This window comes from Streptomyces sp. NPDC052701, assembly GCF_040678355.1.
In the GTDB taxonomy this organism is placed as follows: Bacteria; Actinomycetota; Actinomycetes; order Streptomycetales; family Streptomycetaceae; genus Streptomyces.
The window spans coordinates 34,097-89,621 of record NZ_JBFATO010000011.1 but is presented as its reverse complement, the minus strand read 5'-3'; the positions used below and the strand labels follow the sequence as shown (position 1 = coordinate 89,621).

The following is a 55,525-nucleotide window of genomic DNA, read 5'->3' as shown; positions in this document are numbered from 1 at the left end:
GCGCCCTTGGTGGCGTACTTGGCGATGTAGGCGGCCACGGCGCGGCTGGACAGTTCCGAGGTGCCCGCGAAGTCGGCCGAGCGGATGGGGCGGATGTCGAGCTGTTCGCCGAAGCGGAAGGCGTACGCACGACCGTCGAGGACCGGGCCGGGTGCCTCGACGAGCCGGGCCGCGGAGCGGATCGCGTCGGTGAGCAGTTCCGTGGTGGCCCAGGCCGGCGGAGCGTCCTCGGCACCCTCCGGGCCGTCGAGACGGATCACGGCGTGGAAGTGGACGGCGCCGCGCCGCTGGTACTCGGCGACCTTGGCGTAGGAGACCTTGAGGCAGTGGCGCAGTGCCGAGCGGCTGATGCCCGCGCGGGAGGCGAGGTGCTGGCGCAGGTAGGTGGTGAAGCGGCCCCACAGCGCCCCGGCGTGTGCGTTCCACAGGACGGCCGCGCGGTAGTCGTAGCGGTCCGGGTCCAGGGGCGTGCCGAGGGCGGGATCGTCGTCCGGGTGGAGGCATCCGCAGCAGCACCGGCCGCCGCCGGGGCGGTTGTGGACGGGGCCGAAGGAGGGGGCGGTGAAGGTGGCGAAGACGCGCGGGTGTTCGGCGACCGCCGGGCCGATGCCCTTGCCGCCGCTCAGGCCGGCCGTGACGAGGTGGAACGTGTCCTTGCGGTACACCTCGGCGCAGGCGGCGCACCGGGTGGCCCGGCGGTTGTTGCAGCGGATGAGCAGCTGTCCGGCGGGAAGGTCGCGGTCGGCGATCTCCCGGACGATCTCACCGGTTGCGGCGTGGACGTCGAGCCGGTGGCCCTCCATCCGTACGGGCCGCTCGCAGCCGCCGAGACGCTGGATCTGCCGTGCGTAGGAGCTGAGGTCGCCGTGCCGGGCAAGGGCCGCCAGCTGGCGGATGGCTCCGGACGGAGCCGCAGGGCGCATGTGCGGGTTCCTCCTTGTGTGGGTGGAAGTCCGGGCACCCCACCCGACTTGTCAAGGGGACTAGACAGCGCGAGCAAGTCGGGTGGGGAGAAGCCGGTGAAGTCAGCGGCTGTTGAGAACGGAGCGGACGACGACGGCGCAGACGGCGACGGAGGCAGCGGTGACGGCGACGGCGAAGAGCATGGAGACCAGGACGGCGCCGACGACCAGGGCCGCGGCGGTGCCGCCGCCGACGAGGGCGAGCGCGGTGCCAGAAGTGAGTCGGATGGCCGGACGAGCCGGCGCCGGGACGGCGGGGGCCGGGTGCGGAGTCTGAGAGGCCGGGACGGTGGCGGTCGGTTCGGTGGCGGTGAGCGGGGAAACCAGGCCGGTGGGCTGCGGCATGGTCGGGATCTTCGGCCGGAACATGAGCGTTCTCCCTTCGCGGATCACTTGACGACGGTGGCGATGACGGGGGCCAGCAGGCTGTCGGCGAGGAGGTAGCCGCCGAGGAGCAGCACGGCGATGAGCCACCAGGGCGGGCGGATGAGCTTGACGCCCAGGACCCCGACGACGAGCAGGGCGAGCCAGAGGGGGACGTCCATGGCGGTGTTCTCCTGTCAGGCGGAGCAGCGGTGGGTACGGGCGGCGAGTTCGGCGGCGGCGCGGTTGTCGTACTCGGCGGAGAAGTCGCAGCGGGGCGCGGTGCAGGCGGCCAGGTGCCGGTTGCGGCCGCGGTCGACGTACGAGGCGACGTTGACGGGGCCGATGCGGCGGACATTGCGAAAGCGCCGGTGCATGGTGGGGCTCCTCTCAGAGGTGTGCGGCGACGGACGCGGTCATGGACGGGGGCAGGCCGAGCCGGGTACGTACGGCGTCGGGGTCGGCGGGGCGGCCGGTGGTCGATCGGTGTTCCTCGGCCAGAGCCCGGACACGGTCGACGAGAGCGGGCGGAAGGGCGACGGCGGGAGCGGGCGTCGCGGCGGGAGCGGTGACCGGTTCGGGGGCGGCGGGTTCGGGGGCGGCGGGTTCGGGGGCGGGTACCGGTTCGGCGGACGGAGCCGGGAGGACGTGACGGTCGGCCTTGTCGACGGCGACCGGAGCAGCGTGCGGTTCCGCGTCCGTGTCCGTGTCGGTCATCGGTGCGGACGGCGCTTGGGGGCCGTGCGGTGCGTGGGCCAGCAGGGTTCCGCCGAAGAAGGCGACGGCGGGCCAGCCGGCCACCACGACGCGGAGCCAGGCGGGTACGTGGTCCAGGTCGAGGAGCCCGGCGGTGGCGACGTTGGCGCCGAGGGAGGCAGCCAGAGCTACCAGGAACCACAGCCGTGGTCCCCCGGCCGGGTGTCCGGTGCGTTGCCGGTCGCGCATCCGGCGCCAGGCGGCGACCAGCAGCAGGTCGACGCTGACCGGGTAGGCCCATGCCTTCCAGCCGCCCTGTCCGGCCGCTTGGGCGAGGTCGTGCAGGTGGGAGAAGGACAGGGCCCCGGCGATGACCGCCTGTACGAGCACGGCGTCTACGCGGGCCAGGTGGGCGCGCATCGGCTCTGGTTCCTTCCGGTTTCAGGCATGCGGGAGGTAGGGACGTGGCGTGAGGCGGTCACGCCGGCCATGGGAGGAGCGGGGACGAGGCGGCTACTCGGTCACCGGGCGAGCGGTGGGCGCGGCAGCGGCGGGAGGGACCGACCCGGCGGCCTCCACGGCGACGGCCGGCCGGAAGGGGTCGAGCCGGGGCAGTTCCGGCACCAGGGCGGAGGTGTCGCGGCAGACGGCCGCCGCGTCGTCGAGGGTGAGGTGCGGCGAGCGGACGCGGGTCCAGCCGCCGGAGGAGTCGCCGACGACGGCGACGCCGGGCCGTTCGGCCGGGATGGAGGTGGCGGCCAGGGCCGCCTCGGGGGCGATGTCGGCCAGCGCCATGTTCGCCGACGACTCGTCGTTGACGCGGTGGCAGACCCGGCCGGTCAGCTGAGCACGCAACATGGTCGCGCCCTTGCCGAGTTCGGAGCCGAAGCGCTGCCCGCACACCTCCAGGTAGATGCCGGCCGCGCGGCCGAGCTGGGCAAGGCGGATGAGCTTGGTGACCATGGCGTCCCGCCGCTTCTCGTCGTCCTTGCTCGCGGCGAGGAAGAGTTCGGCCACCTCGTCCACGACGACCACGACCGGCACCGGCCGCACGTCGTCCGGCAGACCCCACACGTCCGAGGTCAGCGCGGTGTCCGTACCGGCCCCACCGCCGAGGCCGATGAGGCGGAACCGCGCCTCCATCTCGGCCAGCAAGGCGTCGAGGAGGTCGTTCGCCCGGTCCGGGGTGTCGGCGAGCGCCGACAACCGGGGCGCGAACGGGGCCAGTTCGACGCCCCACTTGCAGTCGATGCCGACGAGTACGACCGGTTGGCGGGCCAGGCCGCACAGCAGGTTGCGCAGGTACACGGACTTGCCGGACTGCGTGGCGCCGAGGATCAGTTCGTGCGGCACGGTGCGGAAGTCCCGTACGTGCCATCGTCCGTCCTCCCGTAGTGCCAGTGGCAGGGAGAGGGGGCCGGTTCCCAGCGCGCGCCTGGCGGGCCGCACCTCGGCGAGCACGTCCCAGCCGATCAGGCGCAGTTCGAGCCGTCCCGGCTTGGTCGGACGGACGTGCACTGCGTGGACGCCCCAGGCGTGCCGCAGCCGGTCGGCCGAGGCGGTGAAGTCCTCGGGCGCCTGGCCGGCCGCCATGCGCAGCCGTATCACGAGCCCGGACCCGGTCGGCAGCGGCAGCGAACGGCGGGGCGGTACGGGTGCCGCCTGCCGTCCCATCATCCGGGCCGTGGCCCGGCGCACGGCCGAGGCGGGGACCGTCAGGCCGCAGGCGTCCATGGTCGCCCGGTACGAGACGAGCACCCGCAGCGCGACGACCGGGTATCCGGCCAGCCACCAGAACAGGACCGGCAGCCGACGGCGCAGTACCAGCAGCGCGGCCGCCGTCAGCAGGACCGGTAAGAACGTCCGGACGACATCGGCCATGGTGATCAGACCTCCGCCGGGGCCGGGGCGCTGACCATGACGGCGTCGGCCCGGTAGGCGATGCCGTGGCGGGTGCGCCCGCCGAACTCGCTCTCCCAGGGCCGGGCGACGAGGCCGGACAGGATGACCGGGGCGCCCATCACCAGTCCCTCGCCGATGCCCTTCTCGGGAACGGTGACCTTGATCATGTCGGAGCCGCCGGCCGCGATGAACACCAGCTCCAGCACCATGAGCCGCTGGTTGGTCGCCGGGTCCACGGCGACCTCTCCGGTCTGCCGGTCCCTCACCTTGACCTCGGGCAGCTTGGTGACGAGGAGCGTCGCGGCCGAGGTGTCCACGGGGATGACACGCATTCTCTGAACCTCACAAGGTCGGCAACGTCTGTTGATCGACGCCGCTTCAGGTTGGATACCCCCCTAGACAGCACAAAGGAGGGGCGCCCCCATCTGTCTAGGGGGGTTGACGGAAACCGTAACCCGACACCCCGTCAACTGTCTAGGGGGGTATACGGGTATGTCCCAGGAGCCGTGAGAGGCGCTACGGGAGGACCCAGTGAAGGGCGGTCGCGTCGTCGTGCGCCTTGCCACGGGGCCAGCGCCGACCGTCGAGGTCGCCGGCCTCCGCCTCCCGTACACGCCGGATCAGCTCATCCGGCCCGGAGGTGTCGAGGATGGTCAAGGCCTCGCGCCAGTCGGCGAGTTCGAAGCGGTCGACGAGCCGCGTCGCGCCGTCGCTCAGCAACGTGACGGACGCCAGGGCATCCAGCGGGACCTTCCCCGTCAGGGCGTGCTCGGCCGCCCGCGGATCGGGACCGGCGATCCAGAAGCCACCCGGCCGGTTGCGGAGTCCGGCCAGCGCATCCCGGTACTCGGCCAGCGCGGCGGAGTGTTCGGGTGAGCCTGTGGGCAGTGCGTCGACCGGCCCGCGCAGCCGCCTGCCGACCTCGTCCAGGCGCCGGTCGGTGACGACGTCCGTCGTCCCGTCCTTGCCGGCGAGGAGGAGGGAGGAGTCACCGAGCACGAGGTACTCCAGGACTCCCCCGCCTACCCGGGCGGCGACGACCGTACTGGTCGGGCCGGCCCGGTAAGCAAGGTCGCAACCGTCCTCGTGCAGGGACCGGACGACGCCGATCGAGTCGGCCAGGCAGTCGGCGAGCGGCCGGGCGGGTTGCGCCGCGATGCTGCGCAGCAGCAGGCCGCCCAGCGTTCCGGAGAACCAGGCGACGCCGTGGCTGCATCCGGTCTCGGCCCCGCTCACGCCGGCGCCGTCGAGCAGGACGGCCGCCCCCGGACCGGCGGCGGCGAAGTCCTCGTTCTCCCGCTCAGGCTTGGCGGGCCGGGAGGCAAGGGTGATCCTCACGCCGTCGTTTCCTCGTCGTGCCGGTAGAGGGGGCAGAGCAGTTCGACGGACTGCGGTTCGCTGGTCTCGGGGTCGTACTCGACTCCCACCAGCGTGGAGAACCGGTGCTCCCCCACCTGCCCCCACAGCGTGTTGAGGTCGGAGGAGAGCAACTGGACGACGCCGAGGGAGCCTTGCGTGTGGATGCCGGCGATGGCGAGCAGCGAGCCCCTGCCGTCCGGGCGGGACAGCCTGCCGAGGTATCCGACGTCGTACGGACGGGCCGGATCACTGTCCTGTCCGGACCGGTGCACCACCCCGGTACGCCGGTCCACCACCGTCCAGGGCCCGTCCTCCGCACGCTCCCAGTGCAGCACGGGATCCTGCGCGTACGTCTCCCACATCTCCTGGGACATGCGTGGCCCGCAGACCACGACCAGGCCGTCCCGGTTGAGGTCGATCTCACCGCTCACCGGCACGTGCTCCGAGATGACGTCGAGCCCGTACGACCGCGCCAGGTCCTCCAGGCGCTTGCCGGAGCTGACGTCGTCCACGGCGACGACCGTCCGCCCGCGCTCGTCGTCGCGCCGCAGCGGAGTGGCGACGGTGACGGCGCCCCTGCCGAGGAAGGCGCCCTCCGGGGCGGGACCGGTGTGCCGGATCTGATGGATCCGCCCGCGGCTCAGGCCGGCCTTCGCCGCGATCTGCGCGTACGACAGCCCCTGCGCGTGGAGGTCCTGCACCACGCGCCGGCGGAGGCGAGCCAGTTCGGTCACCTCCTGCTGCGCGTCGGCCAACCTGTTGGTGACCTCGCGCAGGAGCAGGTACGGATCGTCGATCGCCATGATGCGCTGCAGCTCGTCCGACATGACCTCACCTCCTAGCAGTACCCAGGAGTCTAGGGCCCTAGACGGTAGAGGCGGCAGGCGCCGTCCCGAGCGGACGCCGATCACGTAGAACCTGGCCCGCCGCCGGGGCACGCCCCGAGGGCTCACTCCTCACCGCCCACGAGGCCGCCGCGGGCCGCCGTCGAGCGCGGCGGGGTCACATGCCCTCCCGCGCCAGGTCGGCCCACACGCTGCGCCCGTCGGGCCAGTTCTTCACGCCCCAGTCCTTGGCGCAGGCGGCGATCAACAGCAGCCCGCGGCCGCCTTCTTCCTGACCGGTCACGTCGCACAGGTGCGGTACGCGGTCGCCACCCTGGTCGACCACCTCGATCCGTACAAGGTCGTCACCGAAGCCGACGACCACCAGGAACCATCCACCGGCCGAGCCGCTCAGTGTGTGCCGTACCGCGTTGGTCGCCAGTTCACTGACGATCAGGACTGCATCGTCGACCGGGCCCTGCTCGGCGAGCAGGGCGGCGACGAAGTGACGGGCCTGGGGCACCTGCTCGGCCAGGCCGGGGAAGGCACGGCACCATTTGGCGCGCATCCGCATGGAAGACTCCTCATCTTTGTCTAGGGGGCTAGACAACACAGCGGCAGAGTATTCCTGCGATCGGCGAGGAAGCTAGGCATCTTGAGGAATTATTCCTCTAGAGGGTGACAGTGCCTCCCAAGTCGCGGAACTCCCTCATCACCCGCAACAGCAGCTCCCGCACCTCGTCACCGAAGACCGCGGCCCGCTCGAAGCGAGCGAACATCTCCTCGTACGCAGCCAGCTCGGCGGGGTCCACCGACACCCGCTCACTGCCGAACGTCTCGATCACGACGGCTCGTCTGTCGCACAAGGTGAACCCGTGCCGAGGCAGGAGCGGCACCGGCCGACGCCACGGGATGACCCCGAGCCGTACGGTGCTCAGGCTCTCGACGGCCAGCAGCCGGTCGAACTGGGCGAGCATCAGCGCGGGACTGCCCGGCCAGGTCCGCAACACGGCCTCCGTCAGCACAAAGACCGACTCCCGCCCCGGCTCGTAGAGCACGCTCTGCCGCTCCACACGGGCAGCGACAGCCCGGCCGACCGCCTCGGGAGTCGTCTTCGGCTTACTCTCGAAGACGTGCCGGGCGTACTCCGCACTCTGGAGCATGGCCGGCAGGACAACGCACTGGAACGAACGCACGAGCCGAGCCGACCTGACGGCCTCGTCCAGGACCGACCCATCAGAAGTGTCGTCGGCGGATGCCTGAACGGAGCCCGCGGCAGCTTCCACGGCGGCCAGCAGATCACGCACCTCGCGAGCGGTCGAGTCGTCGAGGCCGAGGGCACCTGAGAGCCGGTCGAGCACGTCGAGGCTCGGAACCATGCGCCCGTTCTCGACCTTGGAAACGGTCGGCTGCCCCACACCGGCCCGCTGCGCCAACACGGCACCCGTCAGGCCGGCTTCCCTACGCAGCTCCCGAAGACGCGCCCCCAGCGCCTTCATCCGCTCCTGCCGCTCGCTCCCCATACCCAGGGTTCTACACCACAGAGCAGCAGCGATCAGGTGCACGATGCTCGACAAGCACCGGCAGCCCGAGCGTGATTCAAACTTTCTCTACTGGTTCAAGTGCCCGCGCACGGCGCGGGCGCGCGCCGCCTCTGCGGCGCGGCCTGCCTCCTGTCTGCGCCCCGGCTGGCCGCGCCCGGCGGCGCGCTGGCGAGCTGCGGGCATGGTGGTGGAAGACACCCTCTGTGGCTGGGGCGGTCGGCTCCACGGCTTTAGGCAGCCACTTTGGGGCGAGCCTCTAAGATCATGGCCCCAACGTCGTGCTTTAACGGGCAGGTCCACAGACTGCCCGACTCGCCGGAAGCTTACGGGGCCATGATCACTCGCCCCAAAGCAGCTCCAGCCCAAAGCCGTTCCTCCGACCTAAGTTGATCGCCTCGATCTACCGTGGGCAAGCCTCGATGAGGCATCCTTCTCCAGCAAGGCCGTCCGTGACGGTCACGGCCTCAGCAGTCACCAACGACAAGACTGGAATGCGCGTGAGCGAGCTCCTTTACCCAGAATACCGAAACTACGTCGACACACGGGTAGTCGTGAACAACGCAATGACGGCACTTCTTGCGGGTTCACGGCTAGGGGCCCACACTCTGCAGCTAACGTCAGGGTCACAAAGAACATTGAGCGAGTTGTTTCCGGCTGTAGAACACATCAATCGCTTCAATTTGCGCAGTGACGTTGCCCGTTCACTTCTCAATAATGCCGACCATCATCTAGCCTCCGTAGCTCTCCCTTACGCTCTGGCTACTCACGAAGACTTCGTGATGGCAAGCATCAACCTACTGCGCAATGAGGGGATACCCATCCAAGCAGGTGGAAAGCCCATCAAAGCATGGAACATGCACACGGCGCTCTTCGACTCAGCGCAGCATCCCCGCCCGACCGACTGGCTTGAGAGCTTTGATCTTCTGCGCGAGATCAGGAATTGCCTGGCCCATGCAGGAGGAAAGGCGCAGACTCGTCTCACCGACCACATCGCGGCGATGGGAAATACTTCCATCACAGGTTGGCAGCGACTTAACCGCCAGCACCCAAACGACGTAATCCAGGCTGGCGCAGTAAAGCTGATTGCGGAACACATCTTCACCGCATTCGCCGTCACCAAGCATCTCGGCCGCGAGATTAACGCAGCATTGACAGCAGCGCTTCCTGGGGCGTCGTGGGCCCGCATTGCCGTCGAAGACTTTCACAGCACGACATCGAAATTGAGGAATTCGTCAGCATGGCGTCGCGGTTTGGTCGGATACGCTCGCGTCAACTACGGAAAAGCGAAGCTAACAGAAAATGAACTCGAACAAGCAGCGCGATCTCTCAACTACTGGACCTTGACCAGATGGGAATAGTGACTGTGGTCCAGAGGAGGAAAATAGGGGGCTCTTCCTATTGAGCTACATCCGACTAGGTCGGAGCCGGGACTCGAACCCGGGTCTCCCGTCTTTCTGTGGAAGTCCTGGTCATGAACCATCGGAAGCCGAAACTTCAGATTTCCTGGCGTCAGGGTAGCACACTCGCCGCGCCTCGCGGTCGACGAACTGACGTGCAGAGCCTCGGACTCAGAGCGGCCGGGCGAGCGACCCCAGTCGCCAGGCAACCCAAGCTGTTCAGCTCACCCAGCATGCGGGCACGCACGAGCGCCCTCCCGGGCCGTCCTGGGGCCGTGGAAGGACGCTCGTTGGTAACCAACGCTGACAACTGCCGACAGCTGCGCCGCAGTTCAGAGCGGTGATCGAGTAAACGGCCGCAGGTCACGGCCGCCCGTGATCAGTTGTGGCTGCGCAGCAGCGCAGCGCGTCATCATGAAACATGGGGATTGATCTGGAGCTGCACTCGTCACGGCCGGCACGCAACAGCTGACGCAAGTCCCGCGCAACGCTCCTGCGGAGCTCCTACGGGCACGGCGACGCACTCGCCGATGCACTCGGATCGCTCCAACTCCTCCGAGTACCCGGAAGGCTCACCGCCGTCGATCCGTACGGGGACACGTTAATGAACGAGCAGGAGGCCACGGCCGCCCTCCAGGAGATCCACGGCTTGAGGCCTAGTTGCGCTGATGAGCGTCAGCTCGCTGCTGCGTGACAACGCCGACGGACAGCGGCGGGCAACCGCGCACACCCGCGGACCGTCGCAGCAGGTGAGAGTGGCACAGCCCCGAGGTCGAGGGCGCACCCAAGTTGCTTCAGGAAGAAGAGGTCGCCCCGTCGAGGTGCACCGCATGACCAACAAGGTCTCACCCACATCGACTGGCACTGGCCCGTAGCCCGGAACGACCGAGCAGAGACGGGTCAACTCATGCCGGCCTCGCCAGCACAACACTTGTCTGGCCGGCTGAGGACGAGTCGACATTGCGGAGCAGCCAGCGGCCGGGGTGTCGGTAGCCCGGTGCCCCAGCAGTCCCACCCAGTGGAGTTGACCAACTCCTCGTGCTGACAATGCCTCAGAGACTACGCTGATCTTGTCCGAGGCATGGCGCCCACGACGTAGCACATAGAAGGTGATTCGCCGACATGACAGATGATGCCCGCGAGGAAGAGCCGCTGCCTGACTACGACCTGGAGGATGAAGAGTCCGACGAAGAAGAGGACTCCGAGGAGAAGATCTTTCGCGACATCACCACTTACACAGTTGACTGGACGTCGACAACTGTCATGGAGCGAATGCTTAAGGGAGCCATCGACGTCTCACCGCCTTATCAGCGTCATCCCGTATGGAACCAGCAGAAGATCTGGAGATTCCTGGAGTCCTTGATGCTGGGGATTCCCGTGCCGCAACTTGTCCTAGCCACCAAACGAGGAGCCAAGGGCAAGTTCGTTGTCCTCGATGGGAAGCAGCGTCTACTCGCTATTAAGTTTGCGGCAGACCTTAACAGCGCTCCGACTTCACGCAAATTCCCTAAGCTCGAAATCCTTAGCGACTTTCAAGGGAAGAACCTGGAGCAAGTTCTCGCCGACGATAATCTAGCCGAATATTGGGAGAACTTGCTTGTTCAGCCCATCAGGACTGTCGTGGTCCAAGGGTACTCGGATGATCGCGCATTGCATTCAATCTTCCATCGTCTCAACCAAAATAGCGTCAGCCTTTCCTCCCACGAACTCAGGCGGGCGCTCAACTTTAGCCCATTCATGGATTGGCTCGACCATTTTTCGGCCGACTCAATTCAGGTACGTCGAGCTCGACGCATCCCCCATGCCGATTTCCGTATGCGAGACGCGGAGATGGTACTGCGGCACTTTGCCTTCGCCCGTCGCTTCGGTTCTTATCGGGGAAATCTGCGAGCCTTTCTAGACGAGGAAGCAAAATCGGGTGGAAAGCATTGGTCATCACTAGAGTCGAACTATGCAGCGATGGGCAACGAATTGAACGCCGCTATTGATGCCTCGTTCGATATCTTTGGAGCCCATTCCTTTTTTAGGTTTACACCCAACGGCTACATCAAGCGCTTCAACGCACCGTTGTTCGACGTAATGACGGCAAGCCTACGCGTTCCAGAGATCAGGCGCGCATGTTACGCGTCTGATCATCTGCAGCTCAAGCGCTCAATGGAAGAACTTTGCGTTCTTTCCCCCTTCGCGCAATACGTCACCTCCACGACCAAGTCGACAGAGGCAGTCAGAGGACGCTTTCAACTGTGGTCCAAGATGATTGGAGCCACAACGAGCTTGGATGAGGGATATGTCCTCGACGCAATGACCGGTGGACAATGGCAAGCGTAACAAGACGCCTCAAGAGGCTTATTGCTCGCGAGTCAACTCTCCGAGACCACCTTCTTGGCCCCTCGATGACATGGAACTCTAGCCAAGGCCTCCCACCTAGTGCTGTAGAAGAGGATAGAGCACTCGCGTACCGAGTGCTCATGCACGCAGAGTTAGAACGGTACTTCGAAGACTCTCTCCTCTGCTCGGTTCGCAGCAGTCTCCATATTTTCAATAACTGCAACGGGGCAATCACCGTGCCTGCGGCCGCTGCTGTGATTCATCACCAGTCGAAACTTTTTTTCGACGGCAAGAACGGCGCAACCTCTTTCTACCTAAGCAAGAGTCGCATTATGCAAGACATGCCCGTGCGTCTCGAAGCAGCGATTGCAGCCATCGAGTCTGGAGTCGTTGGAGGGAATAACGGAATCAAGAAGCACGACATCCGGAAGCTTGTCGGTTGGATCGGAATCGACATATCGGAAATTGATCCAACGTTGGTAGCGGCCTTGGAAATCTTCGGATCAGAACGAGGGGATGCCGCCCATCTAAGCCGACGAGAGATTTGGCGTCGATACCACCGGGGCACATCGGGAGGAAACCAACCTCGCGTCCGTCGCCTACCCGCACCTTCTGACGAGGTGACGGCAGTTAACGCGGTTCTAAAACTGCTCTCGGGCTTCGATCAGTTGATTCAACATCGCATGAGGCAGCTCATCTAAGAAGGAGGCGTTGTGCTGCAGCAAGATGGCGTGGAGGAACTCTGTGCTGCGGTAGAGGCATTGCGGGTGGATCATTCCACGGGGCTGCCGGCGCGACATCAGCCGATCACGCTGCTGTGGGGGCTCGGCCGTGCCGCCGCCGGGCACCCGAGGTTGGTGCCATGGGCCGATGCGCGCAAGGAGTTGCGCCGCCTACTGAGCAAGTACGGTCGCCCGGGTTCGGATCCCTCACCGGAGTATCCGTTCGTAGCCCTCAGCCGATCCCCGCTGTGGGAGCTTGATGGTGTGATCGGCGAGGTGCCGCAGGCGCGTGGTTCGAAGCTTCGGCAATGGCTCACCGCTCAGAACCCACGCGGTGGCTTGCGTGACAAGGTCTACAGCACAATGGCTGCGAACCCGGCGGCGCGCCACAGAGTGGTCGACGCGCTTCTACTCCGCTTCTTCGACGGCGAAGATCCCTCGCTGCTATTGCAGGACTGCCGACTGACCGACCCAGTTTTCGATGGGTTCGGAGCCGTGCCTGGCGTAGACGTGGGCCAGCCCTTTACAGACCGGCGAGCACTGGCAGCCGCGCGTGTCCATCGACCTAACCAGTCCGGCATCTGCGGCACTGCGGAACAGGGTGCGGAATCCATCGTAGTCTCGGGCGGCTACGAGGATGACGAGGACTACGGAGATGTGATCGTCTACACCGGCCAAGGTGGACGTGACCCCGACACCGGCCGACAAATCCGTGACCAGGAGCTCACCCGAGGCAACGCTGCCTTGGTCACCAGTCTGACAACCGGTACACCGGTGCGCGTAGTCCGTGGCGCCGGCGGTGAGCCGAAGTACTCGCCAACGACTGGATTGCGCTACGACGGACTTTTCCGAGTCGAGGACTATTGGGCCGAGCACGGACGCTCCGGCTATCTGGTGTGGCGCTACCGGCTCACCCAGCTTCCCCAGACAGCAGCGGCGTCGCAGCCGACCATGCCAGCTCCCCGTGAGCCGGAGGGCCGGCAAGCCCCTACACGTGCAACAGTTACCACCCAGCGCATCGTACGCAGCACCGCGGTAGCGGACTTCGTCAAACGTACCCATGACTACACCTGCCAGGTCTGCGATATTCGATTGGCTACCCCCACAGGGGCCTACGCGGAGGCCGCCCACATCCAGCCTCTCGGTCGCCCCCACGCCGGCCCCGATATCGCGGCCAACGTTTTGTGCCTATGTCCCAATCACCACGTGCTCTTCGACCTCGGCATGCTGACCATTGGCGACGACTTGACCATCACCAGCCGCGCCGGCGGTTCCCACCGAGAACGACTCCGCGAGGTCGCCACCCATCAAGTCGACCGCGAGTACCTCGCTTACCACCGCACCCGCCACGCCCAACTCCCCGGCGCCAGGGGCCGCAAGGTGTGACTTCGCGCACATCGCCTGGACTGGAATGTGCATTTTGTTGACTTTTGCACCCACCTCACCGGGGACCGAAAACCAGTCTCCGGTCTATGCACCCTTTTGTCCCATGCGGCATGCACATACGGGCAGCTCAGAGCCATCCGGTGGAAATCGCTTCACCGAAGAGCATTCCGTTTTATCCGGTATGCACGTAACGCTCTGGCCGCTAGCCATGGCTCCAGAGCGAAGCCATGATTGCGGCATCTAATCCCCCGCATTCGCCACGTCACCGAGTCGGCAAGCCGCACGTGACGCGGACGAACACAAGACGCCGCGGAGGCATCGACATGAGCGTGACGCAGGTTCATCCCAGTACCCCCACTCCGGCCGTACCTTTCTGGGTAATCACAGTGATCGTCATAGTGATCTTGGTATGGCCGGCTTTCGGTGAGACGACCGGTGCGCTCGCTAACACGCTGTCACTCGTAACGGCTCTAACCACGAGCGGTTACCTTCACAAGAAATCTGACCGCAGAGGCGTCCGAGACGTCCTCGGAAACGAATGACCCGCGCCCCAGCGAAAGCATTGGCCGTCACCGAGCACCGACACAGAAACAGAGTCGCATCCGCGGCCCTTGTTCAACATCGCAAACTGAACGCGAGAACACGCCGCTGCCCTGGAGGAAGAAGCTGATGCATCCGGCAGACCCTGTTCTACTCTTCGATGAGGACGGACGCATGTTCGTCCTCCATGAGCCAGCCCTCGCTAACGATCTGATCGATTCTAAGAACGAGTTCCACGAGGGCTACGACGGCCAGGGGCGTCCAGTTACAGCATGCGGAGAGCCCGGAGAGGTCTACCTGACCCTGGTCACCACAGAACCTCAGGAGGACGAACTTCGCGGGCTCGTGAACCGCTATTACGCCGTCTTCGCATCACGACATCCAACACGCATCCCACCCCAAGAAGACGACCTAGCAACCTTCATCCGAGCTGTATCGGAGGACTGGATCGAGGAGTAGGAGTACGGACTATGCGTGGACGGGAGACACGTTCTCGCCCTTAGTTAGCCCTCTGAACAGCAGAGAAGCCGATGCCGCAAGCGGCCTCCGGAGCCGGTGCAGTACAACTGTCTGACGATCAACACGGGCGCGGCCATTTGTCGCACCGTCCTGAGGGCTCTCGCGCGGCTGTGGGACTAACCGCACGAGTCACAAACGCCCGTCGAGGGCAGTTGGACAAAACAGCGCTTACAGACCTGTGGGGGCTTCTCGACGCGCTGGCGACGACGCTCGACGGTGGCTTGCAGCCTGGGGGCGAGTGCCGGCGCGCCGCCGCCGGGGGGCAGGCTGCGGCAGAAGCGACGGTAGCAAGCAAGGCGTGCCTCGGCAGCGTGGTGCTCGCGTTCCATTTCGCCCTCCACCGGTGGCTTCCCAGCAACCGTCAGAACTTCCTCGTAGCCCGTGCCGACTTTGCCGTCACCGGTGTGGACTACCAGCGCTGTCAGGGGCGGGTCTCCGCGACGGTATGCCTCACGGACTACCCGGCCCAAGACTGGAGTGATCCAGTTCTGCAGGAGAGCCTTGGTCCGGATGCCCGTCCTGCTCTGGATCTGCTCGCCCAACTCCTTGTAAGTGATCACCGCGTGGTACGTCTGCGCCACGCCTATCAGAATCGAGTACGCCTCCGCAGCCCAAGCTTCGCGCGCCTCCCGAGCGGTCGGCTTGGCGGCATCAGCCACACTCTCAGGCTCCCCCTGCGTCATCCCCCACCCCGCATGCTCTTCTTCATCGGTACTGTCACGCATCCTGCCCCATGGCCGGCGTGGGGCACCATGGCTCGGCTCGCGGTTACCGTCCTATGCCGACAGCAGCACACAACGGCGACGGGTCCGTGCACATGGCACAACTTCGAAAGCCGGGCCGTCTCACAGCCATGCCGCAGTGGATGGGCCGCCCGGCCCTCGAAGCCTTCGTCAGGGTTAGGACATCTGGCACGTCGTCCACAACCACCATGTCAAGGTCGAGCTCGACCAGTAGCGGGCAGTCGACGCATGATCGTCTCTGGGCCGTCCGAGGCCGCTCAAAGGCGACCGGTGACGACTATTAACGACAGTCGTAGAGAGCGGCAGCCGCAGGTCACTCATGTGGATCTGTGACACTGGTAGCACTATGCCCAGGCCTGGAGAACCCAACTCCTCATCTATGGGATCAGGCACCAGCATCACGCGCCGGCCATCGTGGCGTGCTCTGGTCGACGGACCCTGGCAGCGTGGGAAGGCCGGTGGGGGCGCAGCGAGGCATACGCGCGCCTGGTCGGTCGGCGCGCCCACCGTCGTGGCTGACTGTCCTCGGCTGAGGTTCGTGCCACAACCGTGCCAGATGCAGGGGTCAGCCACGGTCAACACCGGTGCTCTATGGCCGAGTACCCACCCACTTCCTCGTCTGGTGAAGCCGCAGCTCAGGCGCGAGACGCCCCAGCCTCTCTCCTAAAGCGGTGCTTCTGCACCTCCTTCATGGCGGGCGGAAGTTGGCGGACTGGTCCCTTGTCCACGCGGCGGCAGAACGAGGTGTACAAGTAGGGCAGAGGGACGGTATGAAGTGCTTCTTGATCCACATGTCCTAGAGGGGGGACGCGCATGCTCGGCAGCGGAAGGACCCTGAGCAGCTTCAAGGTCGGAGACAAGGTCACGGTCAAAGCGCCAAGCGACAGGCCCCTGTACCACCATGGGTCACACGGAACCGTCGTCACCATCGGCACCAAACGGGTCCATGTGAGGATGGACAAGGCCGCCTTTGAGAGCCACGACGGAGAGGTCGCGAACTTCCTCCCCGGTGACTTGGAACCTGGGCACGTTGGAACACCCAGAAACTCCGACCGCATGAACGATGCCTTCACCGCCCTCAAGCTCGCGGCAGGCACCGATCTCGTGGCCGTGGCGATGGAAGCTGGCATCATCACTGCCCAGCAGGGCGAGCAGATCAAGGCTGCATGGGCCAGCCACTTGCAGAGCTAACAAGTGCAGCAATGCCGCAGCCCAAGTCGCCAGGGTGAGTGTCTAACTGCGTGACAACGCCGACGAACAGCGGCGGACGAACGCGGACGTCTGCAGATCGCCAGAGCAGGTCAGGGGCATGACCGCCCAAGGTAGAAGCCCCGCCCAAGTTGCTTCGGGACGAAGAGGTCGTGGGTTCAAATCCCGCCACCCCGACGCCGTAGTACCAGGTCAGGGGCCTGATCCGCTTAGCGGGTCGGGCCCCTGAGTGGTTCCTGGGCCAATCTTGGGAGCTGTTTGGGAGCCGAGTACGCGAGACGACTCCCAGGAAGCACAGCGAGTCGGGCGGTCGGCATAGCAACCAGATCCCCTTGCAAGGCTGCCGCCCACAACAGAACCCGCGTGATCAAGCGGCCAGTCCTTGTCCAGAGATGATCTTCTACTTCGGGTTGAGGTGTCTGAAGGCGCATGCCCCCAGACCACTCCAAACGGTGGACCGTCAAGCGCCGGGTGCGCGGGCCCAGGGCCGCACGCCAGCCGACCTCCATATGCCTATCAGGCAAAGGTTCTCGCCCTGGTTCCCAACATTCGACTCAGCCCAACCAGCTCCCTCCGTAAAATGTCGTGGGTACAGAGCACGAGCTGCGGGGTGGGACTATGCACAAGACCGTACGGCTGGACCTTCTAGGGCTTGGCGACACAGACGGTGACGAGCTGCTGCGTCTCGGAGGCCAGTTGCGCCGCGCTTTCGAGGAGCTGGACGTGGTGGACGTACGGTCGGGGCGCTCCACAGGCGATATCACGAAGGGGGCCAAGAGCGGCGAGCTGATCGCCGCCGGGTCGGTTGTTATCACGGCCGCGACTTTCGTCCTGCGTCAAGCTCTTCTGCTCGCCGATACCTGGCTGAAGAACCGGCCTCTGCGTGGGATCAAGGTGGAACTGGAAGGCCGTGTGATCGAGTTGGGTGATGCCTCGGCTGCTGAGCGGGCGCGTTTGATCGACGAGTTCCTCGCTCACGGCGAGCCTTCAGCCGAGAGCCAGTCCAGAGAGTGCTCCGCCGAGCAGCCCTGACAACATGACCGCCCAGCCGCTCAGCAAGGGAAACCGTGGTGCCCTGCTCATCGGGACAGGTACATACGACCATCCGGGATTGTCTTCGCTCCGTTCACCCGAGGTGGACTGCACTCGCCTGGATGCTCTCCTACGTGACCCTGAGATCGGCGCCTTCGAGGTGCAGACCCTCATCGACTCCGACCGCTCAACACTGGAGCGGGCGATTGGCGAGTTCTTCCTCACCGCTTGGGGCGACGACGTGCGTCTCCTGTACCTCTCCTGTCACGGGATCGTGAGCCGTAGCGACAAGCTTCACTTCGCCATCCGTCAGACGGATCCTGAGCGGCCCGCCTACACGGCAATCTCTGCGGCATTCATCCACGACGTCATGGATGAATGCCGTGCTCGGAGCATCGTCGTGATTCTCGACTGTTGCTACAGCGGGCTCTTCCTCTCCGGAGCAAAGAGCGACGAATCGGCGAGATTCGAGGAGGCGCTGGCTGGCCACGGCCGCGTCGTAATCACCGCTGGCACTAGGTCACAGAGAGCCTGGGAAGGCCATCACCTCGACGCTGAGACCCCCGCGCCATCCCTCTTCACCGGAATGCTCATCGAAGGCATGTCCAGCGGTGCCGCCGATCTCAATGGCGATGGTGTCGTCACCCTCCAAGAGCTCTACCGTTATGCCTGCGAACGTCTCCACGAGGAGGGGGCCACGCAGACCCCTCGTATGGGTGGCGAAATGCAGTATGACATCGCGCTGGTCAAGGTGAGGAAGAAGCGAAGGCAGCGGTCCTCGCGAACAAACGGCACGGGCGGCCCGAGTCGTAGGACCACGGGGATCCGAGCACAGCGCAAGCCCGAGCCCTGGCAGACCCATGCAGCCTTCGGTCCTGCTCGGCAGCCCCTCCTGTCCGACGGCGTGCTGGTAGTGCATGAGGCATACAGGCTGCATGTGATCGACCCCGAGTCTCGGCGGCGGCTGCCTATGATCAAGATGTGGTATCCCGGCAGCCCCGCCCTTTATGGGGACACTGCCTACTTCCCCGGCAAGGGCGGTCATCTGCAGGCGGTCGACCTGCGGACGGGGAAGCGCCGTGCGTCACATCCGGTACCCGTCCGTGACGGATTGTTGGGCGCTTCGAAGGATGTATTGTACGCACCCACTCAAGACGGTCGCCTGCACGCCTTCGACCGGTCAACACTCAGGCTCCTCTGGTCGCTTCCCCCGAACGGACTCACAGTCGCCTCCGCACCGCGGACGGCCGCCGGATACGTGTTGTTCATGGCCAGTGAATCCAGGAACCCAGGCGGCACAGGCTGCGACGCAGATCGCATAGTGGCCGTCTCCGGAGGGCGTGAGGTTTGGTCTTACAAGGCCGAGGCGCCTCTTTCCGCGGACTGGGCGGTAACGAACCAGGGAATATACGTGGTCCTGCAGTCGAAGGAGTCTTCCAATTATCAGCAAATTGTGGCGTTGAACCCCGAGAACGGGCAACAAATTTGGTCTTTCAATACAAAATCCCGCCTCACCTCAGCTCCGGTCGTGGCGGACGGGCTACTGCTCTTTGGTGACACGGACAACCGGCTCGTGGCCCTCGATACAAAGACAGGGGCCCACCGATGGGATAAGGAGAAGAAGACCGACGGCCGTCTTCTCATCAGGCCATTCGTTGCGGGCGACACTCTCTTTACGGCCGACCGTGCCGCGAAGGTGACCAGATGGAAGCTCCCGGCAGGCCGAAGGATCCGATCGCATGACCTCCTTGTGAGTCCGGACCGCAAAGGCTCGCCAGCGCTCGGCGATGGCGTCGTGTACGTCACAGACTCCCGAGGTGACGTACACGCGCTGCCCATTTGAGTTCGCCAAACCGCTTCCACACAGGTGCGATGCGGGGTCACGGTCTCTCCCAGCCACGCCCCACACCAAGCGTTGCAAAGAAATCTCCTCGGCCTACCGCACTCCCAGTTCTTCGGCCTCGCGCGGTGCACCCAGCGCTCAGCAATCTCCATGTGCCTATTGAGCCAGGTCTGCCGACGCCCTCCCTGGCATTTGGCAGAACCACCAAGAGAGCGCCCAAGGCTCGTCACCGTGTCCCTTCGTTCGGTGCCAGCATCATCACGCGCCCGTCTGTCCCAGCCGGGCCGTTTCCCTACGGACGCGCAGAATGCCGTCGAGCACGCGAACCGGCGAGGTGGGAGACATGGCCAAACGGGCGTCGAGCGCGGCCTCCCAGCGATCTGTCAGACCAGCCATAAGGCGCTGGCGCATACCCGGTGTGACGTGGGCGTACCGCGCCGAGACCGAGCCGTCGATGTGCCCCATCCGTTCGTCCATGAGCACCTTCTCGGTGCCGAGGTCCTCCATAATCGTCCGGTGGGTGTGGCGAAGGCCGTGGGGCGTGAGTCCCTTGGCTATCGGGAGCCAGCAGGCGTCGGCCCGGTCGCTGGCACCCCGGCCCCGTGCCGGGACACCGGGCCACGGCTCGCCGAGTAGGGGCACCGGCCGTGGCTCCTGTGGTGCCTTCTTCGGGTACCAGCCGGAGACCGCAGGCGTGAACAACCAGGTCGCGAAACCGTTCCTGCGCCAGTGGGCGGCATGCTCCGGCACAACACCGCCTCGCACGAACCCGAGGTCCGCGATGGCCTGCTCGACCTTCGCGCGCGTGGCTTCGGCGACGCGTTCGGGGTGGTTGAGGACGTTGGACACCGTGCCCGTCGAGACGCCGGCACGACGGGCGACGTCGACGAGCTTCGCGCCCTGGTGGCCCCCAGTACGGGCTGCACCCTGCTCTCGGAAGACATAGGTCTTGCCGTGGCAGGGGCACGGCTTGGGCTTCGTGCGGGCGACGTGGTTGGCGACCAACGCGGACAGCCAGTCCATCGAGTCGATGGTGCGGTAGCTGTCGTCCTTCGGCGGGCAGCGCACCAGCTCCCCCGTGTCGAGCTCGTACAGCTGCCACTCGACCCGGACGGCTCCAGGGCGGACGAACGCGGTCTCCAGGCCGACGATCTCGCCCCAGCGCATCCCGGTGTACGCCTTGAGGACCACCGCGACGAACTCGTCGTCGCGGCCGGAGAGCAGGGCGGCGCGCTCGGCGGTCAGCAGGATGCCGAGCGCGTCGGTGACCACCTTCTCCGGACCACGGTCTCGGGAGCGACCGGCGCGCTTACCCCGTCCGCGCCTGCGAGCGGCCGGGTTGGACGTGATGAGGCCCTCGTCGATCGCGTCCTCGAAGATCAGGTGGAGCGTTGAGCGCCAGGTCTTGACGCTAGAGGCGGCGTAGAGGGCCTTCTCCTTCTTCTCCCACAGGTCGACGTCCGTGCGCAGGATGCCGGCGAGCGCCTTGTCCTCGAAGTCGGGGAGCAGGTGCTCCTCAATGTGGCGCTTGTAGTTCTGCATGGTCGAAGCCGCCAGGTCTTGGGCCTCGTACCAGCGGTTCGCGTACTCCCCGAAGGTCTCCTGGCCGAGTGCCGGGTCGCGCCAGTCGCCGCGGCGGTACCTGTTCTCGGCCTCGGCCGCTGCCCGTTGGGCCTCGCCCTTGGTGGCGAACCTGATCGCCTTGCCGTTCTCGTCGACGACCGTGTTGTGCTTGCCGGGCGCGACCTTGTACCGGCCGCGCCAGTAGCTTCCGCGCTTCTCCGCGAAACCCAAGTCCTGCTGTCCCCTGTTCCTCGTCCTCGGCTACGGCAGATGCGATCGAGTCAAGCAACAGCGCTGTACTGCTGCTGTCGACGCGGCGGGCGGGCCCGCAGGCGAGTCGCCGGTGCCACGGCAGGGCGGCGACGTCGCGGGGAGCCGGTCTGCGTACCGGGCTCGGAGAGCGGATCGGTCGCCCGCAAGGCTGTCTGCGCAGGCTGTGCCGGCCGCTCCTCGTGGAGGCGGATCATCTCGGCAAGGTGCTCGGCGGTGAAGCGGTAGGCGCGGCCGACCCGGGTGTGCGGGATCAAACGCCGTCGCGCTCGGTCCTTGACCCACCAGGCCGAGCAGCCGAGGGTGTCGGCGATCTCCTCGGGGCGGTAGAGGCGGGGTGCGGGGGTGTCGGACGGCCTGTGGGGGGCGGACGCGGGCGTGGGTCGGTGCAAGGGGCAACTCCTGGTCGCGAGGGCGGGAGGGATGCGTGGGCGGCTCAGGTGGCGCGCGGGCCCTGAAGGAGGGCAAGGGGTGATACCTGCAGGGCTTCGGCGAGGGCGACGCGGCCGTCGACATTCATCGCCGCTTGGCGGATTCGATGCGGGACAGCATCGTGCTGGACAGAGGCCGGCTCAAAGCGGTACATCACGCGGCGAGTGGGCATGGCTCAAGGCCGCGCTCCGTGCGAATGATTTCGGTGGTGTGAGCCGTCAGCATTCCTGCGGGCCTCACTTCCAGAGATCGTGTTGTCATGGCTCCACTTGTAGCGCGCATTCGCCGGTTTGGTTAACCGGCGATCGTCGGCTATGTTGCCCCGCGCTCAATCGGTGAGCGAGGCGGTCGGGGTGCTACGTAAGGCAGGATCCCCGAATGAGCCCCCACAGTAGAGACCCTCCCTGACGTGGGGTGTTGTGTTGTAGCTTCGCCGCTCGCAAGACGTCAACGGCTTGCCGATGTGATGCTTCTGGCTCGGGATGCAGGGCAACTATTTGGTCGACCGGCGATCGTGCCCTACCGTTTTCGCACCGCCCTCTCCGTCTCGATTTCCGGCGGAGTTTCTGCCGTGAGAGATTGCGCCGGTAAGGGCTGGACTTGCGCGCCGCGGGTGTGGCTATGTTGACGACGCCCGGAAAGCGCAAGCGGCCATCAACGCCCCGCGCCAACGGCCGGACATCCCCACCCTTCACACCCGTCCCCGCCCCCGACCGACGGTGAACCGTGGGCATCCAGCCCACCGGCCACCGAGTGAGGACCGCCCCTCTTGGCACGAATCCGCACCATCAAGCCGGAAGCCTTCGTCTCCGAGTCCCTGGCCTCTGTCTCCCTGACGGCCGAGCGGACCTTCTTCGGACTGCTCACCCAGGCCGATGACCAAGGGCGCCACCGCGACCACGCCGCGATCATCGCCGGGCAACTGTGGGTCCTGCGCCCGGAACACACGCCCGCCGCTGTCGAGAAGGACCTCGCCCAGCTCGCCGACGCCGGGCTGATATGCCGCTACAAGGGTCCGGACGACAAGCGCTACCTGCACATCGTCACCTGGCGACAGCATCAGAAGATCAACCGCCCCAGCGCGAGCCGTCTTCCTGATTGTCCGCATCACGACACGCAGGCTCGCACCGTGCCCCGCGTCGAGCCGCCTGTTGGAGTGGGCGTCACGGAGCCCGCACCAGGGCGTCACGGAGCCCTCCGTGACACCCCCAGGCGAAAACGCGAGACTGCGATGAACTCGGTCGCCGATGACGAAATAGCAGGTCAGAGCCATTTCAGTGAGCCCTCCGTGAGGCAGCGGGGAGGGTTCGGCGAGGGAGCGGTGACACCTCACGTTCCGGATCTAGGACCTAGGATCATGGATCTAGGAGATACCCCTTCGGGGGGCGCAAGCGCCCGCACCCCCCGCCCTGTCTCAGCCAACGAGCTCATCGCCGAGTACGCCGCCGCTTGCACACACCGTCCACCCAAGGATGTCCTGGGCCATCTCGGACGGGAGGCACGCAAGTTGCTCGAGGAAGGCATCGCGCCTGGTCACGTCCGGGCCGGACTCCACCTGCACCGCGCCAAGGGCCTACACCCCAGCACTCTGCCGAGCCTCGTGCACGAAGCCATGAACGGCTCCCCCACGGCACCGGTTGCCCACAGGGCGTGGACGAATCCTGCCGATGCCGAAGCCGCCTATGGAGGTGACCTCTGACCGCCACTCTCAACCGCGAGCCCCGCTGCGTCGGCCCGCTCGCCGACCGGCTCAACGGCATCCTTGCCGGCCGCGGCATCGACCCCACCACCGCAACCGCGGATGAACCGCCGGCCGAGCGGGTCACCGCCCTGGAACTGGCCGACGCTCGCATCCCCGCCCGCTACCGCCGTGCCCTGGCCGACCGCCCCGAGACGACCGCTTGGGCCGAGCAGATCGCCCGCTCCGGACGCCCTGGCCCCGGCGGGCCGGGCATCGCCGAAGGCCCGTCGCTGCTGATCGCCGGCCCCACGGGCACCGGCAAGACCCACCTTGCGTACGGCGCCATCCGCACCCTCCTCGCCCGTGGCGTCCGCCTGCGCTGGGAAGCCACCACCACCGCCGACCTCTACGCCCGCCTGCGCCCCCGGGCCGGCCACGACACCGAACGCGACCTGCGGACCCTGGCCCGGAGCCCGCTCCTGTTCCTGGACGACCTCGGCGCGGCCAAGACCAGCGAATGGACCGAGGAGCTGACCTACCGGCTCATCAACCACCGGTACGAGCACATGCTCCCCACCCTCATCACCACCAACCTTCCCACCGCCGAACTCCGCACCACCCTTGGTGACCGCGTCGCCTCTCGCCTCGCCGAAATGACCGACCGCGTCATCCTCACCGGCCCTGATCGACGCCGCCACCACCCCGCCTGACCTACATGAGGTCAGTCCTCGCACTCCCAAATCCGGAGGGCGCAGCCTTCCGGAAATGGGGACCGGCCTCGTCACCATCGGGGACCGAACCAGGGGACCGGGGCCCGGGGACCGGGGGGACCGAGGCCGGGGGACCGGGGGGACCGAGGCCGGGGGACCGGGGGGACCGAGGCCGGGGGACCGGGGGGACCGAGGCCGGGGGACCGGGGACCGGTCCCCAACGGCATGGGGACTAACCGGGACCGACGCAGCAACGCCGCGGGGACCGGGCGCCCAGTCTGGGGACCGATGCCACCGGAAACCGGGGACCAGTCCCCATCCCGAGAGTGACCAGTCCCGTTCGATTCCGGGACCGGTCCCCAACGGACTTATCGGATACGGGGACCGGGACCAGGTGTCCCCTCGATTTTCCGGTCGAGCGAACCGCGATCGACAGCACGCGGTCCCCGAACATGATGAGCCACGGGAGCCGGGGACCGGTCCTCGCCCTGGGACCGGCCCGAGGCACAGGACTACCCCGACCGTCCCGCACCCAGCCCTTCCATCCGTGTCAGCCCCGTCAACCGCAGCGCGAGGCACGGACCAAACCACCCGACCAGAGAGAATCCATGGACCAGGCACAGCACGAAACCGCCGACGACACCTGCTCGAAGACCACCTCCCTGGGGCCCCCGGCGGAGCAAGGTATGGCGTTGGACCGTCCAAAGGCCGGTCCAACGCGGAAGCCTCCGCCACCCCCGGGGCGGAGGCAGGGCCCCGGCGCGAGGGCGCACCGGGGACAGGGGTCGTGCGTGCCGCTGACGAGGCCGCGCTGCACCGTGTCGCCCGCCGCCGCGCTCACCAGGACGTGCAGCGCAAGGAGCGTGTCGACGTCCGCTACAGCCTCGACGAAAAAGCCGGGATCCTCGCCGAGGCCCGACGGCTCGGCCTGGCCGGTGCACACCTCGTCGGCGCCGTCGTCATGGCCCACCTCAGTGGCGACCTCATCTTGCCCGACCGACGCACAGCGACCGACGACCTGATCGACGAACTGGCCGCCCTCCGCACGCAGGTCTCCAAGATCGGCACGAACGTGAACCAGATCGCCCACCGCCTCAACTCCGGTGGCGATCCCCACTCCATGGACGCCGCCGTGCTCGCCGAGGCCGGACGCGTCTTGGCCACGGTCAGGCAGGCGGCCAACGCGATCGACGCCGCCGCCGACGCCACCGCCGATGTGGCCGCCACACAGCGCCGGGCGGTCTGATTGATCGCGAACATCGTCAAGCCCGGCCACAAAACCAGGGGCGTCCTCAACTACCTGTACGGGCCCGGCCGCGCCAACGAGCACACCGACCCCCACCTCGTCGCCTCATGGGACGGCTTCGCGCCCGACCCCGGCCGCGACCCCGAGGCCACCCTCGCCCAGCTCGCAACCGTCCTCGACCTACGCGTCAAGCAGGCCGGCCACAAGGCGCCGAGAAACCACGTCTGGCACTGCTCGATCCGCGCTGCCCCCGAAGACCCGATCCTGTCGGATGATCAGTGGGCCACCATCGCCCGGCGCGTCCTCAACGCCACCGGCATCGCCCCCGCCGGCGACCCCGACGCCTGCCGCTGGGTCGCCGTCCGCCACGCCGACGATCACGTCCACATCGTCGCCACCAAGGTCCGGGGTGACCTCCGCCCACCCCGGAACTGGAACGACTTCCTGCATGCGGACAAGGAACTCGTCGCCGTCGAGAAGGAGTACGGACTGCGCCAGATCCCGCGCGGTGATCGGACCGCCGCCAAGCGGCCCACCCGCGCCGAGCAGGAGAAGGCCCGCCGCACCGGACGTTCCATCACGGCTCGCGAGCGCCTGCGGACCTCCGTCCGCACCGCCCTGACCGCAGCCACCGGCATGGACCAGTTCTTCGAAATCCTCACCGGCACCGGTGTGCTGGTGGACATCCAGCACTTCCCCGCCGGTGACATCCGCGGGTACAAAGTCGCTCTCGAAGGCGACACCAACAAGGACGGCGAGCCCGTCTGGTTCTCCGGTTCCACCCTCGCCCCCGACCTCTCCTACCCCAAGATCGCTGACCGCCTCACCGCCAGCGACCCCGGCCCGGCGGCCCCGACCGAGTTCGACGCCTGGCGACGACTCACCCAGGCTGTCGACCGGATGCCCGACCACCTCGCCGACAGCAACGACGGGGCCGGACAGGCGCACATCGCCGTCCTCGTCGAAACCCTCGACGCCCTGCCCCTGATCGCGCCGACCGGCCTACGGCCTGAGCTCCTGCGGGCGGCTGCCGCCTTCGAACGGACCAGCCGTTCCCGCGTCCGGGCCCGCCACCAGCAGGCCCAGGCCACCCGGCGGGCAGTGAAGGCGGTCCTGCGAGTCCCCCCGCCCAAGGACGGAGCCCTCCTCGCGATCCTTCTTGACGCCGTGCTCTTGGCGATCGTCGCCACCCAGCACTGGCACCGCACCCGCGCTCACCACCAGCAGGCCGAAGCAGCCCGCCAGGCGGCCGAGCACCTGCGCCGCGCCTACCAGGCCGCAGCTGCGGAGCCACTGGCCGTGCTCCAGCAGCGTGGAACCCGGCTGGCCAAGTCGCTTCGCCGCCGCCAGGCAACCATCCTCCGCCAAGCGCTCCCGGAACTGGCGGACGAAATCCTCGCGGAGCCCGGGTGGCCCGCCCTGGCAGCCACCATCGCCAAGGCCCGGTCAGCGGGATACGACCCCGGCACCCTCCTCGCCGAAGCCACCGCCCAGCGAGAACTCGACACCGCCACCAGCCTCAGCCAAACCCTCGCCTGGCGCCTCCACCGCCTTGCCGACCTGTCCCAGCACACCACGAACGCCCCGGGGCCCTTGCAGGCCGCAACCCGGATCGCCCATCCGACCACGCAGCAGCGCCGCGGACGTTGAACCTGACGACATGCTCCCGAGGTCAGGCGGTCGGCACGGCCACCAGTCCTCAGCCGACCGTTCTTCCCACCAGCGCGGGAGCCAGCAGCTCCAGCGCCTCCTCCCACTGGAAGCGTTCCGCTCCCCCGCCTGCCTTCGGACGGTGCGGCTCGTACGTCCCGACCAGCACCCCCATCTCCCGTAGCTGCACCAGGCTCCGGCCGTACGCCGGGTGTGCGGCCATGGCAGCGTTCACGTACGGCAGGACAGCGGTCGGTATACCCAGCCCGTACGCCTCGCACAGGATGCCCAGGGCGAGGGTGTCGGCGATGCCGGCCGCCCACTTGTTAACCGTGTTGAACGTGGCCGGCGCGACGGCGATCGCGTCGGCGGGCGGGAGGGGGCGCGGGTCACCGGGGCTGCGCCAGGCGGAGCGGATCGGGTAGCCGGTCTGGGCCTCGATCGCCTCGGCGTCGAGGAAGCCGAGCCCTTGGGGCGTGGCTATGACGCCGACGCCCCACCCTCGCTTTTGCGCGGCGCTGATCAGCTTGTGGGCGTCGCCCGCGATGCCAGCGGCGCAGACGACGACGTACAGGAACGGCTGCTCTGCGCTCACGCGGGGACTCCCAGTCGGCGGCTGAGGCGGTGGAGTTCGGGCAGGGTACGGCGCCGATCGCGGGCGGCCATGTCGGCGACCAGGTCTCGTACGGCGGGCCGGCGTACATCCTGGGCGGCGCAGGTCTCGGCGATCCGCAGTGCCTGGCAGCCCTCGGCCAGACGGCCCTGCTGGTTGTAGGCGCGGGCGGCCTCGATCCACAGGGCCGCTCGGCGTTCGGGGACAGGAATGTGGCGGCGCATGAGGGGGGCGGCGGTGTTCAGGGCGATACCGGCGTCGCCGAACGCAACCGCCGCGCTCACCGCGTGGAGGGCGACGTTGGTGGGGCTGAAGTTCGCCCAGGCGTCGGGCCGGTCGAGTACGACGTAGCGGGCGACGTCTTGGGCCTCGTCGAGGAATTCGCGGGTGGCGGCACGGTCTCCGGCGGTGCTGGCGGCCGTGACGCCCCGCAGGAGAAGCAGGCCCACGGCGGCGAGGTAGCGAGGGGAGCGTCGGTCGTAGGAACCGGCGAGTTGTCCCGCCGTGTGGCGGACGAGGGTGACGGCCTGGGTGGTGTGCTTCTCGCGGGCCAGGACGTGGGCATGCACGCGGACGCTGGAGGCGAGGACGACGGGGTCGCCGGAGCGCTCGGCCTCGGCCAGGGCGCGGCCCACCGCGAGCCAGGCGTTGCCGTGGTCCCCCTGTTTGAGCAGCAGGCTGGTCGAGGTCTGGTACGCGGTGGCCAGGAGTCCGGCCATCTCGGCCTCGTTGCGGTGGTCGCCCGCGGCTTCCCGCAAGTCGGCGAGAAGGCCGGGCAGGATGGCCTCCAGCTCCGCGTAGTCGCAGGTGCAGAACAGGCGCCGGGCGGCAGCAAGGCGGGTTTCCAGGGAGCCGGTGTCTGCGGAACCAGTGTCTGAGGCGCCTGTCTGACCGGAGACTGTCCGCGGACTGGGGAGGAGGGCGCGGACAAGGTTGTCGTGAGCTGCCGTGGCAGGGGTGGTGGGGGCCGTGAGGGAGGCAATGCTCGCGGCGAGGAAGGTGCGGCGGCGCATGTCTTCCGTCTCATGATCGTCGGTCGGTGCTGCTGACGGGCCCGGGTCTCTCAGGCCGAGGATGTGGAGAGGAATGCCGAGTTCAGCGGCGACGGCACGTAAGACCCGGGTGTCTTCCGTGCCTCGTCCGCTCTCCAGGCGGCTGAGCTTCGACTGGTGGTAGCCCAGCGCGGCGGCGACGTCCGCCTGCGAGCGCCCGGTGCTCCGGCGGGCGTGCTTGATCACCTCGCCGATCCTCCCGGCTTCGGTCTTCACGTCTGTCATCCATGCCTTTCCGTCCACGTCGAGCATGCCCCTGCGGTCGAGCGTAGGCGAGCAGTACGGGAGCGTCATGCAGCTTCTGCATGGACGATGCGGTGCGGGCACAGGGTGTCGCGACCGGGGCGTCCGGGGCGGTTCCTTGGAGTGGTCTATCCGACTTCTGGAGGCCGCTCGTGGAAGCGCACCAGCTCACCTTCACTCTCCCGCCGACGCCGGTCGCCGTTCCCACGGCACGACGCCAGGCGCGGGAAGCCATAGCCGCCTGGCCGGCGGTGACAGCAGCGCCGGAAGCCGTCCAGACGGCTGAGCTGGTCGTCAGCGAGCTCGTCACGAACGCGGTCCGATACGCCGATCACCGGCCGATCAGCGTCGTCATCCAGTTCTGCGCAGCGGTCCTGAGGGTGGAGGTCAGCGACGCGAGTCCCACTCTGCCGAAACCGGCGCTGCCAGGCGAGGACAGCGAGGGCGGACGCGGTCTCTTCATCGTCGGCGTCCTCGCAGACCGCTTCGGGGCGGCGGCGACGGCCTCCGGCAAGTGCTGCTGGGCCGAGATCGACACGGCTGCCCCACCCCCGGCCGGTGCTGCCGCCTTGTCCCTTCCTACGCAGAGGAGTTGTACGTGAGTACCCGCGTCCCCGCAGTCACGTCCCAGGTCATCGCTATCCGGCCCGGTCGGCCCCTCTCCGGCACCGTGACGGTTGACGGTTCGAAGAACGCCGCGCTCCCGCTTGTAGCCGCTGCGGCAGCCCTCCTTCGCCCGGTCCGTCTGGACAACGTCCCCGCCAGCTCCGACGTCCAGACCCTGCTGAACCTGCTGCGCCAGGCCGGCTGGAACACCGCCCACCCGGTCGGCGACGACCAGACCGTCCTCGTCCTTCCCCGCGAGGCGGCCCCGACGCCCGACGGCCTGGGCGAGGCCGCGTCCGGCATCCGCGCCTCGTACTACCTCGTCCCCGCTCTGATCGCCCTGTACGGCCGGGCCCGGCTTCCCTGGCCGGGCGGATGCCGAATCGGGGACCGCGGCATGGAGCAGCACTTCAAGGTGTACGAAGCCTTCGGCGACCGCGTCCGCGTGGACGACCACGGGTACGTCGTCGAAGCCGACAAGGCGATCCGTGACACGGTGTCGCTGGTCCTGCCCTTCCGCTCGCGCGGAGCGACGATCGTCGCGGTCCTGCGCGCCATGGTCGCGGGTACTCCGCTTCGGCTCGGACAGCCGAACCTCTCCCCTGAGGTTCTCGGCGTCCTGAACGCCCTTAAGGCAGTGGGGTACGAGTGCCGTGCCGGCGAGCGCGTCCTCACTCTCGCGCCGCCGTCTTCCGTCTCGGAAGAGGACGTACCCGTCTGGAAGGTGCCGGGAGACAAGATCGAGGCAGGGACTCTGGCCTGCGCCGTGGCCGCAACCGGCGGCAACGCGCGGATCGAGGGTGTTCACGGCCCTGATGTCGCGCCGCTCGTCGCAGCCCTTCACAGGATGGGCATTCCCACGGCCGGCGAATCGAAGACCCTGGTCGTCCACGGACGGGAGACCCAGCCGACCGGCCGCCCGCTGCGGGCCATGGCCACGCTGGCGCCAGGCGGCCTCGACGCCGACTTCGAGCCGCCGCTCCTCGGCCTGGCCCTGGGCTTCCCCGGCACGCATCTGTTCTCGGACCCGATCAACCCCGGCCGCCACAGCAACCTCATCCCGCAGCTCGTCCGCATGGGCGGCGACATCACCGAACTGTCCACCACCGAGTGCCGGTTCACCGGCCCGCAGCGGCTGATCGGTGCCGGAGTGGAGGCGACAGACATCCGCACGGGTTCGGCGCTGCTGGTCGCCGGACTCACCGCCCGCGGCGTCACGACCCTCGGCGGAGTCGACCAGATCCGCCGCGGCCACGCCGATCTGCCCGGAAAGCTCCTCGCCCTCGGAGCCGACATCTGCGAGGTCACCCCATGACCGCCGTCAGACACTTCCAACGAATCATCGCCACCACCGACGTCCACTCGTCCTTCGACGACGCCGTGCCGATGCTCGCGCACCTGCACATGATGAGGCGCGACAGCTTCGTCGTCGACTGCGGGGACTTCTTCGAGGGCACAGGCTACTACCGGCTCGGTCAGGGCCGGATCGAGCAGGACGTCCTCACCCGTCTCTACGACGCCGTCGTCCCCGGCAACCACGGCTGGGGCCACTACTTCGGACCCGGCCTGTACGACATCACAGTGTGCGCGAACGCGGTCGACGACGAGACCGACGAGCTGCTCTTCCGCCCGGTCCGTCTGGTGCGCGTCGGCACCCGCTGTGTCGCCGTCACGGGCGTCATCGGCCCGCAGGCGTTCCACGCCATCCCGGCGGACCAGCGTGCCGGCCACCGTGTCATAGAACCGGTCCGGGCCTTGCGCGAGCTGATGCTGGCCCATCACCACCAGGCCGACTCCTGGGTGGTGCTGAGCCACTCCGGGTTCGACGAGGACCTCGAGGTGGCCATAGCCTGCCCGTTCCTGGACATCGTCTTCGCCGGGCACTGCCACAGTGAACGCCCGGACCCGGTGCCGGTCGGGGACACGCTCGTCCTGAAGGGGCGTGAACTGGCGGCCGGGTACGCGCTGGCCGAGCCCGTGGGCGCCGGCTGGGCCACCCAGGTGAGCTCCTTCCCGCCTGGGGTCGTCCTCCCCCGTGAACTCGCCCTCGTGGGGAAGGCCATCGACGCCATTCACGAGGAGCTACGCACGCCGCTCGGCCCGCTCCGGGGTCCATACGGGAACGGTCCTCTCAACCGTCGCGCCCTGCTCTCCGACGTCGCCGACCGCCTCCATAACGGTCTGGGGGCCGAAGCCGTGCTGCTGAACGAGACCGCTCTTCGGTCTCCCCGCTTGGGGACCGAACTCACGCGGGGCGATCTCCTCGCCATCGAGCCCTTCGATAACCAGCTCGTGCACGCCCACGTACCCGAGCGTTTCTCCGCAGACCCGATGGCCCTCCTCACTCACCTCGTCGAGCAAGCCGGTCCGATCGTGTCGGCTCCCGAGCCCTTGCCCGATCATCTGCCGACCGTGCTGACCACCGGCTATCTCGCCGACACCTACCTCGGCTGCCGTACCCGGCAAGCCGGGGTCCGTCTCAGTCAGGCCGTGCAGCACACGCTCATCGATGGAGACTCCCGATGATCCTCACCGGTCCCGAGATCACCCAGGCCGCGGCCGACGGCCGCATCCGTATCTCCCCGTTCGAGCCGACGCAGGTCAACCCGAACAGCTACAACGTCCGGCTCGGCGGCACCCTGCTCACGTACGTCGCCGACACGCTGGACGCCCACTTCCCGAACGCCACCGTGCCGATCGAGATTGGACCGGACGGTTTCGAACTCCAGCCGGGCCAGCTCTACCTCGGCCACACCATCGAGGAGGTCGGCTCCGACACGTTCGTGCCGCTGCTCTTCGGACGCTCCTCGGTCGGCCGCCTCGGCCTGTTCGTCGAGATCACCGCGCCCATCGGCGACATCGGCTTCCACGGCCAGTGGACGCTCATGCTCTCCCCGATCCGGCCACTGCGCGTCTACCCGGGCATGCGGATCGGGCAGATCATGTTCTTCGTGTCCGTCGGCCCTGTGGCGCTCTACACGGGCAAGTACCAGTCCTCCACCGGCCCCCAGCCCTCCGCGTACTGGCGCGACCTCGCCGCCCTCGGGGCGGTGGCCTCGTGATCCTCACCGGCCCCGCCATCGCCGCCGCCAAGGCCGCCGGCGAGATCACCATCGAGCCGTACGAGCCGAAGCGGATCTCCCCCAACGCCTACGACTGGCGTCTGGGCGACACGCTGCGCTTCCACGACGGCTCCCTCGACGCGGCAAAGCCGACCGAGTTCCAGGAGGCGCCGATCCCCGACGCGGGCTACGTACTGCGGCCGGAGGTCCTCTACCTGGGGACCACCTACGAGCGGACCGGCTCGGAGACGTACGCGCAGTTCCTCAACGGCGACCGGACCATCGGCGCGCTCGGCGTCTGGGTCCACGTGTCCGCTCCCCTCGGTCACCAAGGCCACGCCATCCGCTGGACGCTGGAGATCCGCGTCAGCCGACCGGTCCGGGTCTACCCGCGCATGACGTTCGGCAAGCTGGTCTTCCTCCAGACCCTCGGTGCCATAGCCAGCTACCAACACCACGGCCTGAAATACCGGTCCAGCCAGGGCATCGAGACCTCCCGCCTCTACGAGGAGAATCCGGGAGGCCCTGCATGAACCCCAGCATCGTCACAGCCCTCGACCTGCCGTTCCCGAGCCCCGGCGGAAGCGTCGAGCTCTTCCTCGACCTGTACACCGGCCGCAGTCCCCTCCTTCCCGCACGGGCCTTCATGCTCGCCCCGGAGCACAGGGGCCTGCGGCCGGCCGCGCCAGCGGGTCTGGACTTGGTGCAGGCACCGGGGAAGTGCCTGACCGGATACGCGTTCCGCCGTTACGTCACCACACTGCAGCGGGCCCTCGTGGACGCGGTCGACCCAGGCGAGGTCGGGGTTCTCCATCTGCAGCACCTCGCCTTCGGCGCCACACCGGCCCTGCTCCGCGCCTTCCCGGAATGCCCTCGGATCGCCCTCGTCCACGGCACCGACCTGCTGTTCGCGGAAACGCACCCGGAACAGCTCGCCACCTTGCGCGAGGCGGCCTGGGCGGCAGACGTGATCGTGGTGCCGACCGGCGCGATGGCCGACCGCCTGCTCCTACTCGCCCCCGACACCCGCCGTCGCAAGGTGGAGAAGATCCCCTGGGGCATCCCGGACCGCCTCATCGCCAGCCCTCCCCCACGACGCCGGCACCAGTCCTCCAGCCACCTGCGGATCCTGTACGCCGGCCGCCTCACCCCCGAGAAGGGCTTCGACACCCTTCTCTCAGCCCTCCCCCTCACCCAGTCGGCCGAGCTGTCCGTCGCCGCCCCCAGAGCCGAGTTCCACGCCCTTCGTCCCCGTCTCCACCGGCACGGAGTACACGTTCACTACCTTGGCTGGCTCCGCCGGCCACAACTCTGGAGGACCTTCGCCGACCACGACGTCCTGGTGATGCCCTCCACGACGCTCGAGGCCATGGGCCTCGTCGCGCTGGAAGCCCAGGCATGCGGCCTTCCCGTCCTCTACCAGCCGGTTCCCGGCCTCACCGAGGCGCTGGGCACCACCGGCCTCGCCACCGAATTCGCCGACCCGCACGCCGTCGCGCGCGCAATCGACCGCCTCCGCGCCAGCCCCGGCCTCCTGTCGGCGCTCCGCGCGGCCGGCGTCACCAACGCGGCCCGCTTCCCCTTGGGTGCCACCGCCGCAGCCCTCGCCGAGCTCGGCAGGCGCCTCGCCTGACCACCCGTGGCGCACCCCAACCAGGGCCAGCAGTCTCACTACGATCGGAACACCATGACGCTCGACATTCCGCGCATTGAGCAGCTCCTCCAGGACGGCGTCCGCGACCGGGTCTATCCGGGAGCCGTCTGGGCCGTCGGCGACGCCTCCGGTACGACGGCGAGCGGGGCGGTTGGTCTCCTCGACCCGACCGCCCCCGACGAGCCGATGCGGCTCGACACCGTTTTCGACATCGCCAGCCTCACCAAGATCGTCGCCGTATGGGCCGTCATCGGCACCTTCGTCGAAGAGGGCAAGCTCCAACTCCACACCCCGCTCGGCGCTTTCTGGCCCGAGGTCACCGGCCACCCGCTCGCCCAGGTGACCACCCACGAGCTCCTGACCCACACGGCCGGTCTGCCTCTCCGCGCCAGCCTCAAGAACCTCTACGGCACCGACCCACAGGACATCCGCGACGGCGTCCTCCACGAAGCCCTCCACCGCGCACCCAGCGAAGCCGTCGAGTACACGGACCGGGCTGCCCTGATCCTCGGCTACCTGGCCGAGTACCTCGCTGGGAAGCCCCTCGACGACCTGGCCGCAAGCCGCATCTGGGAACCCCTCGGCATGACCGAGACCGGCTTCGGCCCCCTCCCTGCAGACACGATCGTCCGCTGCGCCCCCACCGAACTCGACGAGGAAACCGGCACCCACCTCAAGGGAACCGCCCACGATTTCTCCGCCCGCCTCCTCGGCGGCACCTGCGGCATCGCCGGCGCGTTCTCCACCCTCACCGACCTTGGCCGCTTCCTCCGCCACATGCTCGCCCCGGCACAGACCGCCTTCGGCCCGTCGTGGATCGCCGACTCCCTCCGTGTCCGCACCGGGGAACTCACCCCCGCCCGCGGCCTCTTCTGGCACCCGGCACCCGGCACCGAACTGCACGAGGACGTCTGGGTCCACTACGGCTTCACCGGCACGGGCATGTGGATCAGCCCCACGCAACGGCGCTGGGCGATCCTCCTGACCAACAAGCTCTACTTCACCCGCGACCGGGAGCCCTTGACCCGCGTCCGGAACACCTTTCGAGCCGCGGCCTTTGCCTAACCTGCACACAACCACGCCGACATCCGCTTACGGCCAAACAGACACCGAGTCCGTATCCCATCCGGCGGGCCCGATCACCTTCACCAAGATCCGTCAGAGACCGCGCGGCGCACCACCTCGCTCGGCCCTCAGGGCGATGGCGGGACGTATGGACTGATCCAGAACACTCGCTCACTTCCCGAGGTGCTCCTTACCGCAGGAAGGGACAACGCTCCTGCCATTGCGCAAAGGAGCGCCCGGTATCAGGAAACGCCCCGTAGGAAGCGGGACCAGTGGCTAGCGTTTGACCTTATGACTGCTGCCGCACCCGCGCGGGTGGAGCTTCTGACGTCTCTGAACCGTCTGGAGTTACGTTTCGACTCCGCCGCGTCTCTTGTCGCATCGGACGCCCACGACGATCCAGCGACACTGGAGTGGGGCTGCCGTGCTGTCCTGCCCCTGTGGGAGCCGGACGACGAGGAGGCCGTGGCCGACAACGCCCGCCTCCTCGGTCCGGACATCTCGCTGGCCCAGACGTCCCAGGGCCAGCGCCAAGAGTTGACGATCCTCTCCATGTCCGGCCTCACGCTGGACCTGTGGCGCATCGGCCACATCTACGCGTCCCTGGACTCACGCAGCAGCGACTACGAGCACTTCGCCCCGCTCTTCGACGAGTCCGGCGATCTCGGCCTCCACAGCGACCTGGAGGAGGGCCTGGTGAGCGGCACGCACGTCGTCATCAACCGAGTACTGATCGCGCCAGCCTGGCGTGGCCTGGGCGGCGTCGGCCGGCTATTGATAGGCCGCATGCTCCGGTGGGTGGCCAGCCAGGCGGCGCTCGTGGCGACGCATCCCTACCCAATCGACATCCCTGTCACCGAACGGGACGACAGGGCGACGATGACTCGGGAGAAGGCAGTCGTCCAACGCACCTGGCAGTCCTTGGGGTTCGAACCCTTCCGCGAGGACCTGTGGGTGATGCAGCCCCATATGAGTGCTCACGACGATGCCGTCAAGCGCCTGGAGACGGCCTTCGGCCGTTACCTCTGAGCCCACCCGATCAACAAGCGAGAGGACGCACCGGTACCGCGATGCGCGAGTTCACCAACTACAAGGCGCAGCAGAGGCTCGGCGTTCTGCACGCCATCTACCTGGAGACCTTGAACTTCTCCAGAACACATCCTGGGGCGACACTGGCTGACTTCGAGCGCTACTTGCGTCAGCGAGTGGACGCCATGGAAGCGGAACTGGAGGCAGGCGAGGAAGCAGCCGAGGCGGCCGTCGTCACCAAGCCCCTGTCCGGCCCACTCGCCGATCCCGAGCGCCAGCGAGCCTTCCGTCAGCTACAAGAGTCGGGGGCACCGACGTCAGGGCCCGAGAGGGAAACCTGGTGGAACCAGCGCAGGGCGGTACTCGACGAGATCAAGGCAAGAGGGGTGGCGGAGGCCCTCGACTGGGAGTGCCGCGACTGCGGCGCCCCGGTTGGGGCCGCGTGCCGCACGAGGGGCGGAAGGCTCCGGAAGGAGCCTCACTTCCTCCGGGCCACCGACGCAGAAGCCCCTTACAACCGCGCGTATGGGCTGCGCTGAAGGCCGGGACGATGCACGGCGTCCCGGCCTTCGACTCCCCAGGTCGTATGAGCGCAAGTCCTGCAACAGGATGCCAGCCCACAGACCTGGCCCTCGCCCGGCAACGTTGGAACTGGCAGACCAGCCGGAAGCCGCTGGGGGAGACGCAGGTCCATTCGCCAGCGACGCGTCAGACAAGTCTCAGCACAGGACGGCTGTCCGGCATTCCCAGCAGCTCACGCACCCTCGCCGGCTTCCAAGCAAGCTCTGCGGCAAGCGCGGGGATCGTTAGTCCAGTGTCCTGTTCCGCCAGCTCGAACGCCTTGCGAAGCATCACCGGCTGTTCCCCGGGGTATCCACGAACCGATTCCGGGGCAAAGCCCGGCTGGCCGTTGAGGCCCCGAAGTCGCTGGTAGGCGCGGCTGATCGTCGCGTCCGAGACAAGTCCGAGTTCCCTGTACCGGTAGATGAGCGAACTTACCGACACGCCCCAGGTCTGGGACAGGCCAGCCAACTGTGCCAGGTCGACCCGGCGCGGCAGCAGAGGAAGGATCGACTTCTGGGGAGTGAGGAACTCGGCGGCGAAAGCATCCGCCTCTCGCTCCAAACGACTGTCGCCGGTGGCGCCTGCGTGGAGGACCAGGTGCCCAAGCTCGTGGGCCGCGCTGAAGCGATATCGGTAGACATCATCAGCGCGATTAGGTGTGAGTACGACGACAGGACGCAGCAGTCCTGAGCTGGAGAAAGCGTCAACCTTGGCTGCTGCCTCGTCGGCCTCCGTAGGCGCCACCACGATAAGACCGTGTGACTCCATTCGGCGTGCTAGGTGGCGAACCGGCCCGTCGCCCAGTCCCCAGTGACGCCGGAGCGCTCGCGCAGCGCCCACGGGATCGCCAGGTAGGTCCGTCCCGGGATACACCTCACCACCCGTGAAGCCCGGAAGGTCCACGGGTGGCAGCTGTACCCGCTTCTCGAGGGCATGAGTCAGTTCCCATACCTGTTCGATGAAGCCGAGGGCCCGCTCGCGCTGGGCCCCAGAGGTGGAACGCAAGGCCCGGAAGTGCGCCATTGAGGTATCGACCTTGCCCATCGGCCGGCCTGCGACGAAGAACTGAATCGGCACATCCAACACTTCAGCGAGGCGAGGGATCAGTTCGGGACGAGGGCGGCTGGTGCCCGCCTCGTACTGACCTACAGCTGCTGCCGACACACCAATGCCGTCCGCGACCTCACGCTTCGTGAGCCCGGCGAGACGTCGCGCCTGTGTCAGCCGGGGCGCGTGGAAGCCGTCCCAGACCGCTCTCGGCGACGTACCGCCCAGGCTCGTTCCCGGGAGTAGTGGTTGCTCAATCTTCATTGCCCTCAGCAGCGTTTACGAACGCCTCGTACTCGTTCTCACTCTGCGGCGGAGTCCCCGTGGCACGGGCCGCCTCACTGCGCGTGGAAAGCGGCACCTCGGGAAGATCACCAGAAGCGAAGTTATCCCCTGCACGCTGATCCGGCACGGCGTAGAGGCGGCTCTCGGCTCCGGTCGTGAGGAGAGACTTCTCGGTCACCCACTGAAGGTTTCCGGCCTCGTCCAGGAGGTTAGCCTGTCCCCACCAGGCTCGTTGCAGGCCACTCATGTTCATCTCGTACGGGATGAGCACCAGACCGGGGCGCGGGTCCCGCTCAGCCAGATCAGCAAGGGATCGTCGTAGAACCAGCTCCTCGCCTTCCACCTGCAGCAACGGATCGGCGACCCAGCGTGGCGTCGGCGCGTCAGTGACTGCGAACAGCTCCCGCATCACCCGCGACAGCTTCTTCGGCCACTTGTCACCCGGCTCGAAGCCGTCGACCGACTCCACGCGGTAGGGACAGAGGAGGGTGTTGTGCACCAGCACGAGTTCGTAGAAGGTGCCCGGCTTGATCAGCTCAGTGCCCGGGATGCCGAGGTCAAGCACATGCTCGGCGATCCGGTCGTACTGATTGGTCATGCGAGCCGCTCCCGCGGCGAACTTGTGCTTGGACCGACCGGCCACGTGTGACTCGAGCATCGCCGACTCAGTGTCGAGAAGCCCCATCTGGATCGCCAGGCGAAGTCCGGCGACATCCTCCCCAAAGCGAGCACTGGCCCAGGCCGGCATCGGCCCGTCGACGTTCGCGTCCACGCATCACTCCGATTCACGACAGCTTGCGTTCCTCCGAGGATGCTACCGCATGAGCTTTAGTTGATCTACATGTCTTTGCACTTCTGCTACTTCCCCTCGCCCTCACGGCGGCAAGTTGCCACTCCAGCCTCTGCGACCGCGCAAGTCGTGCGTCCTCGCCGTACAGCGCGGAAGTGAGCTGGCGCGCACCAATCGCGCCGAACTCATAGCGCAGGGGCCCGCAGTAGCAGACCCGCCGCCCGGCCTCAAGTCGTGCGGGCACAACTCCGCGTGGAGCACCTAGGGAAGGTTGCTGCCGCGATGTCGCCCTGGAGATGGGGCCCACGACGACGCCAACAGTCCCGAAGCGTTCGACACCCTGACCGCCGACTGCATCCCATCCAGGTCCTACTTGGACTTTCGTCTTGCTCTCAACTAGGAGACATCTCGTCATGGGGCGGTTGTGCACCGAAGGACCCAAGTCCGGCAGGCCATGCGCCGAGGAACAGACAAGCTCCTGGACGTCGGACGTAGCGAACCCAGGGCACCTCGGTTGCGAGCTTGGCGTCAGCGCACTGAACGGAGGTAACGCTGCACGGTTCGCCTGGAGCAGCCAAGCACGTGCGCGATGTCGTTGACTCGCCATCCGTCTCGGCCCAGACGAATCGCTGTGAGAGCCCGGTCCGGCAAGGGTGTGGTCTCAACAGAAAGCCGAAGCATAGCCGCGATGCGGTCGCGGTCTGCCGGGCCGACCCCGCCGTACCACCCATGACGGGTTTCCGCGTCCTCTGCGCGCAACGCGAGGGCAAGGCATTGCAAGCGGTCCGCACAGGCGACGCATGCGGCCAAGAGGTCCTCAGCGGGCCGCTCCCCGTCCTCCGGATGGTAGAGATTCACGTCCACGTCCCTGCATGCCACAGGGACTGGGTCCCAGTGCTGAGGTGATCGGATCAGATCGTCAAGCTCCTGTTCGCGGCCGACGAGAAAATGCAGGCTGTCCATCGAGGGCTCCCAGCCCGTGGCCATGTCCGGTCCACAGTGAATAGCCAGGGTGAGCTGGGAATTGTCCGGCGCACCCACTTGATGTCTTCCGGGTCGCTCCCGGTGTGACGGCAAGCGGCAGCGGATCGCAGTTCGGCCCCGAGGCGTACCGGCTTCCCGAGGACCAACCTCGGGAAGCCGGCGTTGCCGCCCTCGCCCTGGCCGGGCGGGTGGGCCTCACCGTCTGTCCGCGTCGCATTTCTCTGCGCGCTTCTGGGTTCTATACCTGTCTAAGAACCCAGGAGCCACGAGAGATTCAAGCAACCTCGTCCTGAGACGGGGTGTCTTCATCAGCTGGCTGGCCCTCGAACTCGTCGTCCGGTTCCTCGCATTCCTCATCGTCACGGTCTGCGTCGAGGTCGTACGGGTCTTCGGCGATGATCCCGTGCCGCTGGACGCTTCGCTGTTGCCAGACGGGCAACTTGAACAGCACGTCCTGCAGGATGTTCCGCCACGCCTCGCAGTCGGCCCGATCGGCGCCCAGCGAATCGATAGCACGGGTCCCATCGTCGGCCCTGACCGCCTCCACAGCCTTGACCGCACCCTCAACAGCCTGAATCGAAGTGGCCAGGTCGTGCAGGGCGTTCCCGAGAACCTCAGCCGCGTTTTGGGGAGCCGGTGTCAGCGATGGGCCTTCGCCAGCAGCTGGGAAGGTGCGACGGAGATCTGCGTCGGAGACGAGGATGTCGCGACCGTCCTCGTTCTGCGTTACCTGGCCCGTCTCGTCGACCTTACGGGTCCTGCGGCCCGCCGCAGAGTCGAGGAGTGTCTGCTTCAGCTGGTGCACGCCGTGCGGGGTACTGCGCATGCGGTCGATGACCTCGCCTGGATGCCGCCGGTCGGGTTGATCATTGTTCTTCGTGCCACGGTCACCCGTAAGCTGGCCGTTGATCACCAGGGGATAGGCACTGCGGGCCGCAAGCTCCCGGGTCGCCACGCCTGGTTCTCCTCTTGTCACCTCCGCAAGTGCGGCTTGGGCAAGCTCCTCCGTACCGCGGAACGTGGCCTCCCAGTCCTTGGCCAACTCGCCCGGGAACGCCGACTTCAGGTACTTCCGCATCCGTTCGCGTCGGCGGGAGTCCTCTTCCGAAACCGAACGCATGACCAGAGAGGAAGCCACGTCGAGCAGCAGCTTGGTGGTGATGTTTTTGCGGGTGCTCTGTCCGGTGATGGCAACCCGCACAGCGGCATGAATCGACTGATCGCGTTCGGTGAAGAGCCGGACGATGGCGGCCGCCCGGACGGATGGGTCATCGTTGAATCCGGCGGCCTTCGCCTGATTAGGGGTGAGGGCACCACGTAGCCAGTCGGCCTTGCTGGGAGTAATCAGTGTCCGCCGCTCGATCTCATCCACCACGGCGTCGGCGAGGGCCTCGTTCTCCGCAGCCTCACCCCAGGGCTTGGGCGAGTCAACGTGCCGGAGCGCAACCAACGACTTCACGGCAACGCCGAAGTCAGCGGTGGTGCCGTCGTGCGGCTCGAAACCGACGAGCAGCAGCGCAGGAAGCCGTTCACAGCGCACAGTGACTGCCACTTCGGGGTCAACCTGTGCTGGGTCGCCCGCGGTCGCAATCGCTTCGTTGAGCTTGCGGATGTGGGAACGCAATTTCGCCGTGTCCCGAATGTAGGGAACGTCGGCGGACCTGAGGGAGAGCAGGTCATGGGCGCACGTCACACGGCTCGACCCCTCGACGGTGACCGGCACCGTTACACCGGGTGTCTTGTCCTCGTGCTGGAAGGCCGTCGCGGCCAGCCACACCTCCGTCATCACTCCCTGGTGGCGGAGGGACTCGCGCCAGTCGTTGTGGTCGAGCACGTACTCCTTAGACAGTTGCGCCGCCCACGCGAGGTGTTCCTGATTCGCGAGCCTCTGCACGAGTTCCGGGCGACCCCCTGATGCCGCGATCGGCTCAGCCAACGGGCGGAAGCGCGTGCTCTCGCCAGTGCCGATCAGGTTCGAGGCTGGGTGCCGGCGCGACGGACCGATTCGGGGATTTCGCGGGTCCGGGATGATATGGCGCGCCCATACCTCAGCCCTAATGGCCAGAATCACTCCGCCGGGCACCCGCAGCCGCTCCGGGGACTCTGCTGCCCGACGGGCGGAAGACGGGTCGACGACAGCCTGCGCAAGGGCCAAAGCGGCAGGCTCGCCCATGGTGAAGTGCTCGATGAGTTTGTCGGCGAGCTTCCGTGTTGCGGCCGCCAACGCAGGAAGGGGTAGCGCTTCGACGGGGCGGGGCAGCACGGTCTCGCCCGCGCCAGGTGATGTCTCCATCAGGTGTTCTCCGATCTTCGTCCCGGTGTCCATCCAGGTACGCACCTGGACGCCGTGGTCGTCCAAGGAGATCGGTCACGCTGTTTCCCGTTCTCCCTCTCGGCTCGCCCGGGCAAGACCCGATGTGTCCGAGACGGCATCAGCACACTCGACCGCACTTCCGAGACGTACCGGCTTCGTCTGCCGGCGTTGCCGCCCACCGCCAACATGGCGAAGGTGAGGAGCGTGAGTCCGCTGATGTGACTGCCTGAAAGACGCTAGCAGCAGGGGTGACACTCACTCAGATTCTGCGGAACACCCGATTTTGGGCGCGAATTTGTGCTAAAGCAGCCAGGCTTCCTGGAGCATGTCCATAGGGAAGCGTCCACAATGTCGGCCCATCCTCCACAAGGACTACGTCAACAGCCTTCGTAGCCGGGCCGCGGACAACGCATAGGACCACAGAGCGACCACGCGTCCGAGTGGCAGGGCTCTCTGGGAGCCATCTGGGAGCCAACCCGCTCTCCGAGCCCCATCCCGGCCACGCGCCACCAACCGAGCCCACCGCTCCGACCTGCGGAAACGCCATCGAGGCTGGCAGCCTCACCAACCGAACCTCATTCGGGACGAAGAGGTCGTGGGTTCAAATCCCGCCACCCCGACAGAGAAACACCAGGTCAGGGGCCTGATCCGTGAGAGCGGGTCGGGCCCCTGAGGGGTTTCCGGGGTCGTTTTGGGAGCCGACTACGGGACCCGGCTCCCGGGCGTCCCCATCCTGCCTCTGCACGAGAGCATCAGTCCCGTTACCGAGCGAATGGATCCCGCGTCGGCGAGGCGTGTCAGCCGGCGGACGGCGCACGAGCGAAGCCGGGTGGCCTGCTGCTCGATGAGCCACTCCGATCTCCTGTACGCAGAGTGCGGGCGAGTGGCCAAGGATCGGCAGAGCACATTCCGCGCAGGACTCCCGGTACGGCCGGCATCGGCCGTAGGCGACGTTGTTGTCAGTGCCCTGCTGCACCATGGGAAGACGCTCTCCGTCCCGAGGTGCTGCGGCCCTCGTTTCGTTCAGGATGCGGGCAGTCACCCAGACGGGGACTCGGACGAGCCTCAGACGACTCCTCGGGAACGGATCGGAGCCTCATGACAGCGGTGGAGCCGCCCCCCGTCTCCCCTTGAACTTCTTGTGCGCGCTCGCCGCGGACAGCGGGGTAACCACCCCAGCGATAGTCGGCCTCCGGCCGACGAGCACCCACCCCGCCCGGACGGGACGCAATGACATGATCCTCCCCAGCCCCTGCTCAAGCCGGAGAGGATCATGCTGCATCTGCTGTCACTGCACTACACGGCTCCGGAACGGGCTGCGGAGCCCTTCATCCGCGGCCACATCGCCTACCTGGAAAGACATCACCGAGACGGCACCTTCCTGGTCTCCGGCCAGACCGTCCCCACGTCCATCGGCGGCGTGATCATCGCGCACGGCGTCGACCGTCCGACCATCGAGCACATCACCGCGCAGGACCCCTTCGTCCTCAAGAACGTCGCGAAATACACCATCACGACCATCACTCCGGGACGAGTACACCCCGCCTTGAGCTCCGTGCTGACACCGAACAGCTGACGTTCGCCCCATCCTCCGCCCACCCCACTCACGTTCCCAACCAGGCATCACAACCCGGCCAGGGGATGGGGAATCACGTGAACACGGCGGGTGGGGAATCGGCTGACCGTCGACAGGGGCAGGTGGAACAAGCCCGCGCCCTGGCCGAGGACACCCTGGCCCGACGCCGACGAGTACTCGGCGAAGACCACCCCGACACCCTGGCCACCGCCCGCCTGCTGGAGGGTCTTGAGCAGCCGGCCGTCGAACCACGTCGCGCGGAAGCGGAACACGGGCACGCCGCGCGGCACGAAGGGCACCGGTAGGCGGGCCGGAGGGCCGTTCGTCGCCCCGCCGGGGGATCACCACCATGCCCCCTTTGGAACGCCGTGGTGCCAGGTGCCGGCGACGACCGCGGTACGGCAGCGCGGTACCGCGACCGCCGAGACCACCACAGCCGCCACGGCCGCAGCCAGTGAGCTACCCGTGGGATTCCGCGCGGAGCGGCCCGCGGCACTCCTCCCAGTGGACCGTGCGGTCGCACCAGCGCTGCAGCAGGGTGCGGTCGTGGCCGACGGCCAGCAGGCCCGCTCCGGTGGTGGCGCGGTAGTCCTCGACCGCCGCCACCAGCGCGGCGGCGGTGGAGGCGTCGAGCATCGCCGTCATCTCGTCGCACACCAGCCAGCGGGGGCGCAGGACCAGGGCGCGGGCCAGGCAGGCGCGTTGGAGCTGGCCGTCGCTGACCTCGTGCGGGCGTCTGCCGAGCAGGTCGGCGGTCAGGCCGGTGGCCGTCGCCAGTTCGGCGACCCGTTCGGGTATCTCGTGTCGTCGGCCCGTGGCGCGCAGCGGTTCGGCGATCAGGTCGGTGAGGGTGAGGCGGGGGTCCGCGGAGAGCCTGGGCTGCTGGAAGACGACGCCGAAGGCGGTGCGCCGGGCGCGCGGGGCGCGGTGGCGCCAGCGGCGGACGGGTTCGCCGTCGAGTACGACGGTTCCCGCGTCGGGGCGGTGCAGGAGGGCCGCCACGCGGGCGAGGGTGCTCTTGCCGCAGCCGCTGGGGCCGAGCAGGCCCACGGCCTCGCCCGGCGCGAGGGTGAGGGAGACGTCCCGGATCACGGGTGCGTTCCTGGCGTATCCGGCGGTGATGGCGCGTAGTTCAAGCACGGACGTCCTCCGGCACGTGCGGGTGGTGGCAGGCGACCGTGCCGGTCATCGGCGGCGGGGCGGAGCAGGCGGCGGTGGCCCGGTCGCAGCGTGCGGCGAAGGCGCAGCCGTCGGGGAGGTCGCCGAGTTCGGGGGGCATGCCGGGGATGGGGGTGAACGCGCGGTCGGGCAGGGCCTGCAGCAGGCCACGGCTGTAGGGGTGACGGGGGCCCGGGGAGCCGAAGAAGGCGGTGGCGTCGGCCAGTTCGACGATGCGGCCCGCGTACATCACGGCGACGCGGTCGGCGATGCGCTCCGCCGCGGCCAGGTCGTGGGTGATCATCAGCAGGGCCCGGCCGGTTCCGTTCGCGGGGTCCGGCGCGTCGACGTGGCGCCGCAGTTCGTCGACGGTGCGGTCCACCAGGTCGCGGTCCAGGCCGGTGGTCGGTTCGTCGGCGAGCAGCAGGGGCGCGTCCCCGACCAGGGCGAGGGCGGTGGCGGCGCGCTGGGCGAGGCCGCCGGAGAGCTGGTGCGGGTAGCGGTCGAGGTGGTCCGCGGGGAACGCCGCGCGTGCGGCGGCCGCCTCGGCGGCCGTGCGCAGGGCGGCGCGTCCCCGGGTGGCGGTCAGGGCGGCGACGGTCTCCTGGAGCTGGGAGCGGATGGTGCGCACCGGGGTGAGGTGGGCGGCCGGGCTCTGCGGAACGAGGCCGATCAGGCGGCCCCGTACGGTGCGGGCGAGGGTCCGCTCGTCGGCGCCGAGCAGGTCGATGTCGCTGAGGCGGGCCTCGCCGGCGGCCTGGGCGTTGCCGGGGAGCAGGCCGAGGAGGGCGGAGGCGAGGACGGATTTGCCGCAGCCGCTCTCGCCGATCAGCGCCAGGCATTCGCCGGCCGCCACGTCGAAGGACGCGTCGGTGACGGCGGCGACGCGGCGCCGGCCCGGCATGAGGAAGCGCACCGACAGATTGCGCACCGACAGCACGGGGGTTCGCCCGGTCACAGTGTCAGCTCCGATCGGCGGCGGGGGTTGAGCCGTTCGCGCCAGGCTCCGGCGAGCCCGGCGATGGCGAGGGTGGGGAGGATGAGGCACAGGCCGGGGAAGAGCGTCGGCCACCACTGGCCGGCGAGCAGCGAGCCGCGCGCGCTCTGGATGAGGGTGCCCAGGCTCGCGGTGTGGGTGGGCAGTCCGAGTCCGAGGAAGGACAGGGCCGACTCGTGCCACATGGCGTGCGGCACCATCAGGACGGCGGCGAGCGCGGCCTGGGGCAGCACGCCGGGCAGCAGGTGCCGTACCGCGATCCGCAGGCGGGACGCGCCGCCGGAGATCGCGGCGTCGATGTAGGGGCGCGAGCGCAGGGAGAGCACTTCGGCGCGGACGATCCGCGCGGTCGACAGCCAGTGGGTGAGCGCGACCGAGATCACGACCGGCCAGACGCCGGGCCGGAACATGGCGACGACGAAGATGCCGAGCAGCAGGTGGGGGACGGAGGAGACGGTGTCGACGATCCGCATGACGGCGCGGTCGGCCCAGCCGCCCAGCGCTCCGGCGGTGGCGCCCACGACGGTGCCGACCACGGTCGCCGTCAGTGCCGCCGCCACTCCGACGAGCAGGGAGACGCGCAGGCCGTAGACGCAGCGCAGCAGCAGGTCCCGGCCGACGTCGTCGGTGCCGAAGGGGTGTGCCCAGGACGGCGGCCGCAGTTCGGCCGCCAGGTCGACGGCCTGCTGGTCGAGCTGGACCAGCGGCGGTACGAGCAGGACGGCGAGGACGGTCACCGTCATCACGGCGGCGGAGGTGCGTACCCGCAGGGCGCGGGTGGAGCGGCGGTCCGCGCCGTAGGAGCGCCAGGCCGGCTCGGCCGGGGGGCCCGGGGAGGCGGCGGGCGCCGGTGCGTCACATGTCACTGAGCTTCACCCTCGGGTCGAACAGTCCGTAGAGCAGGTCCGCGAGCAGGTTGCCGGCGAGGACGGCGGCGGTGGCGAGCGCGGTCAGGGCGGCCAGCAGCGGGAAGTCGACGGCCGTGGCGGCCTCGACGGTGGCCGCCGCGATGCCCGGCCAGCTGAAGACGGTCTCCACCAGCAGGGCCCCGGTGATGAGTTCGGGCACCCGGGAGCCGATCAGGGTGAGGACCGGCAGGAGTCCGGAGCGCAGGGCGTGGCCGAGCAGGACGGTGCGTTCGTCCAGTCCGCGGGCGCGGGCGCCGCGCACCGGGTCCTCCGCCAGGGCGTCGCCGACCCCCTGGCGGACGTAGAGGGTGAACCACGGGAGCTGGGAGACGGCGAGCACGCCCGCGGGCAGCACCAGGTGGCTCGCCACCTGCCCGAAGGTGACCTGTTCGCTGGCGGTGTCGGTCAGGCCGCCGGCCGGGAGCAGGTCCAGCCGGAGGGCGAACAGCCAGACGGCGAGCAGGGCGATCCAGAAGACCGGTGCCGCCTCCAGGCAGTAGGAGAGCGAGGTGACGGCGCGGTCCAGCGGCGAGCCGGGGCGGCGGGCCGCGAGCACGCCGAGCAGGGTGCCGGCCAGTACGGCGACGGTGAAGGCGACCGCGCACAGCAGCGCGGACCACACCAGGCGTTCGCCGATCACCTGGGTCACCGGCTGCCGCATCACGCTGGAGTGGCCCAGGTCGCCGGTGAGCGCGGACGTCAGCCAGTCCCACCAGCGGGCGGGGAACGGCCGGTCCACGCCGAGGTTGGCGCGCAGCCGGTCCAGGGTCTGCCGGTCGGCGCCGAGCGCGGCGGTGCCGGCGTACGCCTTGACGGGATCGAAGGGGGAGGCGGCGGCGATCGCGAACACGCCGAAGGTCACGACGAGGAGGACCGGGCCGGCCAGCAGCGCCCGCCGGCCCGCCAGGCGTGCCATCGCCGCCCAGGGCAGCGCTCCCGTCCCTGCTGTCCTGGTCACTTCTTCGGCTGCCAGGCCTCGACGTTCCACCAGGGGCCGCTGGCGAAGCCGTGCTCGTGGGGCTCCACCTGCGTGGTCGTCCCGTTCCAGCGGTCGGCCAGCACGTAGAGGTGGTCGATGTGGGTGAGGAAGGTGTAGCCGGGGTCCTCCACGAGCGCGCGCTGGAGCCTGTCGTAGGCGGCTTTGCGCCGGTCCGGGTCCTGGCTGCGGCGGCCGGTGTCCAGGGCCCGGTCCACCGTCGGGTTGTCGTAGCGGGCCATGTTGTTGAAGCCGTCGCCGGCGAGGGAGGAGTGCAGCAGGGTGTAGAGGCCGAAGTCGGGGTCGCCGGTGCTGCCGAAGCCCGCGAGGACCGCGTCCTTGCCCATCCGCGGCTCGATGACCTCCCAGGTGGCGCTCTCCACCCGTACGTCGATGCCGGCCTTGCGCGCGTCGGAGGCGTAGGCGAGCGCGTGGTCCTGGCGGACCTTGTCGCCCGAGGGGTAGAGCAGGGTGAACGCGGCCCGGCGGCCGTCCTTGACGCGGATGCCGTCCCCGCCCGTCTTCCAGCCCGCCCGGTCCAGGATCCGCCGGGCCTCGGCGAGGTCCCGGCTCCGCTCGACGCCCTCGGCGAACCAGGGGTCGCCGACGGGCAGCGGCCCGTACGCCGGCCTGCCCGCCCCGTCGAGGATCCTGTCGACCATGGCCTTGCGGTCCACGGCGGCGTCCAGGGCCCGGCGGACGGCGCGGTCGCCGGTCACCGGATGGCCGGTGGGCAGGGTGACGGCCCGGAAGTCGTACGACTTCGCCTCGTACGTGCGCTTGCCGCGGTCGCCGCGGAAGGTGGCGGCCAGGTTGGGCGGCAGGACCGCGCCGTCGAGGTCGCCCGAGCGCAGCCGGGTGGCGCGCACGTCGTCGTCGGTGACGACCGCCATGGTGACCGTCTTCACCTTGGGCTTCGCGCCCCAGTAGTGCGGGTTGGCCTTGAAGGTGAGCTTTTCGCCCTTGCTCCAGCCGGCCAGGACGTACGGGCCGGTGCCGACCGGCCTGGTGTTGAAGGAGCCGGTGTTGGGGTCCTGCCCGCCGGCGACGTGCTCGGGGACGATGGGCAGCACCGTGCGGGCGGCGAAGGGCGCGTAGGGGTACTTGAGTGTGAAGACGACCCGGTCGTCCCCGTCGGCCCGGACGCTCTTGAGGGCGTCCAGCTCGCTCCGGGCGGTGTTGTTGGTCCTGGGGTCGAGGACGGTCCGGTAGGTGAAGACCACGTCCGAGGCGGTCAGCGGCTCGCCGTCGCTGAACCTGACCCCCTCGCGCAGGGTGTAGGTGTAGGTGCGGCCGCCGTCGCCGACCTTCGGGAGCGCGGCCGCCAGCGCGGGCTTGAGCTTCAGGTCCGCGTCGCGGGCGAGCAGCCCGTCGAAGATCTTGGAGTTCCCGTCCTTGCCGTAGCCCAGCAGCGGGCTGAGGGTGTCCGGCTCGGAGGCCACCCCGATCACGACGGAGTCGGCGGACCCGCCCTCGCCCGCGCCGCCGCCGGGCGCCGAGCAGGCGGCGGCGCCGACGGCCACCGCCGCGGTGACGGCGACGCCTCGTATCCGACCGGTCGTCATGGACCTCACACCCTTATTGCCAAAGTCGCGTTGTTGCACAGCAACGGCAATTAAAGGTCACCAGGGTGCCCGCACACCAGTGCGGGCACCCTGCCGGGTCCCTCGCGGCCTTCCTTCCCGGGCTCAGTGCGACATCGGCAGCACCGCGTACACCGCCTTGCCGTCCGGCCCGGTCCTGACGCGGACGTCCTCGGCCAGCTCGCGCACCAGGGGCCAGCCGAAGCCGCCCGGCTCCCAGGGCTGCGAGGGGCGCGGGCGGGGTGGCGCGGGGCTCGCGTCCGCCACGCAGACCGTCATCGTCCCCGGCCCCGCCCACAGCTCGAAGCCGGTGACGCCGCCGGCGTGCCGAATGGAGTTGGCGACCAGCTCCGACACCACGATCAGCGCGGCGTCCACCTCGGCGGGATCCCTGGGGGCGACCGCGGAGAGGAAGGTGCGGGTCAGCCTCCGGGCGCACTCCGCCGTCCGCGGCCTCACCGCGGGCCGGTGCGCATCCTCACGGAAGGGGTGCACGACCACTACCTCCCTTGTCCTTGAACGAGCCTTTTGTCCGGTTACCCGCAACGCCTCGGTCAACCCTCCCCCGCACTCGTCCGGCGGGTGCCCGAGAGCTTGAACACAGTGGGAGCGATGCGACACGAGCCACCACGGCACGGGGTACCCGGATGAAGAGACAGTCACCGAGCGGGCGACCGAGCGGGGGCGGCCGACGGAACGATCAGGCCAGAACCCGGCAACAGTTGCCATTTGACAACTATGGGCAGGAGGCAACAAAGTAACCGTGTCGGACGTGTGCGGGGAAGGATCTGGAATGTTCCGGTGGGCGGAGGCCGCTCCGTGCGCTGGTCACCGACGCCGGAGGGCGCCGGAGAACCCGCTGCCGCGCCCGCAGGCGCCAGGACGCGTTCAGGCGGTCCGGCTGCCGGGACCCTGGGCGTCGTGGTGTATCTGAGCCGCCGCCGCGCGGCAGAACGCCTCCAGCCCCTCCAGCAGGGAGCCCCGCTCGGCGGCGGGCATCTGGTCCAGCACCGCCCTCAGCTCCCGCTCCCTGCGTGCGCGCAGATCGGAGAGGAAGGCGCGGCCCCGGCCGCTCAGGTGCAGGCGCACCTCGCGCCGGTCGGCCGCGCTCACCTCGCGCTCGACGAAACCGGCGGCGACCAGCCGGTCGCAGAGCCGGCTGGCCGACGGGGGCGTGGAGGCGAGGGAGTCGGCGAGGGAGCGCAGGTTGATGCCCTCCTGGTGCTCGAGCATGAGCAGCACGCGCAGCTGGGACGCGGACGCGGGGGCGGTCGACGCCCGCCCCCACAGGACCTCCAGCAACTCCGCGGCCGTGGAGGTCACGCGCGCCACCTCGTCGGCCTCTGGGCGGGGGCGGAAGGAAGTCACAGTCACACTCTCGCAGGCACCGGGATGGCCGCCAGCGTACTAGGCCCCGTCGTCGAACTCCCGTCGTCCGCCCGGCGGGCGGGCCCCGCGGCGTCGGGTGCGTGCTCCCGGCGTGCCGGGCGCCGGCCCTCGTACGGGATGTACTCGGCTCTGCGCCCGGTGCGGCGGGAGTGCGTGCAGGGCGCCGCGGGGCAGGCGGGAGTTCGACGACGGGGCCTGGGCGCGGCACCCGGCCGGAGGGGTCCGGACGACCGGCACGGCTGAACAGGCGACCGCGCCCGCGCGAGGAAGCCCGAAAGTGTCCGGCGAAAGATTGGTGTGTTTACCATCGTGAACAGATTTGTTGCCGCTGAGCGCGCACTGCGCAAGGCGGCGCCCCACGAGTTGCTCGACGCCGTCCGCCGCGTACTGCGCGAGCAGTACGCGGCGGAGTCCGTCGAGCTGTTCATGGCGGACTACGGCCTGACGGTCCTGCAACCGGTGTCCGTGCTGCCGCACACCACGGAACCGGTGGCGGTGCACAACAGCCCCGCCGGCCGGGCCTTCGGGGCCCAGGAGCCCTTCGTGGAGACCGTCCGCGACGGCCTGGTGCGCGCGCATCTGCCCGTCACCGTGCGCGGTGACCGCCTCGGCGTGCTGTCGGTGACGCTGCCGGGCGACGGCCCCGTGCGCGGCCGCCCGGACGAGCTGGCCGAGCTCGCCGAGATCGCCGAGGTCCTCGCGCACGAGGTGGTCGTCGCCGAGCGGGACACCGACGTCTACCTGCAGGCCCGTCGCAAGGACCGGCTCACCCTGGCCGCCGAGATGCAGTGGCAGCTGCTGCCGGGCCGCGCCTGCGCCCGCCCGGAGTACGAACTGGGCGCCCTGCTGGAGCCCGCCTACGGCATCTTCGGCGACAACTTCGACTGGTCGGCCACGGCCGACCGGCTGACGCTCTACGTCACCAACGGCATGGGCGAGGGCATAGAGGCGTCCCTGCTGACCAACCTGGCCATCAACGCCCTGCGCAACGCGCGGCGGGCCGGCATCCCCCTCGCCGACCAGGCGGCACTGGCCGACCAGGCGGTGTACGCCCACTACCGGGGCCGCTGCTACCTGTCGGTGCTCATGCTCGACTTCGACCTGGCCACGGGGCGGGCCCGGGTGGTGGACGCCGGGTCCCCGCAGATGCTGCTGCTGCGCGGCGGCACGGTGGAGCGCGTCACCTTCGAGGCCCAGCTGCCGCTCGGCATGTTCGAGGAGACCGACTACGTGGCGCAGGAGTTCCGCGCCGAGCCCGGCGACCGGCTCGTCTTCGTCAGCGACGGGGTGTACGCGGCGGCCTCCCCCAAGGGCGAGGCGTACGGGGAGGCGGCCCTGGCCCGGGCGATCACGGCCACCCGCCTGCTGCCCGCCGCGGAGGTGCCGCGCGCCCTCCTGCGGGAACTGACCGGCCACCGCGGCGGGCCCGCGGCGGACGACGACGCCCTGGTGGTGTGCCTGGACTGGCGCGGGCGGTGAGGCGGACGCCGTGACCCGGCGTCCGCCTCACCGCCCGCGCGGCGCCGGGCCGGGACCGGGGCCGCGGGGCCGGGGCCGCGGGGCCGGAACCGGGGCCGGGGCCGGGGCCGGGGCCGGGGCCGGCGGGCAAAGGACTGTCCAGGAACACCGGCCGTGTGTTGTTTGCGCCGAAAGCCCGGCGCTAATGTTTGTCATACGGCAATAATCAGCTTTGTGCGCGCCGCGCCCCGCGACGCCTGTCAGAGGGAGACGATGCAGGTGTCGGAGCAGGACCAGGTCTGCGAGCCGGTGGCGCACCGGGTGGGCGTCTTCCTCACCGAGCGCCGCGAGCAGATCGCTCAGCGCCGGGCGGGCGCCACCTTGTTCCGCACCGTCTTCACGGTGTCGCGGGACGAGGCGGTGGAGGCGTGCAGGGCCACCACCCCGGCCGACGCCCCGGCCGACGCCCTGGCCCACGCGCTCGGCCGGCTGCGCGAGGGCCCGCCGGAGCCGGCCGTCGCCGCGAGCCGGCTGTGACCGGTCCGCCCGGGGAGTACGCGCCGCCGGCGGACGAGGGGACGCCATGACGACCCCGGCCCCCGGCTTCGCCGCGTCCATCTGCCTGCCCATCGGTTCGGACGCCGACCTGGCCTGGGCACGGCAGCAGGTGCGGCAGACCGCGGCCGGGCTCGGATTCAGCCTGGTGCAGCAGACCAAGCTGATCACGGCGGCCAGCGAGCTGGCCCGCAACACCCTCGTGCACGGCGGCGGCGGCCGCATGGAGATCACCCCGGCGGCACAGGGGGCGTCACGCGGTCTCAGGCTGGCCTTCACCGACACCGGCCCCGGCATCCGGGACGTCGGGCTGGCGATGACCGACGGCTACACCACGGGGGGCGGGCTGGGCCTGGGGCTGAGCGGGGCCAGGCGGCTGGTCCACGAGTTCGCCATCGAGACCGAGCCCGGCAAGGGCACCACCGTCACCGTCGTCGCCTGGGCCACCGGTCCGCCGCCCTCCCGGCCGGGCGCCCGGTGAGCCGGGTCGGGGACGTCCCCGAGCACGGCTCCACCCGGGTCCGGGACGTCCGCGCGGCGGCGGGTCCCACCGCGTTCAGCGCACGCCGGGGTCCGGGACGTCCGGCGGGCCGCCCCAGGCGGCCAGGAACGCCTTCACGCCGCGCCACAGCGCCTCGCGTTCGCCGTCGGTCATGCCCGTGAGGACGGCGGCCAGGGCCTGGGTGCGCCGGACGGCGACGTCCTCCAGCACGTGTCGGCCGTGCCCGGTGAGGGCCAGCCGCACCTCGCGGCGCCTGTGCGGGTGCAGGGTCCGCTCCAGCAGACCGGCCGCCTCCAGCCGGTCGCACAGCCGGCTGGCGGTGGGCAGCCCTATGTCCAGCCGCTCGGCCAGGCCCGTGAGGTTGAGGCCGGGCGCGGCCTGGAGCGCGCGCAGCGCCCGCAGTTGGTGCGGGGACAACCGCAGCGCCGCCTCCTGCGCGGCCAGGGACCACAGGGTCGTCAGACTCTCCACGGCATCGGCGATCTCCAGCGCGACGGCCTCGGGACCGTCCCCCTCGTCCTTCACCCGGTCGTCGCCGGGGCCGCCGAGACGGGTCACGAACACATCGCTTTCAGTAAGTTTCGGGCCTTGCGGTGGTCATCCTCATTCAATCGCTCTACCCGAAGACCCGGGAGGCAAGCGGTCCCGATCGGAAGCGGACCGCAACCCGGCCGGTCCTCACGAGGGCGGGCCGGACCGGTGGCGGCGGGCCCCGCGCCGAGGGCGGCAGGCCCCCGCGCCCGGGGGCGGCCCCCGGTTCCTTCCTCGCGGCACCCTGTTTCTGCAGTAGGCTCCTGATCCATGTCGCACCCTGATGACCTGCTCGTCGGCATCGCCGCGATGGTGGAATCGGAGGGCAGCAGCCAGATGCCGCTCACCGTGGTGGTCCCCGGGGCCGTGATCACGGGACGGCTGGCTCCCGAGGCCCTGTGGAAACAGCGCGTGGCGGAGGTGCTGGGGGACTCCGCACGACTCGGTCCGTTCTCCGCCGTCTTCGCCACCGCGGACGGCGACGGCCGGCCCGCCCGGAGCGAGGCGCGCCCCACGCACCTCCACTTCCACGTCGCACGAATCCTCCAGGGCAGCTTCGGCATCCCCGACACGGGCGGCATGTACCGCGTCGCGCTGGAGGACGTCAGCGCCTGGACGGTGGGGGACATCGGCTACTCGGACCAGTGAGGCGCGGGGCCTGCCGCGAGGACTGGTGAGATCCGGCCGGGCCTCGGGAACCTCCCGGTGGCCGGGCCCGGTCGCCGTGGACGGCCCGCCCCGTCCGCGCGCGCGTAGCCGACGGCGCCCGCCGGTGCCGGGACACGCCGGCCGGCGGCCTGCCGGGCACGGTCGCCACCGCTGCGGCCGGGGTGTCCGGGGCGGTGTTCCCGCTGCCGGTCCAGCCGGGCGTCCCCGGCGTGCCCGGCCCTCGCGATCACCCCGGCGAACCTGCTGTTCGACGTCGTCGCCGGGCCGGACGCGCCGTGGCGCCACCGGCGCGCCGGCGCCTGCGCGGGGCCCCGTCCGGCGCCTGGTGCCGGGCACGCCGCCCGGTGCCGTCCCCGGTGCCGTCCCCGGCGCCGCCGTGCGCGTCCCCGCCCTGCCCGGGCCGGCCGTCTTCCGGCTGCTGATCGCCGCGCTGCCGCTGCCGCTCGGGGTGTGGCTGTGGCTGTGGCTGTGACCGTGCGTACGGACGCTCGCGCCGGTGCCCGCCCGGCCCGGCCGCCGAGCCGTCCGCGACCGCGCCGACCGCGCTCGCCCTGCCGGTGGGGGTGGCCGGCGGTGTCCACGGCATCGGCGGCGGTTCCCTCCCCGGGCCGGTCCCCGCCGCCCGCGGCCCGCCCCTGGTCCGGGTCGCCCCGGCGGCCCTCGCCGCGACCTTCGTGACCTCGGGGGCCGGCGCGGGCGCGTACGCGCCGCTGTCGCCGGTGACCGCCGGTGCCGTGGCGCCCGACTGGTGACTGGCTCGGGCTCGCCTGCGGCACCGGCGGGCTGCCGGGCGGGCATCTCGGTGCGCGCCTGCGGAGCCGGGTGCCCGAGCGGGCCCTGCGGCCGCTGCCCGGGGCTCTCGCCGCGGCCCTCGGCGCGCCGTACGCCGCGCAGGCGCCGGGGGGGGGGGCCCGGGGGGCGGCGGGGGGGGGGGCGGGGGCGGGGGGGGGGGGGCGGGCGGCGGGCGGGGGGGGGGGGCGGGCGGGGGGGCCGT

55 protein-coding genes and 1 pseudogene (1 of these 56 only partly in view) are annotated in these 55,525 nt (G+C 68.9%); 28 read left to right on the top strand and 28 right to left on the bottom strand.

The annotated features are described in order from the left end of the window. From AB0L29_RS15315 to AB0L29_RS15265, 11 genes are all read right to left on the bottom strand, one after another. A protein-coding gene (locus AB0L29_RS15315) for a replication initiator (RefSeq protein ID WP_365827193.1) crosses the window boundary here: on the bottom strand, positions 1-923 show its 5' portion. Its footprint begins 427 nt before the window's first position; the window shows 923 of its 1,350 coding nt (coding positions 1-923); the start codon lies at positions 921-923; its stop codon lies off the left edge, out of view. Between the two features lie 102 nt (positions 924-1,025). Continuing rightward, entirely contained in the window at positions 1,026-1,331 is a 306-nt protein-coding gene (locus AB0L29_RS15310) for a SpdD-like protein (protein ID WP_365827191.1), read from the bottom strand. Positions 1,332-1,351: 20 nt separating this feature from the next. After that, positions 1,352-1,507 carry a hypothetical protein gene (locus AB0L29_RS15305; protein WP_365827189.1) on the bottom strand — a complete coding sequence of 52 codons (156 nt, stop codon included), beginning with the start codon at positions 1,505-1,507 and terminating at the stop codon, positions 1,352-1,354. Between the two features lie 15 nt (positions 1,508-1,522). Beyond that, positions 1,523-1,702 carry a mobile element transfer protein gene (locus tag AB0L29_RS15300; RefSeq protein ID WP_365827187.1) on the bottom strand — a complete coding sequence of 60 codons (180 nt, stop codon included), beginning with the start codon at positions 1,700-1,702 and terminating at the stop codon, positions 1,523-1,525. Between the two features lie 13 nt (positions 1,703-1,715). Then, complete coding sequence (locus AB0L29_RS15295; protein ID WP_365827185.1) at positions 1,716-2,441, bottom strand: DUF2637 domain-containing protein; 726 nt, start codon at positions 2,439-2,441, stop codon at positions 1,716-1,718. 93 nt (positions 2,442-2,534) lie between these two features. Continuing rightward, positions 2,535-3,902, bottom strand: coding sequence for an FtsK/SpoIIIE domain-containing protein (locus AB0L29_RS15290; RefSeq protein ID WP_365827183.1), 1,368 nt, complete (start codon positions 3,900-3,902; stop codon positions 2,535-2,537). Positions 3,903-3,907: 5 nt separating this feature from the next. Beyond that, complete coding sequence (locus tag AB0L29_RS15285; RefSeq protein ID WP_365827181.1) at positions 3,908-4,255, bottom strand: hypothetical protein; 348 nt, start codon at positions 4,253-4,255, stop codon at positions 3,908-3,910. Positions 4,256-4,439: 184 nt separating this feature from the next. Beyond that, a complete protein-coding gene (locus AB0L29_RS15280; protein WP_365827179.1) occupies positions 4,440-5,261 on the bottom strand; it encodes an integrase in 822 nt (273 codons plus the stop codon). Next, complete coding sequence (locus tag AB0L29_RS15275; protein WP_365827177.1) at positions 5,258-6,109, bottom strand: sigma-70 family RNA polymerase sigma factor; 852 nt, start codon at positions 6,107-6,109, stop codon at positions 5,258-5,260. Before AB0L29_RS15275 ends, AB0L29_RS15280 begins: the two co-directional genes overlap by 4 nt. Before the next feature lie 175 nt (positions 6,110-6,284). Further along, positions 6,285-6,674, bottom strand: a complete 390-nt coding sequence (locus AB0L29_RS15270) for an ATP-binding protein (protein WP_365827381.1) — start codon at positions 6,672-6,674, stop codon at positions 6,285-6,287. A 103-nt stretch (positions 6,675-6,777) separates the two neighbouring features. Then, a complete protein-coding gene (locus AB0L29_RS15265) occupies positions 6,778-7,629 on the bottom strand; it encodes a helix-turn-helix transcriptional regulator (protein WP_365827379.1) in 852 nt (283 codons plus the stop codon). Between the two features lie 656 nt (positions 7,630-8,285). Here AB0L29_RS15265 and AB0L29_RS15260 point away from each other — a divergent pair. From AB0L29_RS15260 to AB0L29_RS15240, 5 genes are all read left to right on the top strand, one after another. Continuing rightward, the gene (locus tag AB0L29_RS15260; protein ID WP_365827175.1) at positions 8,286-9,008 is read left to right on the top strand and encodes a hypothetical protein; all 723 of its coding nucleotides are present in this window, start codon (positions 8,286-8,288) and stop codon (positions 9,006-9,008) included. A 1,161-nt stretch (positions 9,009-10,169) separates the two neighbouring features. Further along, the gene (locus AB0L29_RS15255) at positions 10,170-11,375 is read left to right on the top strand and encodes a DUF262 domain-containing protein (RefSeq protein ID WP_365827173.1); all 1,206 of its coding nucleotides are present in this window, start codon (positions 10,170-10,172) and stop codon (positions 11,373-11,375) included. Between the two features lie 140 nt (positions 11,376-11,515). Then, positions 11,516-12,076 carry a hypothetical protein gene (locus tag AB0L29_RS15250; protein WP_365827171.1) on the top strand — a complete coding sequence of 187 codons (561 nt, stop codon included), beginning with the start codon at positions 11,516-11,518 and terminating at the stop codon, positions 12,074-12,076. Between the two features lie 12 nt (positions 12,077-12,088). Then, positions 12,089-13,483 (top strand): YDG/SRA domain-containing protein, encoded by a 1,395-nt coding sequence (locus AB0L29_RS15245; protein WP_365827169.1) that lies wholly within the window; start codon positions 12,089-12,091, stop codon positions 13,481-13,483. A 669-nt stretch (positions 13,484-14,152) separates the two neighbouring features. After that, entirely contained in the window at positions 14,153-14,482 is a 330-nt protein-coding gene (locus AB0L29_RS15240; RefSeq protein WP_365827167.1) for a hypothetical protein, read from the top strand. Positions 14,483-14,658: 176 nt separating this feature from the next. On the opposite strand, the gene AB0L29_RS15235 is transcribed toward AB0L29_RS15240, so the two are convergent. After that, entirely contained in the window at positions 14,659-15,201 is a 543-nt protein-coding gene (locus AB0L29_RS15235; RefSeq protein WP_365827165.1) for a hypothetical protein, read from the bottom strand. 897 nt (positions 15,202-16,098) lie between these two features. On the opposite strand from AB0L29_RS15235, the gene AB0L29_RS15230 reads away from it, so the two are divergent. The 3 genes from AB0L29_RS15230 to AB0L29_RS15220 all read left to right on the top strand — a co-directional run bounded on the left by AB0L29_RS15230 (position 16,099) and on the right by AB0L29_RS15220 (position 19,369). After that, a complete protein-coding gene (locus tag AB0L29_RS15230; protein ID WP_365827163.1) occupies positions 16,099-16,476 on the top strand; it encodes a hypothetical protein in 378 nt (125 codons plus the stop codon). 636 nt (positions 16,477-17,112) lie between these two features. Beyond that, entirely contained in the window at positions 17,113-17,526 is a 414-nt protein-coding gene (locus AB0L29_RS15225) for a hypothetical protein (protein WP_365827161.1), read from the top strand. Between the two features lie 4 nt (positions 17,527-17,530). After that, complete coding sequence (locus tag AB0L29_RS15220; protein ID WP_365827160.1) at positions 17,531-19,369, top strand: PQQ-binding-like beta-propeller repeat protein; 1,839 nt, start codon at positions 17,531-17,533, stop codon at positions 19,367-19,369. Positions 19,370-19,627: 258 nt separating this feature from the next. On the opposite strand, the gene AB0L29_RS15215 is transcribed toward AB0L29_RS15220, so the two are convergent. Both AB0L29_RS15215 and AB0L29_RS15210 read right to left on the bottom strand, forming a co-directional pair. Continuing rightward, entirely contained in the window at positions 19,628-21,163 is a 1,536-nt protein-coding gene (locus AB0L29_RS15215; RefSeq protein ID WP_365827158.1) for a LacI family DNA-binding transcriptional regulator, read from the bottom strand. Positions 21,164-21,213: 50 nt separating this feature from the next. Further along, complete coding sequence (locus tag AB0L29_RS15210; protein WP_365827156.1) at positions 21,214-21,594, bottom strand: helix-turn-helix domain-containing protein; 381 nt, start codon at positions 21,592-21,594, stop codon at positions 21,214-21,216. Between the two features lie 809 nt (positions 21,595-22,403). Between AB0L29_RS15210 and AB0L29_RS15205 the strand changes: the two genes are divergently transcribed. The 4 genes from AB0L29_RS15205 to AB0L29_RS15190 all read left to right on the top strand — a co-directional run bounded on the left by AB0L29_RS15205 (position 22,404) and on the right by AB0L29_RS15190 (position 26,921). After that, positions 22,404-23,333 (top strand): hypothetical protein, encoded by a 930-nt coding sequence (locus tag AB0L29_RS15205; RefSeq protein WP_365827154.1) that lies wholly within the window; start codon positions 22,404-22,406, stop codon positions 23,331-23,333. Further along, on the top strand, positions 23,330-24,025 hold the full coding sequence (locus AB0L29_RS15200) for an ATP-binding protein (RefSeq protein ID WP_365827377.1): 696 nt from the start codon (positions 23,330-23,332) through the stop codon (positions 24,023-24,025). The genes AB0L29_RS15205 and AB0L29_RS15200 overlap by 4 nt, the downstream gene beginning before the upstream one ends. A 787-nt stretch (positions 24,026-24,812) precedes the next feature. Beyond that, positions 24,813-25,271 (top strand): plasmid mobilization relaxosome protein MobC, encoded by a 459-nt coding sequence (gene mobC / locus AB0L29_RS15195; protein ID WP_365827152.1) that lies wholly within the window; start codon positions 24,813-24,815, stop codon positions 25,269-25,271. After that, positions 25,272-26,921 (top strand): relaxase/mobilization nuclease domain-containing protein, encoded by a 1,650-nt coding sequence (locus tag AB0L29_RS15190; protein WP_365827150.1) that lies wholly within the window; start codon positions 25,272-25,274, stop codon positions 26,919-26,921. Positions 26,922-26,970: 49 nt separating this feature from the next. Here the strand turns inward: AB0L29_RS15190 and AB0L29_RS15185 are convergent, their stop codons facing one another. Both AB0L29_RS15185 and AB0L29_RS15180 read right to left on the bottom strand, forming a co-directional pair. Then, positions 26,971-27,516: a flavoprotein gene (locus AB0L29_RS15185; RefSeq protein ID WP_365827148.1), complete on the bottom strand. Its 546-nt coding sequence runs from the start codon at positions 27,514-27,516 to the stop codon at positions 26,971-26,973. Then, positions 27,513-28,811 (bottom strand): helix-turn-helix transcriptional regulator, encoded by a 1,299-nt coding sequence (locus AB0L29_RS15180; RefSeq protein ID WP_365827146.1) that lies wholly within the window; start codon positions 28,809-28,811, stop codon positions 27,513-27,515. Before AB0L29_RS15180 ends, AB0L29_RS15185 begins: the two co-directional genes overlap by 4 nt. A gap of 80 nt (positions 28,812-28,891) precedes the next feature. Between AB0L29_RS15180 and AB0L29_RS15175 the strand changes: the two genes are divergently transcribed. From AB0L29_RS15175 to AB0L29_RS15135, 9 genes are all read left to right on the top strand, one after another. Continuing rightward, entirely contained in the window at positions 28,892-29,431 is a 540-nt protein-coding gene (locus tag AB0L29_RS15175) for an ATP-binding protein (RefSeq protein ID WP_365827144.1), read from the top strand. After that, positions 29,428-30,750, top strand: coding sequence for a UDP-N-acetylglucosamine 1-carboxyvinyltransferase (locus AB0L29_RS15170; protein WP_365827142.1), 1,323 nt, complete (start codon positions 29,428-29,430; stop codon positions 30,748-30,750). Before AB0L29_RS15175 ends, AB0L29_RS15170 begins: the two co-directional genes overlap by 4 nt. After that, positions 30,747-31,961 carry a metallophosphoesterase gene (locus AB0L29_RS15165; RefSeq protein ID WP_365827140.1) on the top strand — a complete coding sequence of 405 codons (1,215 nt, stop codon included), beginning with the start codon at positions 30,747-30,749 and terminating at the stop codon, positions 31,959-31,961. The genes AB0L29_RS15170 and AB0L29_RS15165 overlap by 4 nt, the downstream gene beginning before the upstream one ends. Then, positions 31,958-32,497 carry a dCTP deaminase gene (dcd, locus tag AB0L29_RS15160; protein WP_365827138.1) on the top strand — a complete coding sequence of 180 codons (540 nt, stop codon included), beginning with the start codon at positions 31,958-31,960 and terminating at the stop codon, positions 32,495-32,497. Before AB0L29_RS15165 ends, dcd begins: the two co-directional genes overlap by 4 nt. Continuing rightward, positions 32,494-33,030, top strand: a complete 537-nt coding sequence (locus AB0L29_RS15155; RefSeq protein WP_365827136.1) for a deoxycytidine triphosphate deaminase — start codon at positions 32,494-32,496, stop codon at positions 33,028-33,030. Before dcd ends, AB0L29_RS15155 begins: the two co-directional genes overlap by 4 nt. Then, positions 33,027-34,130 (top strand): glycosyltransferase family 4 protein, encoded by a 1,104-nt coding sequence (locus AB0L29_RS15150; protein ID WP_365827134.1) that lies wholly within the window; start codon positions 33,027-33,029, stop codon positions 34,128-34,130. Before AB0L29_RS15155 ends, AB0L29_RS15150 begins: the two co-directional genes overlap by 4 nt. 54 nt (positions 34,131-34,184) lie before the next feature. Next, positions 34,185-35,216 carry a serine hydrolase domain-containing protein gene (locus AB0L29_RS15145; RefSeq protein ID WP_365827132.1) on the top strand — a complete coding sequence of 344 codons (1,032 nt, stop codon included), beginning with the start codon at positions 34,185-34,187 and terminating at the stop codon, positions 35,214-35,216. A 291-nt stretch (positions 35,217-35,507) separates the two neighbouring features. Continuing rightward, positions 35,508-36,245: a hypothetical protein gene (locus AB0L29_RS15140; RefSeq protein WP_365827130.1), complete on the top strand. Its 738-nt coding sequence runs from the start codon at positions 35,508-35,510 to the stop codon at positions 36,243-36,245. Between the two features lie 41 nt (positions 36,246-36,286). Next, positions 36,287-36,784, top strand: a complete 498-nt coding sequence (locus AB0L29_RS15135) for a hypothetical protein (protein ID WP_365827128.1) — start codon at positions 36,287-36,289, stop codon at positions 36,782-36,784. A 169-nt stretch (positions 36,785-36,953) separates the two neighbouring features. On the opposite strand, the gene AB0L29_RS15130 is transcribed toward AB0L29_RS15135, so the two are convergent. From AB0L29_RS15130 to AB0L29_RS15115, 4 genes are all read right to left on the bottom strand, one after another. Further along, positions 36,954-38,120 carry an XRE family transcriptional regulator gene (locus tag AB0L29_RS15130; protein WP_365827126.1) on the bottom strand — a complete coding sequence of 389 codons (1,167 nt, stop codon included), beginning with the start codon at positions 38,118-38,120 and terminating at the stop codon, positions 36,954-36,956. Beyond that, positions 38,110-38,913: a hypothetical protein gene (locus AB0L29_RS15125; RefSeq protein ID WP_365827124.1), complete on the bottom strand. Its 804-nt coding sequence runs from the start codon at positions 38,911-38,913 to the stop codon at positions 38,110-38,112. The genes AB0L29_RS15130 and AB0L29_RS15125 overlap by 11 nt, the downstream gene beginning before the upstream one ends. Positions 38,914-39,459: 546 nt before the next feature. Beyond that, positions 39,460-39,894, bottom strand: coding sequence for a helix-turn-helix domain-containing protein (locus AB0L29_RS15120; protein ID WP_365827122.1), 435 nt, complete (start codon positions 39,892-39,894; stop codon positions 39,460-39,462). Between the two features lie 295 nt (positions 39,895-40,189). After that, on the bottom strand, positions 40,190-42,241 hold the full coding sequence (locus tag AB0L29_RS15115) for a hypothetical protein (protein ID WP_365827120.1): 2,052 nt from the start codon (positions 42,239-42,241) through the stop codon (positions 40,190-40,192). Positions 42,242-43,502: 1,261 nt separating this feature from the next. Here AB0L29_RS15115 and AB0L29_RS15110 point away from each other — a divergent pair. Beyond that, positions 43,503-43,805, top strand: a complete 303-nt coding sequence (locus tag AB0L29_RS15110) for a YciI family protein (protein WP_365827118.1) — start codon at positions 43,503-43,505, stop codon at positions 43,803-43,805. A gap of 65 nt (positions 43,806-43,870) precedes the next feature. Continuing rightward, entirely contained in the window at positions 43,871-44,110 is a 240-nt protein-coding gene (locus AB0L29_RS15105) for a tetratricopeptide repeat protein (protein ID WP_365827116.1), read from the top strand. Positions 44,111-44,264: 154 nt separating this feature from the next. Here the strand turns inward: AB0L29_RS15105 and AB0L29_RS15100 are convergent, their stop codons facing one another. From AB0L29_RS15100 to AB0L29_RS15070, 7 genes are all read right to left on the bottom strand, one after another. Then, positions 44,265-44,945 (bottom strand): ATP-binding cassette domain-containing protein, encoded by a 681-nt coding sequence (locus AB0L29_RS15100; protein ID WP_365827114.1) that lies wholly within the window; start codon positions 44,943-44,945, stop codon positions 44,265-44,267. Continuing rightward, positions 44,938-45,921, bottom strand: a complete 984-nt coding sequence (locus tag AB0L29_RS15095; protein WP_365827112.1) for an ABC transporter ATP-binding protein — start codon at positions 45,919-45,921, stop codon at positions 44,938-44,940. The genes AB0L29_RS15100 and AB0L29_RS15095 overlap by 8 nt, the downstream gene beginning before the upstream one ends. Next, the gene (locus AB0L29_RS15090) at positions 45,918-46,826 is read right to left on the bottom strand and encodes an ABC transporter permease (protein ID WP_365827110.1); all 909 of its coding nucleotides are present in this window, start codon (positions 46,824-46,826) and stop codon (positions 45,918-45,920) included. The genes AB0L29_RS15095 and AB0L29_RS15090 overlap by 4 nt, the downstream gene beginning before the upstream one ends. Continuing rightward, the gene (locus AB0L29_RS15085) at positions 46,816-47,784 is read right to left on the bottom strand and encodes an ABC transporter permease (protein WP_365827375.1); all 969 of its coding nucleotides are present in this window, start codon (positions 47,782-47,784) and stop codon (positions 46,816-46,818) included. Before AB0L29_RS15085 ends, AB0L29_RS15090 begins: the two co-directional genes overlap by 11 nt. Positions 47,785-47,822: 38 nt before the next feature. Further along, positions 47,823-49,409, bottom strand: coding sequence for an ABC transporter substrate-binding protein (locus AB0L29_RS15080; protein ID WP_365827108.1), 1,587 nt, complete (start codon positions 49,407-49,409; stop codon positions 47,823-47,825). Positions 49,410-49,532: 123 nt separating this feature from the next. Next, positions 49,533-49,922: an ATP-binding protein gene (locus tag AB0L29_RS15075; RefSeq protein ID WP_365827106.1), complete on the bottom strand. Its 390-nt coding sequence runs from the start codon at positions 49,920-49,922 to the stop codon at positions 49,533-49,535. Positions 49,923-50,315: 393 nt separating this feature from the next. Next, on the bottom strand, positions 50,316-50,750 hold the full coding sequence (locus AB0L29_RS15070; RefSeq protein WP_365827104.1) for a MarR family transcriptional regulator: 435 nt from the start codon (positions 50,748-50,750) through the stop codon (positions 50,316-50,318). A 375-nt stretch (positions 50,751-51,125) separates the two neighbouring features. Here AB0L29_RS15070 and AB0L29_RS15065 point away from each other — a divergent pair, with 375 nt between their 5' ends. From AB0L29_RS15065 to AB0L29_RS15055, 3 genes are all read left to right on the top strand, one after another. Continuing rightward, a complete protein-coding gene (locus AB0L29_RS15065) occupies positions 51,126-52,295 on the top strand; it encodes a PP2C family protein-serine/threonine phosphatase (RefSeq protein WP_365827102.1) in 1,170 nt (389 codons plus the stop codon). Between the two features lie 258 nt (positions 52,296-52,553). Next, a complete protein-coding gene (locus tag AB0L29_RS15060; RefSeq protein WP_365827395.1) occupies positions 52,554-52,811 on the top strand; it encodes a hypothetical protein in 258 nt (85 codons plus the stop codon). Between the two features lie 46 nt (positions 52,812-52,857). Continuing rightward, the gene (locus AB0L29_RS15055) at positions 52,858-53,310 is read left to right on the top strand and encodes an ATP-binding protein (protein ID WP_365827100.1); all 453 of its coding nucleotides are present in this window, start codon (positions 52,858-52,860) and stop codon (positions 53,308-53,310) included. Positions 53,311-53,385: 75 nt separating this feature from the next. Here AB0L29_RS15055 and AB0L29_RS15050 read toward each other — a convergent pair whose 3' ends face one another. Beyond that, complete coding sequence (locus AB0L29_RS15050) at positions 53,386-53,889, bottom strand: MarR family transcriptional regulator (protein ID WP_365827373.1); 504 nt, start codon at positions 53,887-53,889, stop codon at positions 53,386-53,388. A 243-nt stretch (positions 53,890-54,132) separates the two neighbouring features. Between AB0L29_RS15050 and AB0L29_RS15045 the strand changes: the two genes are divergently transcribed. Together AB0L29_RS15045 and AB0L29_RS15040 are read left to right on the top strand one after the other, a co-directional pair. Further along, the gene (locus AB0L29_RS15045) at positions 54,133-54,510 is read left to right on the top strand and encodes a hypothetical protein (RefSeq protein WP_365827098.1); all 378 of its coding nucleotides are present in this window, start codon (positions 54,133-54,135) and stop codon (positions 54,508-54,510) included. Positions 54,511-54,659: 149 nt separating this feature from the next. Continuing rightward, a pseudogene (locus AB0L29_RS15040) lies at positions 54,660-55,425 on the top strand (TSUP family transporter); the annotation flags it as partial. Positions 55,426-55,525 lie beyond the last annotated feature (100 nt).

What these genes read in the sequence shown, in the direction of transcription:
- AB0L29_RS15150 (WP_365827134.1), top strand. Translation starts at nt 33,027, where the DNA reads ATGAACCCCAGCATCGTCACAGCCCTCGACCTGCCGTTCCCGAGCCCC.
- AB0L29_RS15250 (WP_365827171.1), top strand. Translation starts at nt 11,516, where the DNA reads ATGCACGCAGAGTTAGAACGGTACTTCGAAGACTCTCTCCTCTGCTCG.
- AB0L29_RS15300 (WP_365827187.1), bottom strand. Translation starts at nt 1,702, where the DNA reads ATGCACCGGCGCTTTCGCAATGTCCGCCGCATCGGCCCCGTCAACGTC.
- AB0L29_RS15230 (WP_365827163.1), top strand. Translation starts at nt 16,099, where the DNA reads ATGCTCGGCAGCGGAAGGACCCTGAGCAGCTTCAAGGTCGGAGACAAG.
- AB0L29_RS15120 (WP_365827122.1), bottom strand. Translation starts at nt 39,894, where the DNA reads ATGGACAGCCTGCATTTTCTCGTCGGCCGCGAACAGGAGCTTGACGAT.
- AB0L29_RS15285 (WP_365827181.1), bottom strand. Translation starts at nt 4,255, where the DNA reads ATGCGTGTCATCCCCGTGGACACCTCGGCCGCGACGCTCCTCGTCACC.
- AB0L29_RS15140 (WP_365827130.1), top strand. Translation starts at nt 35,508, where the DNA reads ATGACTGCTGCCGCACCCGCGCGGGTGGAGCTTCTGACGTCTCTGAAC.
- AB0L29_RS15310 (WP_365827191.1), bottom strand. Translation starts at nt 1,331, where the DNA reads ATGTTCCGGCCGAAGATCCCGACCATGCCGCAGCCCACCGGCCTGGTT.
- AB0L29_RS15045 (WP_365827098.1), top strand. Translation starts at nt 54,133, where the DNA reads ATGTCGCACCCTGATGACCTGCTCGTCGGCATCGCCGCGATGGTGGAA.
- AB0L29_RS15265 (WP_365827379.1), bottom strand. Translation starts at nt 7,629, where the DNA reads ATGGGGAGCGAGCGGCAGGAGCGGATGAAGGCGCTGGGGGCGCGTCTT.
- AB0L29_RS15275 (WP_365827177.1), bottom strand. Translation starts at nt 6,109, where the DNA reads ATGTCGGACGAGCTGCAGCGCATCATGGCGATCGACGATCCGTACCTG.
- AB0L29_RS15240 (WP_365827167.1), top strand. Translation starts at nt 14,153, where the DNA reads ATGCATCCGGCAGACCCTGTTCTACTCTTCGATGAGGACGGACGCATG.
- AB0L29_RS15225 (WP_365827161.1), top strand. Translation starts at nt 17,113, where the DNA reads ATGCACAAGACCGTACGGCTGGACCTTCTAGGGCTTGGCGACACAGAC.
- dcd (WP_365827138.1), top strand. Translation starts at nt 31,958, where the DNA reads ATGATCCTCACCGGTCCCGAGATCACCCAGGCCGCGGCCGACGGCCGC.
- AB0L29_RS15295 (WP_365827185.1), bottom strand. Translation starts at nt 2,441, where the DNA reads ATGCGCGCCCACCTGGCCCGCGTAGACGCCGTGCTCGTACAGGCGGTC.
- AB0L29_RS15220 (WP_365827160.1), top strand. Translation starts at nt 17,531, where the DNA reads ATGACCGCCCAGCCGCTCAGCAAGGGAAACCGTGGTGCCCTGCTCATC.
- AB0L29_RS15305 (WP_365827189.1), bottom strand. Translation starts at nt 1,507, where the DNA reads ATGGACGTCCCCCTCTGGCTCGCCCTGCTCGTCGTCGGGGTCCTGGGC.
- AB0L29_RS15115 (WP_365827120.1), bottom strand. Translation starts at nt 42,241, where the DNA reads ATGGACACCGGGACGAAGATCGGAGAACACCTGATGGAGACATCACCT.
- AB0L29_RS15085 (WP_365827375.1), bottom strand. Translation starts at nt 47,784, where the DNA reads ATGGCACGCCTGGCGGGCCGGCGGGCGCTGCTGGCCGGCCCGGTCCTC.
- AB0L29_RS15175 (WP_365827144.1), top strand. Translation starts at nt 28,892, where the DNA reads ATGGACGATGCGGTGCGGGCACAGGGTGTCGCGACCGGGGCGTCCGGG.
- AB0L29_RS15130 (WP_365827126.1), bottom strand. Translation starts at nt 38,120, where the DNA reads ATGAAGATTGAGCAACCACTACTCCCGGGAACGAGCCTGGGCGGTACG.
- AB0L29_RS15080 (WP_365827108.1), bottom strand. Translation starts at nt 49,409, where the DNA reads ATGACGACCGGTCGGATACGAGGCGTCGCCGTCACCGCGGCGGTGGCC.
- AB0L29_RS15135 (WP_365827128.1), top strand. Translation starts at nt 36,287, where the DNA reads ATGCGCGAGTTCACCAACTACAAGGCGCAGCAGAGGCTCGGCGTTCTG.
- AB0L29_RS15180 (WP_365827146.1), bottom strand. Translation starts at nt 28,811, where the DNA reads ATGACAGACGTGAAGACCGAAGCCGGGAGGATCGGCGAGGTGATCAAG.
- AB0L29_RS15145 (WP_365827132.1), top strand. Translation starts at nt 34,185, where the DNA reads ATGACGCTCGACATTCCGCGCATTGAGCAGCTCCTCCAGGACGGCGTC.
- AB0L29_RS15055 (WP_365827100.1), top strand. Translation starts at nt 52,858, where the DNA reads ATGACGACCCCGGCCCCCGGCTTCGCCGCGTCCATCTGCCTGCCCATC.
- AB0L29_RS15290 (WP_365827183.1), bottom strand. Translation starts at nt 3,902, where the DNA reads ATGGCCGATGTCGTCCGGACGTTCTTACCGGTCCTGCTGACGGCGGCC.
- AB0L29_RS15165 (WP_365827140.1), top strand. Translation starts at nt 30,747, where the DNA reads ATGACCGCCGTCAGACACTTCCAACGAATCATCGCCACCACCGACGTC.
- AB0L29_RS15255 (WP_365827173.1), top strand. Translation starts at nt 10,170, where the DNA reads ATGACAGATGATGCCCGCGAGGAAGAGCCGCTGCCTGACTACGACCTG.
- AB0L29_RS15110 (WP_365827118.1), top strand. Translation starts at nt 43,503, where the DNA reads ATGCTGCATCTGCTGTCACTGCACTACACGGCTCCGGAACGGGCTGCG.
- AB0L29_RS15270 (WP_365827381.1), bottom strand. Translation starts at nt 6,674, where the DNA reads ATGCGCGCCAAATGGTGCCGTGCCTTCCCCGGCCTGGCCGAGCAGGTG.
- AB0L29_RS15105 (WP_365827116.1), top strand. Translation starts at nt 43,871, where the DNA reads ATGGGGAATCACGTGAACACGGCGGGTGGGGAATCGGCTGACCGTCGA.